The 57,268-nt window shown below is 71.4% G+C and carries 51 protein-coding genes and 1 pseudogene (1 of these 52 cut by a window edge); 16 read left to right on the top strand and 36 right to left on the bottom strand.

Going from position 1 to position 57,268, the window contains the following annotated elements; all coding sequences use genetic code 11:
• Positions 1 to 23 precede the first annotated feature (23 nt).
• From ACIBI5_RS13200 to ACIBI5_RS13130, 15 genes and pseudogenes are all read right to left on the bottom strand, one after another.
• Positions 24 to 776: a thioredoxin domain-containing protein gene (locus tag ACIBI5_RS13200; protein ID WP_397246310.1), complete on the bottom strand. Its 753-nt coding sequence runs from the start codon at positions 774 to 776 to the stop codon at positions 24 to 26.
• Positions 776 to 1,306 (bottom strand): MauE/DoxX family redox-associated membrane protein, encoded by a 531-nt coding sequence (locus ACIBI5_RS13195; RefSeq protein ID WP_397246308.1) that lies wholly within the window; start codon positions 1,304 to 1,306, stop codon positions 776 to 778. The genes ACIBI5_RS13200 and ACIBI5_RS13195 overlap by 1 nt, the downstream gene beginning before the upstream one ends.
• 82 nt (positions 1,307 to 1,388) lie before the next feature.
• Positions 1,389 to 5,246: an endo-alpha-N-acetylgalactosaminidase family protein gene (locus ACIBI5_RS13190; protein ID WP_397246306.1), complete on the bottom strand. Its 3,858-nt coding sequence runs from the start codon at positions 5,244 to 5,246 to the stop codon at positions 1,389 to 1,391.
• Between the two features lie 54 nt (positions 5,247 to 5,300).
• Complete coding sequence (locus ACIBI5_RS13185; RefSeq protein ID WP_397246304.1) at positions 5,301 to 5,900, bottom strand: helix-turn-helix transcriptional regulator; 600 nt, start codon at positions 5,898 to 5,900, stop codon at positions 5,301 to 5,303.
• A 23-nt stretch (positions 5,901 to 5,923) separates the two neighbouring features.
• Positions 5,924 to 6,346, bottom strand: a pseudogene (locus tag ACIBI5_RS13180) (hypothetical protein); the annotation flags it as partial.
• 341 nt (positions 6,347 to 6,687) lie between these two features.
• On the bottom strand, positions 6,688 to 7,488 hold the full coding sequence (gene trpA, locus ACIBI5_RS13175; protein WP_397246301.1) for a tryptophan synthase subunit alpha: 801 nt from the start codon (positions 7,486 to 7,488) through the stop codon (positions 6,688 to 6,690).
• 11 nt (positions 7,489 to 7,499) lie between these two features.
• Positions 7,500 to 8,705 carry a tryptophan synthase subunit beta gene (gene trpB / locus ACIBI5_RS13170; protein WP_397246787.1) on the bottom strand — a complete coding sequence of 402 codons (1,206 nt, stop codon included), beginning with the start codon at positions 8,703 to 8,705 and terminating at the stop codon, positions 7,500 to 7,502.
• Positions 8,706 to 8,743: 38 nt separating this feature from the next.
• A complete protein-coding gene (gene trpC / locus ACIBI5_RS13165; protein ID WP_397246299.1) occupies positions 8,744 to 9,562 on the bottom strand; it encodes an indole-3-glycerol phosphate synthase TrpC in 819 nt (272 codons plus the stop codon).
• A gap of 121 nt (positions 9,563 to 9,683) precedes the next feature.
• Positions 9,684 to 10,133: a DUF2752 domain-containing protein gene (locus ACIBI5_RS13160; RefSeq protein WP_184960825.1), complete on the bottom strand. Its 450-nt coding sequence runs from the start codon at positions 10,131 to 10,133 to the stop codon at positions 9,684 to 9,686.
• 17 nt (positions 10,134 to 10,150) lie between these two features.
• A complete protein-coding gene (locus ACIBI5_RS13155) occupies positions 10,151 to 10,666 on the bottom strand; it encodes a CD225/dispanin family protein (protein WP_379624081.1) in 516 nt (171 codons plus the stop codon).
• Between the two features lie 123 nt (positions 10,667 to 10,789).
• Complete coding sequence (locus ACIBI5_RS13150; protein ID WP_397246296.1) at positions 10,790 to 11,482, bottom strand: DUF4190 domain-containing protein; 693 nt, start codon at positions 11,480 to 11,482, stop codon at positions 10,790 to 10,792.
• 91 nt (positions 11,483 to 11,573) lie between these two features.
• A complete protein-coding gene (locus ACIBI5_RS13145) occupies positions 11,574 to 12,131 on the bottom strand; it encodes a Trp biosynthesis-associated membrane protein (RefSeq protein ID WP_397246294.1) in 558 nt (185 codons plus the stop codon).
• On the bottom strand, positions 12,128 to 12,466 hold the full coding sequence (hisI, locus tag ACIBI5_RS13140) for a phosphoribosyl-AMP cyclohydrolase (RefSeq protein WP_397246292.1): 339 nt from the start codon (positions 12,464 to 12,466) through the stop codon (positions 12,128 to 12,130). The genes ACIBI5_RS13145 and hisI overlap by 4 nt, the downstream gene beginning before the upstream one ends.
• Positions 12,467 to 12,527: 61 nt before the next feature.
• Complete coding sequence (locus ACIBI5_RS13135) at positions 12,528 to 14,297, bottom strand: ABC transporter ATP-binding protein (protein WP_397246289.1); 1,770 nt, start codon at positions 14,295 to 14,297, stop codon at positions 12,528 to 12,530.
• Complete coding sequence (locus ACIBI5_RS13130) at positions 14,297 to 16,078, bottom strand: ABC transporter ATP-binding protein (RefSeq protein WP_397246785.1); 1,782 nt, start codon at positions 16,076 to 16,078, stop codon at positions 14,297 to 14,299. The genes ACIBI5_RS13135 and ACIBI5_RS13130 overlap by 1 nt, the downstream gene beginning before the upstream one ends.
• Positions 16,079 to 16,194: 116 nt before the next feature.
• Between ACIBI5_RS13130 and ACIBI5_RS13125 the strand changes: the two genes are divergently transcribed.
• Positions 16,195 to 16,824 carry a TIGR03085 family metal-binding protein gene (locus ACIBI5_RS13125; protein WP_397246286.1) on the top strand — a complete coding sequence of 210 codons (630 nt, stop codon included), beginning with the start codon at positions 16,195 to 16,197 and terminating at the stop codon, positions 16,822 to 16,824.
• Here the strand turns inward: ACIBI5_RS13125 and ACIBI5_RS13120 are convergent.
• Positions 16,821 to 17,444 (bottom strand): MerR family transcriptional regulator, encoded by a 624-nt coding sequence (locus ACIBI5_RS13120; protein ID WP_397246284.1) that lies wholly within the window; start codon positions 17,442 to 17,444, stop codon positions 16,821 to 16,823. The genes ACIBI5_RS13125 and ACIBI5_RS13120 overlap by 4 nt on opposite strands.
• A gap of 92 nt (positions 17,445 to 17,536) precedes the next feature.
• Here ACIBI5_RS13120 and ACIBI5_RS13115 point away from each other — a divergent pair, with 92 nt between their 5' ends.
• From ACIBI5_RS13115 to ACIBI5_RS13100, 4 genes are all read left to right on the top strand, one after another.
• Positions 17,537 to 18,409 carry a hypothetical protein gene (locus tag ACIBI5_RS13115; protein WP_397246282.1) on the top strand — a complete coding sequence of 291 codons (873 nt, stop codon included), beginning with the start codon at positions 17,537 to 17,539 and terminating at the stop codon, positions 18,407 to 18,409.
• Positions 18,406 to 18,870, top strand: coding sequence for an ABA4-like family protein (locus tag ACIBI5_RS13110; protein ID WP_397246279.1), 465 nt, complete (start codon positions 18,406 to 18,408; stop codon positions 18,868 to 18,870). The genes ACIBI5_RS13115 and ACIBI5_RS13110 overlap by 4 nt, the downstream gene beginning before the upstream one ends.
• Before the next feature lie 104 nt (positions 18,871 to 18,974).
• Complete coding sequence (locus ACIBI5_RS13105; protein ID WP_184960810.1) at positions 18,975 to 19,136, top strand: hypothetical protein; 162 nt, start codon at positions 18,975 to 18,977, stop codon at positions 19,134 to 19,136.
• Between the two features lie 61 nt (positions 19,137 to 19,197).
• Complete coding sequence (locus ACIBI5_RS13100) at positions 19,198 to 20,556, top strand: glutamine synthetase family protein (protein WP_397246277.1); 1,359 nt, start codon at positions 19,198 to 19,200, stop codon at positions 20,554 to 20,556.
• 80 nt (positions 20,557 to 20,636) lie between these two features.
• Here the strand turns inward: ACIBI5_RS13100 and ACIBI5_RS13095 are convergent, their stop codons facing one another.
• From ACIBI5_RS13095 to hisD, 10 genes are read right to left on the bottom strand one after another with little or no spacing between them, the layout of a single operon-like run.
• Positions 20,637 to 20,951, bottom strand: a complete 315-nt coding sequence (locus ACIBI5_RS13095; protein ID WP_397246274.1) for a nuclear transport factor 2 family protein — start codon at positions 20,949 to 20,951, stop codon at positions 20,637 to 20,639.
• Between the two features lie 8 nt (positions 20,952 to 20,959).
• A complete protein-coding gene (hisF, locus tag ACIBI5_RS13090; RefSeq protein WP_397246271.1) occupies positions 20,960 to 21,724 on the bottom strand; it encodes an imidazole glycerol phosphate synthase subunit HisF in 765 nt (254 codons plus the stop codon).
• Positions 21,721 to 22,110, bottom strand: a complete 390-nt coding sequence (locus ACIBI5_RS13085) for a Rid family hydrolase (RefSeq protein WP_397246783.1) — start codon at positions 22,108 to 22,110, stop codon at positions 21,721 to 21,723. Before ACIBI5_RS13085 ends, hisF begins: the two co-directional genes overlap by 4 nt.
• Positions 22,111 to 22,144: 34 nt before the next feature.
• Positions 22,145 to 22,867 (bottom strand): bifunctional 1-(5-phosphoribosyl)-5-((5-phosphoribosylamino)methylideneamino)imidazole-4-carboxamide isomerase/phosphoribosylanthranilate isomerase PriA, encoded by a 723-nt coding sequence (gene priA, locus ACIBI5_RS13080; protein WP_379630713.1) that lies wholly within the window; start codon positions 22,865 to 22,867, stop codon positions 22,145 to 22,147.
• Positions 22,868 to 23,197 (bottom strand): hypothetical protein, encoded by a 330-nt coding sequence (locus ACIBI5_RS13075; RefSeq protein ID WP_397246269.1) that lies wholly within the window; start codon positions 23,195 to 23,197, stop codon positions 22,868 to 22,870. It abuts the gene before it with no gap.
• A 7-nt stretch (positions 23,198 to 23,204) separates the two neighbouring features.
• A complete protein-coding gene (hisH, locus tag ACIBI5_RS13070) occupies positions 23,205 to 23,834 on the bottom strand; it encodes an imidazole glycerol phosphate synthase subunit HisH (protein ID WP_397246267.1) in 630 nt (209 codons plus the stop codon).
• Positions 23,831 to 23,986: a hypothetical protein gene (locus ACIBI5_RS13065; protein ID WP_379624051.1), complete on the bottom strand. Its 156-nt coding sequence runs from the start codon at positions 23,984 to 23,986 to the stop codon at positions 23,831 to 23,833. Before ACIBI5_RS13065 ends, hisH begins: the two co-directional genes overlap by 4 nt.
• The gene (hisB, locus tag ACIBI5_RS13060) at positions 23,983 to 24,576 is read right to left on the bottom strand and encodes an imidazoleglycerol-phosphate dehydratase HisB (protein WP_397246264.1); all 594 of its coding nucleotides are present in this window, start codon (positions 24,574 to 24,576) and stop codon (positions 23,983 to 23,985) included. The genes ACIBI5_RS13065 and hisB overlap by 4 nt, the downstream gene beginning before the upstream one ends.
• Positions 24,573 to 25,643 carry a histidinol-phosphate transaminase gene (locus ACIBI5_RS13055; RefSeq protein WP_397246262.1) on the bottom strand — a complete coding sequence of 357 codons (1,071 nt, stop codon included), beginning with the start codon at positions 25,641 to 25,643 and terminating at the stop codon, positions 24,573 to 24,575. Before ACIBI5_RS13055 ends, hisB begins: the two co-directional genes overlap by 4 nt.
• On the bottom strand, positions 25,640 to 26,950 hold the full coding sequence (gene hisD / locus ACIBI5_RS13050) for a histidinol dehydrogenase (protein WP_397246260.1): 1,311 nt from the start codon (positions 26,948 to 26,950) through the stop codon (positions 25,640 to 25,642). Before hisD ends, ACIBI5_RS13055 begins: the two co-directional genes overlap by 4 nt.
• A gap of 174 nt (positions 26,951 to 27,124) precedes the next feature.
• Here hisD and ACIBI5_RS13045 point away from each other — a divergent pair, with 174 nt between their 5' ends.
• Both ACIBI5_RS13045 and ACIBI5_RS13040 read left to right on the top strand, forming a co-directional pair.
• Positions 27,125 to 28,378: an MFS transporter gene (locus ACIBI5_RS13045; RefSeq protein ID WP_397246258.1), complete on the top strand. Its 1,254-nt coding sequence runs from the start codon at positions 27,125 to 27,127 to the stop codon at positions 28,376 to 28,378.
• A complete protein-coding gene (locus tag ACIBI5_RS13040) occupies positions 28,375 to 29,844 on the top strand; it encodes an amidohydrolase family protein (RefSeq protein ID WP_397246255.1) in 1,470 nt (489 codons plus the stop codon). Before ACIBI5_RS13045 ends, ACIBI5_RS13040 begins: the two co-directional genes overlap by 4 nt.
• A 375-nt stretch (positions 29,845 to 30,219) precedes the next feature.
• Here ACIBI5_RS13040 and ACIBI5_RS13035 read toward each other — a convergent pair whose 3' ends face one another.
• Entirely contained in the window at positions 30,220 to 30,354 is a 135-nt protein-coding gene (locus tag ACIBI5_RS13035) for a hypothetical protein (protein ID WP_397246253.1), read from the bottom strand.
• Entirely contained in the window at positions 30,351 to 31,472 is a 1,122-nt protein-coding gene (locus tag ACIBI5_RS13030) for an MFS transporter (protein WP_397246250.1), read from the bottom strand. Before ACIBI5_RS13030 ends, ACIBI5_RS13035 begins: the two co-directional genes overlap by 4 nt.
• 109 nt (positions 31,473 to 31,581) lie before the next feature.
• Between ACIBI5_RS13030 and ACIBI5_RS13025 the strand changes: the two genes are divergently transcribed.
• Together ACIBI5_RS13025 and ybaK are read left to right on the top strand one after the other, a co-directional pair.
• Complete coding sequence (locus tag ACIBI5_RS13025; RefSeq protein ID WP_397246247.1) at positions 31,582 to 32,292, top strand: AraC family transcriptional regulator; 711 nt, start codon at positions 31,582 to 31,584, stop codon at positions 32,290 to 32,292.
• Between the two features lie 38 nt (positions 32,293 to 32,330).
• Positions 32,331 to 32,831, top strand: coding sequence for a Cys-tRNA(Pro) deacylase (ybaK, locus tag ACIBI5_RS13020; RefSeq protein WP_397246245.1), 501 nt, complete (start codon positions 32,331 to 32,333; stop codon positions 32,829 to 32,831).
• Positions 32,832 to 32,915: 84 nt separating this feature from the next.
• Here the strand turns inward: ybaK and ACIBI5_RS13015 are convergent, their stop codons facing one another.
• Positions 32,916 to 33,119 carry a hypothetical protein gene (locus tag ACIBI5_RS13015; protein WP_397246243.1) on the bottom strand — a complete coding sequence of 68 codons (204 nt, stop codon included), beginning with the start codon at positions 33,117 to 33,119 and terminating at the stop codon, positions 32,916 to 32,918.
• Positions 33,120 to 33,185: 66 nt separating this feature from the next.
• Here ACIBI5_RS13015 and ACIBI5_RS13010 point away from each other — a divergent pair, with 66 nt between their 5' ends.
• Complete coding sequence (locus ACIBI5_RS13010; protein WP_397246238.1) at positions 33,186 to 34,556, top strand: amidase; 1,371 nt, start codon at positions 33,186 to 33,188, stop codon at positions 34,554 to 34,556.
• A gap of 5 nt (positions 34,557 to 34,561) precedes the next feature.
• On the opposite strand, the gene ACIBI5_RS13005 is transcribed toward ACIBI5_RS13010, so the two are convergent.
• Positions 34,562 to 35,065 (bottom strand): hypothetical protein, encoded by a 504-nt coding sequence (locus tag ACIBI5_RS13005; protein WP_397246236.1) that lies wholly within the window; start codon positions 35,063 to 35,065, stop codon positions 34,562 to 34,564.
• Positions 35,066 to 35,178: 113 nt separating this feature from the next.
• Here ACIBI5_RS13005 and murA point away from each other — a divergent pair, with 113 nt between their 5' ends.
• The 3 genes from murA (at position 35,179) to ACIBI5_RS12990 (ending at position 41,706) form a co-directional block, all read left to right on the top strand.
• Positions 35,179 to 36,489: a UDP-N-acetylglucosamine 1-carboxyvinyltransferase gene (gene murA, locus ACIBI5_RS13000; RefSeq protein WP_184960780.1), complete on the top strand. Its 1,311-nt coding sequence runs from the start codon at positions 35,179 to 35,181 to the stop codon at positions 36,487 to 36,489.
• A 52-nt stretch (positions 36,490 to 36,541) separates the two neighbouring features.
• Complete coding sequence (locus ACIBI5_RS12995) at positions 36,542 to 38,746, top strand: transglycosylase domain-containing protein (RefSeq protein ID WP_397246233.1); 2,205 nt, start codon at positions 36,542 to 36,544, stop codon at positions 38,744 to 38,746.
• 110 nt (positions 38,747 to 38,856) lie between these two features.
• Positions 38,857 to 41,706, top strand: coding sequence for an ATP-binding protein (locus tag ACIBI5_RS12990; protein ID WP_397246231.1), 2,850 nt, complete (start codon positions 38,857 to 38,859; stop codon positions 41,704 to 41,706).
• On the opposite strand, the gene ACIBI5_RS12985 is transcribed toward ACIBI5_RS12990, so the two are convergent.
• The 3 genes from ACIBI5_RS12985 to ACIBI5_RS12975 all read right to left on the bottom strand — a co-directional run bounded on the left by ACIBI5_RS12985 (position 41,707) and on the right by ACIBI5_RS12975 (position 46,720).
• Positions 41,707 to 45,105 carry a M28 family peptidase gene (locus ACIBI5_RS12985; protein ID WP_397246229.1) on the bottom strand — a complete coding sequence of 1,133 codons (3,399 nt, stop codon included), beginning with the start codon at positions 45,103 to 45,105 and terminating at the stop codon, positions 41,707 to 41,709.
• Between the two features lie 355 nt (positions 45,106 to 45,460).
• Positions 45,461 to 45,610, bottom strand: a complete 150-nt coding sequence (locus ACIBI5_RS12980) for a hypothetical protein (protein WP_397246227.1) — start codon at positions 45,608 to 45,610, stop codon at positions 45,461 to 45,463.
• A gap of 183 nt (positions 45,611 to 45,793) precedes the next feature.
• Complete coding sequence (locus tag ACIBI5_RS12975; protein ID WP_397246225.1) at positions 45,794 to 46,720, bottom strand: TolB family protein; 927 nt, start codon at positions 46,718 to 46,720, stop codon at positions 45,794 to 45,796.
• 172 nt (positions 46,721 to 46,892) lie between these two features.
• Between ACIBI5_RS12975 and ACIBI5_RS12970 the strand changes: the two genes are divergently transcribed.
• Positions 46,893 to 47,528, top strand: coding sequence for a hypothetical protein (locus ACIBI5_RS12970; protein ID WP_397246223.1), 636 nt, complete (start codon positions 46,893 to 46,895; stop codon positions 47,526 to 47,528).
• Here ACIBI5_RS12970 and ACIBI5_RS12965 read toward each other — a convergent pair.
• The 3 genes from ACIBI5_RS12965 to dnaE form a co-directional block, all read right to left on the bottom strand.
• Positions 47,506 to 48,675, bottom strand: coding sequence for an MFS transporter (locus tag ACIBI5_RS12965; RefSeq protein ID WP_397246221.1), 1,170 nt, complete (start codon positions 48,673 to 48,675; stop codon positions 47,506 to 47,508). The genes ACIBI5_RS12970 and ACIBI5_RS12965 overlap by 23 nt on opposite strands.
• Positions 48,676 to 49,980 carry a discoidin domain-containing protein gene (locus tag ACIBI5_RS12960; RefSeq protein WP_397246218.1) on the bottom strand — a complete coding sequence of 435 codons (1,305 nt, stop codon included), beginning with the start codon at positions 49,978 to 49,980 and terminating at the stop codon, positions 48,676 to 48,678. It abuts the gene before it with no gap.
• Between the two features lie 164 nt (positions 49,981 to 50,144).
• Complete coding sequence (gene dnaE / locus ACIBI5_RS12955) at positions 50,145 to 53,672, bottom strand: DNA polymerase III subunit alpha (RefSeq protein ID WP_397246216.1); 3,528 nt, start codon at positions 53,670 to 53,672, stop codon at positions 50,145 to 50,147.
• 163 nt (positions 53,673 to 53,835) lie between these two features.
• Here dnaE and ACIBI5_RS12950 point away from each other — a divergent pair, with 163 nt between their 5' ends.
• Both ACIBI5_RS12950 and ACIBI5_RS12945 read left to right on the top strand, forming a co-directional pair.
• The gene (locus tag ACIBI5_RS12950; protein WP_397246214.1) at positions 53,836 to 55,197 is read left to right on the top strand and encodes an amino acid permease; all 1,362 of its coding nucleotides are present in this window, start codon (positions 53,836 to 53,838) and stop codon (positions 55,195 to 55,197) included.
• Positions 55,198 to 55,362: 165 nt separating this feature from the next.
• Positions 55,363 to 57,268: the 5' portion of a serine/threonine-protein kinase gene (locus ACIBI5_RS12945; RefSeq protein ID WP_397246212.1), read on the top strand. 35 nt of this gene lie beyond the right edge of the window; only the first 1,906 of its 1,941 coding nucleotides appear in the window; the start codon lies at positions 55,363 to 55,365; its stop codon lies off the right edge, out of view.

The raw sequence follows: 57,268 nt of genomic DNA, 5'->3' as shown, positions 1-57,268 counted from the left end.
GGTGAGGGTAGCGGACCGGCGGGCTACTTGGCTGCGTTGAGGACGGCCTCGCGCAGCTCCGACGGGCGGAAGAGGACCTCGTTGTCCATCTCGACGCCGTTGAGCTTGACCGTGGGCGTGCCGGTCAGGTTTTGCTCCTTGTTGACCTTGTCGCTGTAGCTCTGCTGGACACCGGCGTACTGCTGCTTGGTCACGCACTGCTCGAAGCCGGCCTCGGTGATGCCGACGTCCTTGCCCCACCCGACGAGCTGGTCGATCTTGAAGCCCTCGACGGTCTCGCTCGGCTGCTTCTCGAAGAGGGTGTCGTGGAAGGCCATCCACTGCTTGCCGTCCTTCACGCAGCGGGCCGCGGCCCCGGCGCGGATGGAGTTGCCGCGCGTCGGCTCCTCGCTGAAGATCGTGATGGGGTGGTAGACCACCTTGGCCTTACCCTCGGCGGCGAGGTTCTTGAACGTGGACCCGCTGACCCGCTCCAGTTCCTTGCAGGCCGGGCACTGGAAGTCCTCGTAGATGTCGATCACCGGCTTGTCGACCCCGGCGTTGCCCATCGTGACGCCCGCGTCGGCCGCGACGGTGATCGGCGCGAGGTTGGCGCCCGCCTCCTCCGACTTGGAGCGGTTCATGTTCCAGAGGATCCCCGCCCCCAGCGCGGCCACCGCCACGACGCCCGCCGTGGTGTAGGTGATGATCCGCCGGCGCTGCTCCCGCTTGCGATCGGCGGCCTGCTGCTCCTTGATCCTGTCGCGCGCCGACTTCTCGCGGTCGCCCTTGCCCATCAGTCGTTCTCCTTGTCATCCACCGTGTGCAGTCCGAGGGCCCCGTCGAGGGCGAAACGCCCCGGCGGGAATCGCGCGGCCCAGACGCCGAGCACCACCAGCCCGAAATCCCGCAGGATGTCGATCAGGTACGTCGGCTCCTGGCCCTTCTTGAGCTCGCCGCCACCCCCGAAGCAGCCGCAATCGATCTTGTAGCCCTTCGCCCACGCCCAGGCGATGCCGAAGACGAAGGCGAGCATCAGCAATGCCCCGACGACCGCCACCACCCTGGTCATCAGGCCGATCACGAGCAGGATGCCGATGATGATCTCCATGATCGGCAGCGCGTAGCCCACGATGGTGGCCAGCGACTCGGGCAGCAGCTGGTACGCCTTGACCGCCACCACCGAGTCGGACGGGTTGCCGATCTTCAGCCCCCCGGCCACGATCAGCACCACGCCCAGGACCAACCGGGCGACGGTCGTGACCCAGGGTATCGCCGATCTGACGTTGCGTGACGATGACGACGCGGCCACGGTGATCTCCTTCATGTCTTCGCCTGCGACAGCGCACAGTACTCGCAGGACATCCGATCACGGGCTGGATAAGCGTCGGCTAAGGCAAAATCCTTCCTCATCCGCACCGGAACAGGGCATCGCCCCAGTCCGCGTGGTCGTTGCCGGCCCCGTCGCCGCCGTCGCCGGCGACGAGTTCCACGAACCGCGCGCCGCGCACGTCGGCGCTCAGCTCGTGGGCCGGATCGGCCCCGCGCAGGACCGGAGTCCCGGCCTTGACCACCCCGTCGGCCAGCACGGTGTAGCTCACCGAGCCGCGCGGCGCGGCCTGCGAGTCGTCTACGCCGACGACGGCGGTGAAAGCGGCGCACCGTCCGCCCAGGTAGTAGCGGATCTTCGCGGGCGCGTGCGTCCCGAGGCCCTTGGCGAAGACCCGGCCGCCGACGGTGAGCGGCGAGCCGTCGCCCTGGGCCCTGTCGCCGTTGGACTGGTCCCGCTCCACCGGCCCCCAGCCGTTGTCGGCCGACACCCACTCCAGGTCACCGGCGTAGGCGTCGGCCGTGGGCGGCGGCGGGAGCGTCCTGACGAGCGCGAGGCCGGCCACGCTCTTGCCCGCGTACGCGGCGGTCGCCTTCAGCTCGTAACCGTCGTGGGCGGCGTCGGCGGGCGGGGTGACCTTCCACACAGTGGTGAGCGCCGCGCCCGGCTCGACGTCGCCGCGCCCCTCCCCTTCGACTCTCCAGCCGGGCGGCGCGGTGAGGTGTATCTCGGCGCCGCGGGCGGCCGCGTCCTCCAGGTTGGTGAAGACGGTGGTGACCTCGTTGGCGACGCCCTGCTCCACGTGCGGGTGGGCCGGCCTGACCTCCAGCGTGGCGCAGGCGGCGGGCTCGGCGACGGGTCCGAGGTCCTTGACGGCGAAGTCGTCGAGGATGAAGTCGGCGCCCGGCTGCTCGGCGCGCAGCGAGCGCAGGCCCACCCAGGCGTCGCCGCACCCTGCCACGACCCGTTCGGTGAAGCGGGTGGTGGAGCGCCGCTCGGGGATCGGGGTGCGCCGGGTCTCGACGCTTCTGCCGCCCTTGTCGTAGCCGGTCACCCAGGTATAGGCGTCGGCCAGGGCGTTCTGGTAGGCGAAGGAGACCTCGTAGGCGTGGCCGTTCACGAACCGGGCGGTCTGGGGGACCGTCCGGTAGACCAGGCCCTGCCGTTCCTCGTGGACCTTCAGTGACCAGTCTCCGGCCAGCACGTCGTCGACCGCCTTGCCGTTCCACCCCTTCTGCGTGTACGGCTCGCGCCGCTGCGCCAGGTGGGTGCGGGCGTCGAAGGAGCCGCCCGCGTCGCCCTTGACGAACGGCCCCCAGCCCGCCTCCGGCGCCTCGAAGCCGTCCTGACCCGTGGTCGCGACCACACGGGCGTCGTCCACCCGCACGGCCCCCTCCGCGTCCGCCGCCGCGATCCTCAGCTTGACGGGACCGGCGGGGGCGGTGAAGCGCACGCGGACGCGCTGGAAGTAGGTGTCGTGCTTCTCGTCGGAGGCGATGTGGTTCTTGGCCGTGGACCTGTCCAGCCGGACCTGCTGCCCGCCGATCTCCAGGGTGACGGCGCGGGTGCGGCCCGGCTCGATCTCCACGAACGCCTCGGCGGCGTAGCGGCGGCCGGGGCGCAGGCCGGTGACGCGCTGCTCCAGCGCGGCCGGCGCGCCGCCGCCGAGGTGGGCGTGGCGCTGGCCGAGGTCGTTGACGCGCAGGCTCACCGGGCCGGTCGTGGTCCAGGCGCGCTCGCCGTTGAAGCCCGGGTCGCGCAGGCCGCTGCCCTCGCCCCACCCGGGCTCGGGCCGCCGGGGCGGATCGCCGGGGTAGAGCACGTACGGCACGCCGGGCTCGGCGGTGATCGTGATCCGGCCGCCGGACGGGGTGAGCGTGCCCTCGGCGACCCGGCCCCGCGGGGTGAGCCGGTAGATCTTCATCGGCCGGTCGGCCGCCCAGGTGGTCGGTCCGCCCGCCGGGTTGTAGTGGTAGGACCTGCCCTCCCACGGCAGCAGGTAGGCGGTTCCGTCGAGGACCTTGCGGTCTTTGACGAACAGTGCGCGCCTGCCGCCGGTGAAGGTGCCGCGCACGCCGTTCTCGAAGAGGATCTCCCCGTCCGCCCACTTCGTGATCGGCTGCCGCTGCAGGAACTTGACCGGCAGGTTGTGCTCCCAGATGTTGCGGTAGAAGGCGTTCCAGTTGTTCTCGGCCGTCCAACCCTCGAACTCGACGATGCGGGCGTTGCCGAGGATGGGGTGGGCGTTCCAGACGTCCTTCTGATGGTTGCGGATGAAGCGGATGATCTGGGAGTTCAGGCCCTTGTTGGTGACGCCACCGTAGTTGAGGTCGTTGGCCCAGTGGGCCCACAGGGACGAGCGTTCCAGCTTGTCCGACCACTCCGTGGTCACCTGCCAGCCCTGGCGGCGCAGTTCGGCCAGCGTACGGTCGGCGACCCAGCCGAACGGGCGGAAGACGTCCACGTACAGGACCGACAGGTTGCGGTCGGTCTCCTCGCGCAGCCGCAGGAAGCGCTCGGCGAGGGTTCCCGCGGTCAGGTCGCGGCGCTGGTCGATGCGGTAGGACTGGTCGAGCCAGTTCCAGCCTTTGACGTTCTTGTCCACCAGGGTCTCGCTGAACGTCTTCGCCTCCGGGTAGGACTCGGTGGCGTTGACATGCACGCCGAAGCCGGCGTTCCAGCGCCTGCCGGACTTCAGCAGGGTGTTGAGGTCCTTGAGGCCGCCGGCGCGGGTGTTGTAGTTGCCGCCGTAGTCCGGGTGCGCCGAGTCGTGGCCCTCCGACTGGTAGCCCTTCAGGAGGGCGAGCTGGCCCAGCCCGTCGGTGGCCAGGGCGATGCGTTTGACGTCGTCCAGCGTGCGTAGGAACGGGTGCGTCGCCTGGCTGCTGAAGTTGAACGGGATGTGCGTCACCACGCGCCCGCTCGTCTCGTCCGCGCCGGGCGGGGTGACGGCGATGTCGCGGAAGGCGATCGCGCCGTCCTGCCAGTCGAGCGTGCCGTCACCGTTGGCGTCAGGCATCACGACCACCTTCGCCCACGGCAGCTCCTCCGTGAACGGCGCGCCCGCCGCCCGGTAAGTCCACTGCCCGCTCCACACACCCACCCTGACCACACCGTCGGCGCCCCTGCGCGCCTGGTGCCACAGGCGTGCGGCGTCCTTGTCGGTGGCGCCGGCGGGCTGGTCGTGGACGGAGTTGGTCTCGACGGCGGCGGCCAGCCGGTCGGTGCTGACGATCCCGTAGGTCGCCCCGACCGGCTCCGCCTCGGCCGCCGTCTGCGCCGTGACCTTGGCGAACACGTCCGCCGTCCGCGTCGAGTTCGGATCCAGCCGGGTGAACGCCGTCGCCGCCCCCGCCTGGTCGCCGCCCACCGACACCAGGTCGTGGCCGGGCAGGTCGATCGTGCCCACGCGGAAGGCCGGGGTGTCGCGCACGGCCTCGACGGCGAAGGTCGCCACGCGCCCTCTCACGCTGATCGCCGCGTCGAGCTCGACGCCGCCCAGGCCGGCGAAGGTCAGCCGGTAGCGGGCGGACTTCCCGTCCGTGCCGGTGAGGGCCGCCGTGACCGGGTACGGCCGGCCGTTCAGGACGACGGCGGGCACCGCCGTACTGCCGCCCAGTCGTGCCCCGCTCGCGCGGTCGGTATAGCCGAGCACGCGCGGAAAGCCCGGATCGACCTCGACGGCGAGCTCGCCGGAGGTGAGCGTCAGAGGCCGTGCGACCTGTGCGGGGCTGGGCGGGATGTGCTGAACGCCCGGTCGCGGCGCGCCGGTCGCGGGCTCCTCCGGCGAGGGCGGCTCATAGCGCGGCATGGCGGACGGCGATGCGGGGGCCGGGGTGAGCGGGGTCGTGGGCGGCTCGGGCGGAGCGGAGTGGGCCGGGGCGGCCATGGCGAGGGACAGCACGGCGGCGAGCGGCCCTGATAACCAGCGACGCAAGGGATCCTCCTCCTGGGACCCCCATTGTCCTCTTATTTGACAAAAAATCCTGACTTACCCGAAACGTTGGGCGCGAAATTCACCCGGCGGCATCCCCGTCCGGCGGGTGAACAACCGCGTGAAGTACGCCGGATCGTCATACCCCACCCGCCGCGCGACCGCCGCCACCGGCAGATCGGTCCCGGCCAGCAGATCCTTGGCCTGGTTGAGCCGGACCGTCAGCACGTAGTCCTTCGGACTGCACCCGGTCAGCCGCCGCACCCGCCGCCGCAGCTCGGCCAGCGGCAGCCCCAGCCGCCTGGCGTGCTCGGCCACCGGGATCGGCAGGCAGGCGTCCCTCGCGAGCGTCTCCAGCACGCCGTCCGGCCCCTCGCCCACGCGGGCGTGCCGCAGCGCCACCAGCACCTCGTGAACGACCGCCGACGTCTCCACCTCCAGGTACGGGCTGCCGCGCCGGCACGCCTGGACGATGCGCCCGATGGCGCGGGCGGCCGGCTCTGACGTGGTCAGCGGCGTCACCGGCCGCCCGTCGCCCAGGAACCCCAGCTCGGTGTAGGTGGCCACCGCTGAGCCGGTGAAGTCGACGAACCACTCGGTCCAGCCGGGCGCGTGCGGCGCGTAGTGGTGCCGGACGCCGGGACGCAGCCAGAGCACGGCGGGCGCGCGGCCGTGTCGGTCACCTTGTCGATCCTGAACGTCGTGGTCCGGCCCCGCACCCCCACCGACGCCTCCAGCGCCACACCGCCCAGCGCGGCGAAGGTCAGCCGGTAGCGGGCGGACTTCCCGTCCGTGCCGGTGAGCGTCCCCGTCACCGGGTACGGCGTGCCGTTCAGGACCACGACCGGGGCGGTGGTGCTGCCGCCCAGGGTGGCCCCGCCGGCCCGATCGGTGTAGCCGAGCACCCGGGGGAAGGCCGGGTCCAGGGAGACGGACAGTTCCCGCGAGGAGATCGTCACCGGGTCCGCGACGGCCGCTGACGGCACCACGGGGCTGGACGGCGCCTCAGACGTCGACGAGGTCGCGGGCGGCGTGGTGACGGCCGGGGTGGCGGGTGGCAGGCGGACGTCCGGTGGTGCGCCGGCGGGGGAGGGGTCCCGCATCCCGGCGGCCTCGGACGAGGCGGCCGGAACCGCGGGTGGGAGCTCTCGCAGCTCGGCCGTCTCCGAGCCTCGTGGCGTGGCGGTCTCCGCGGAGGAGTGCGTGGGGGTGGCGGTGAGGGCGGCGAGCGCGAGGAGCCCGGCTAACGCGGCGGATCGACGGCGCATGTGCGTCCTTTCGTGCGAAGGGTCCGTGCCGCCACCCTGGCGCGATCACCGGACCGCTTCTATGGACAAACCATGTGCCTTGTTGCACTTTTGCGCCCTGGCCCCGGTGAAAGCACGCACAAACGAAAGCGCGGCCCCCGGAAACCCTGGGTGGCCGCGCTTCGCCGTACCGGAGATCAGGCGTGGGAGCGGACCCCCGCGGCCATGTCGCGCGCCAGCTCGGCGCAGGCGGCGCGGCCCGCGGCCTCGTCGGGCGCGTCGAGCAGGCGGCGGATGAAGGCGGAGCCGACGATGACGCCGTCGGCGTAGGAGGCCACCTCGGCCGCCTGCGCGCCGGTGCCGACGCCCAGGCCCACGCAGACGGGCAGGTCGGTGTGCGCGCGGGTGCGCTCGACCAGGCCTTCCGCGGCCACGTTCACGCTCTCGCGGGCCCCTGTGACGCCCATGAGCGAGGCGGCGTAGACGAAGCCGGTGCAGCACTCGACCACGGCCTTGATGCGCTCCTCCGTGGAACTGGGCGCCACCAGGAAGACGGTGTCGATGCCCGCCTCCGCCGAGGCGGTGCGCCACGGCCCGGACTCCTCGGGCGTGAGGTCGGGCGTGATCGTGCCCACCCCGCCCGCACTGGCCAGGTCGCGGGCGAAACGCTCGGCGCCGTAGCGGTCGATCGGGTTCCAGTAGGTCATGACGAGCGTGGCGGCGCCGGTGGCGGCCACCCCCTCGACCGTGCGGAACACGTCGGCGATGCGGGTGCCGTTGGTCAGCGAGCGGTGCACCGCGTCCTGGATGGTGGGACCGTCCATGAGCGGGTCGGAGTACGGCAGGCCGATCTCGATGACGTCGCAGCCCGCCTCGACCAGGGCCGCGGCGGCGGCGATGGCGCCGTCCTTGGACGGGAACCCCGCGGGCAGATAGCCGACGAGCGCCGCCCGGTTGTCCGCCTTGGCCTTGGCGAACACCGTCTGAAGAGTGGTCATGATCGTGAACCCTAGAGGTTGAAGTACTTCATGGCGGTGCCCATGTCCTTGTCGCCGCGCCCGGAGAGGTTGACCAGGATGGTCGCCTCCGGGCCCAGCTCACGGCCGAGCTTGAGCGCTCCGGCGAGCGCGTGGGAGGACTCGATCGCCGGGATGATGCCCTCGGTCCTGGCCAGCAGCGAGAACGCCTCCATGGCCTCGGCGTCGGTGATGCCGTGGTAGGTGGCGCGGCCGCTGTCCTTCAGCCAGGCGTGCTCCGGGCCGACGCCCGGGTAGTCGAGACCGGCGGAGATCGAGTGGGACTCGATCGTCTGACCCTCGTCGTCCTGCAGCACGTAGGTGCGCGAGCCGTGCAGGACGCCGACCGAGCCGGCGGTCAGGGTGAGCGCGTGCTCGCCGCTGGCCAGGCCGTGGCCGCCCGCCTCGTAACCGTGGAGCGCGACGTCCTTGTCGCCGATGAAGGCGTGGAAGATGCCGATGGCGTTGCTGCCGCCGCCGACGGCGGCGCAGACGGCGTCCGGCAGGGCGCCGGTCAGCTCCAGCATCTGGCGGCGCGCCTCCACGCCGATGATGCGGGCGAAGTCGCGCACGATCTCGGGGAAGGGGTGCGGGCCCGCGACGGTGCCGAAGAGGTAGTGGGTGGTGTCGACGTTCGTGACCCAGTCGCGGAAGGCCTCGTTGATGGCGTCCTTCAGCGTCTGCGAGCCGTTGGTCACCGGGACCACGGTGGCGCCGAGCAGCTTCATCCTGGCCACGTTGAGTGCCTGGCGCTCGCAGTCGACGGCGCCCATGTAGATGACGCACTCCAGGCCGAGCAGGGCCGCGGCGGTGGCGGTGGCGACGCCGTGCTGGCCCGCTCCGGTCTCGGCGATGACCCGCTTCTTGCCCAGGCGCTTGGTGAGCAGCGCCTGGCCCAGCACGTTGTTGATCTTGTGGGCGCCGGTGTGGGTCAGGTCCTCGCGCTTGAGGACGATCCGGGCGCCGCCGGCCTGCTCGCCGAAGCGCGGGACCTCGGTCAGCGTGGTGGGCCGGCCCGCGTACGTGCGCAGCAGGTGGTCGAACTCGCGCAGGAACCCCACGTCGTTCTTGGCCGTCTCGTAGACCGAGGCCACCTCGTCGAGCGCCGGGATGAGCGCCTCGGGCACGTAGCGGCCGCCGAAGATGCCGAACTTGCCGTGCACGTCGGGGTCGTCGCCGTAGGCGCCGTTGCCGGCCAGGTCGGCGGCCGTGAGGATGGAGCCGTCTTGTGCCACTGCTATCCCTCTGATCCGTGGTCGGGGCGCGTCGCGGGGTGGGCGCCGGCGGTCACGAGCGCCTCCACGGCCTTGCGCGGGTCCTTGCCGGTGACCAGGCTCTCACCCACGAGGACGGCATCGGCGCCGCCGCGCGCGTAGGCGAGCAGGTCGTGCGGGCCGCGCACCCCGGATTCGGCGATCTTGATGATGTCGTCGGGGATCATCGGTGCGATCTTGCTGAAGACGTCGCGGTCGACCTCCAGCGTCTTCAGGTCGCGGGCGTTGATCCCGATGATCCTGGCCCCGGCCGCGATCGCGCGCTCGGTCTCCTCCACGGTGTGGACCTCGACCAGCGGCGCGAGCCCGATCGAGTCGGCCCGCTCGATCAGCGACACCAGCGCCTCCTGCTCCAGGGAGACGACCATGAGCAGCGCCAGGTCGGCGCCGTAGGCCCTGGCCTCCCACAACTGGTACGCGGTGAGGATGAAGTCTTTGCGCAGGATCGGGATGTCGACCCGGGCGCGCACGGCGGCCAGGTCGTCGAGGCTGCCGCCGAAGCGGCGCTGTTCGGTCAGCACGCTGATGACGTGCGCGCCGCCCGCTTCGTAGTCGGCGGCGAGCGCGGCCGGGTCGGCGATCGCGGCCAGCGCGCCCTTGGACGGGCTTGACCGCTTGACCTCGGCGATCACCGACACCCTGTCGCCGCCGAGTGCCGCATAGGCGTCTCTGGGGGTGGGAGCCCGCCCTGCCCGTTCCTTGAGCTCGTCAAGCGACACGGCCTGCTGTCGTGTGGCCAGGTCCGCTCGCACCCCGTCGAGGATGTCGTCGAGCACACTCACGCGCTGGGGTCCCTCCGGTCGGCAGTGTTGGGGGCGGCTGAGAGTTCGCTTCGCGTCCGCTCCCGGCCTGCACTTGCGATGGTATCGGCCCGGTCGCGCTCACCTCACCATCGGGGCCCGCCTACGGAGCCAAAAAAGCCCCAAACGGAAGATTTCGCACGACCCAATAGACGATCACGACCGCGAGGAAGGCCCAGATGTAGCCCGGATGGGCGAGGGTCGTCCGCCGGGGTGACCCCTTCCACGACCGCACCAGCCACCGGCCCCACCAGAACAACAGGAACGGCACGACCGCGACGGCGAGCGGGTTGAGCCCCAGCGCGGCCACCGGGTCGAGGTGGGCCAGCGCGTGGATGGTCCGCAGTGTCCCGCAGCCGGGACAGAACAGCCCCGTGCCGAACGCCTGCTCGGTCAGCCACAGGAACGGGCACGTCGGATAGTGCCCCGGCTCGTTCGGGTCGACCGCGCCGACGAAGGCGAAGACCGCCGCCGTGCCCGCGGCGACGCCGAGCGGCGGGAGCACGGCCTTCCACCGGTCCGCGGCCCGCCGCTCGAGGTTCGCAACGCTCATGAGGTCAAGTATCGCCTTTAGTACGACGAGTAGCTGCTGGACACGGCGGCCGCGATGATCACGAAGTAGATGATCAGGCCGATGATGAGCAGCACGTAGTAGATGATGCCGCCGATCAGCGAGCGCTTCCACCAGGTCTTCGCCTCCTCGGAGGCCAGCATCGCGCCCTGGTAGTCACCCGCCTGCCACTTGGAGTTGACCTGCGACGACTTCACGATCGAGACGATGCCCAGAGGAAGGCAGCAGAAGATCGTGGTCAGGATCGCCGCCACCAGGTGGTTGTCCGGCGGCGTCTGCCCGCCCCCGTAGCCGCCGGGCTGGCCGTAGCCGCCGCCGCTCGGGGGTTGCTGACCGTAACCGCCGCCCCCGGGAGGCTGCTCGCCGTAGCCCCCGCCGCTCGGAGGCTGCGCGCCGTAGCCTCCGCCGGGAGGCTGCTGGCCATAGCCGCCGCCGCTCGGCGGCTGCTGGCCGTATCCCCCACCGGGGGGCTGGGCACCGTAACCGCCGCTGCCGCCCTGGTTTCCGTAGCTCATGACTGGAGACTCCTCGTGTGGTGCTTGTGGCGAGTTGCCCGCCGCAGCATAGCGACCTACCACGCCCCACATGGGGAATTATCCGTCATTAGGATGATTTGTGACCTGACCGCAAGGACGATGTCAGTAGCTCGTGCCCGCCGCGCTCGCCAGTCCGAACATCGCCAGGATGAAGCCGCCGAACACCAGCCAGCCGATCACCCATGCCACGATCGTCAGGTAGGAGGTGATCAGTCCGGCCACGGCCAGACCGTGCCCCTCACCGCCGTTGCGCTTCACCTGGGCCAGCGCGACGTGGCCGCAGATCGCGCCCGGGATGCTGGTCAGGCCGCACAGGAACAGGCCGACGATGCCGAGGATCAGCGAGGTGATGGCCATGCCGTTCGTCTGGCCCGGAGGTTTGCCGTAGGCGGCCGGCTGGCCGTAGGCGGGCTGGGCGTAGACGGGCTGCTGGGCGTAGGCCTCCTGGGCCTGGCCGTAGCCGCCTGAGGGCTGGCCGTAGCCGTAGCCGGGCTGTTGCTGCGCGTAGGGATCCGGCTGGCCGTAACCGCCGCTGCCCGGCTGGGGCTGGCCGTAACCGCCACCGCTGCCGGGCTGCTGGCCGTAGCCACCGCCACTACCCGGCTGTTGGCCGTAACCGCCACCACTACCCGGCTGCTGGCCGTAGCCACCGCCGCTGCCGGGCTGTTGGCCGTAGCCGCCGCCGCTGCCGGGCTGCTGCTCGTAGCCGCCGCCGCTGCCCGGCTGCTGGCCGTATCCCCCGCCGGGCGGCTGCGCGCCGTAACCGCCGCTGCCGTCCTGGTTGCCGTAGGTCATGCTGCCGCGCCCTTCGTCATCGTGGCCCCTTGCACGGAAGCGTAGGTCAGGAACCTCGATCAACACCCGAGAGCCCCGGATATTTCGGGACTCAGCTCGTGGGATCGTCGCCTCTGTCCAGAGCGTCCCACATCGAACGGTCGTCCGCAGGCCGCTGCCCCGCCGGCCGCCGCTCGTAGCGGGCGGACATGGCCGTCCAGCGCCCGCCGCGTACCACCGCCATCACGCCCCCCACCAGCACCAGCGCCGCGCCGACGCCCGCCACCACCGGCCAGGCCATCTCGATCGTGTACGCCGGATCCGTCACCCCATGAAGCGCCGGGACGTTCCGGGCCCACCCGGCGATCGACCCCGGCGACAGCGCCGAGAACGTGATCCATCCGAGGCCCGCGCCGCACAACCCCAGCAGCGCGCCCACCACGCGGCGCATCACTCCCTTGGTCGCCAGCACCGCCACCACACCGGCCAGCGCCGCCAGCCCCACCGCGGTCAGGCCGCCGCTCAGGTCGCCGCCCGTCCCGGCGGCGGTGACCCCGCCCGTTCCCGTGGCCGTGCCCGCGGCGCGCACCCAGACGCGGCCCGCCGCCAGCAGCACCAGCAGGCTGCCCGCCGCGGTGGCCGCCGCCCAGACCCACGTCTCCCTGTTCACGGCAGCAGCGCGTCCGCGTCGAAGCAGGTGCGGTCGCCCGTGTGGCAGGCGGCGCCCACCTGGTCTACCTTGAGCAGGACCGTGTCACCGTCGCAGTCGAGCGCGACCGCCTTCACGTGCTGGACGTGGCCGGAGGTGTTCCCCTTCACCCAGTACTCCCGCCGGCTGCGCGACCAGTAGGTGGCGCGGCCGGTGGTGAGCGTGCGATGCAGCGCCTCGTCGTCCATCCAGGCGAGCATGAGCACCTCGCCGGAGTCGTACTGCTGGACGATCGCGGGCACCAGCCCGTCGGAGCCGCGCTTGAGGCGCGCGGCGATGTCGGGTTCCAGGGACATGCCGCCATTCAACCAGCCCCGCCCCCTGCTTCTTCCCCCGCTCCCCGCCTCCCGCGCCGGGTCAGGAGTGGGCGGCGGAGATCCAGGAGGCGTGGAGGCCGGCGTAGACGCCCTCCTCGCCGACCAGGTCGTCGTGCGCGCCCCTCTGCACCAGCCGGCCCCCGTCGAACACCAGCACCTCGTCCGCGTTCTCCGCCGTGGACAGCCGGTGGGCGATGGAGATGGCCGTGCGGCCCCTGGTGACGCCCTCCAGGGCGCGGGCCAGCCGTACCTCGGTGGCGGGGTCGACGGCGGAGGTGGCCTCGTCGAGCAGGAGGAGGTCGGGGTCGGCGAGATAGGCGCGGGCGAGGGCGACGAGCTGGCGTTCGCCGGCCGACAGCGACTCGCCGCGCTGCCCGACCGGGGTGTCGAGGGCGGCGGGCAGGCCGTCCACCCAGTCGGCCAGGCCGAGCTCGGTCAGCGCGAGGGCGATCTCGGCGTCGGTCGCGGACGGCCGGCCGTACCGGATGTTGTCGGCGAGTGTGCCGTCGAACAGGAAGCCGTCCTGCGGCACCATCACGATGCGCTCGCGCAACGACGAGAAGCGGATGTCGCGCAGGTCGTGGCCGTCGATGGTGACGCGGCCCGCGGCGGGGTCCATGAGGCGGGTCAGGAGCTTGGCGAACGTCGTCTTGCCCGAGCCGGTCTCCCCCACGATCGCCACGCGCGAGCGCGGCGGGATCTCCACGGTGACCTCGCGCAGGACGGGCTCGCCGCCGGGGTAGGCGAAGTGCACGTCTTCGAACTTGACGGAGATGGGGCCGCGGGGCAGCTCCGCGCCCTTCTCGCCCGGGTCGGCCACGTCGGGCGGGGTGTCGAGGACGCCGAGGATACGCCGCCAGCCGGCGACGGCGTTCTGGGCCTCGTTGAGCACCTCGGTGGCGATCTGGAGCGGCGAGACGAACAGGGTGACGAGGAACAGGAAGGCGACGAGCTTGCCGGCCGAGATGCCGCCGGACAGGCCGAGCTGGACGCCGAGCAGGACGATCCCGGCGATGGCCAGGGCGGCGACGATCTCCGTCAGCGGGAAGACGAATCCGACGATCGTCTGGGCCCGGATCTGGGCGGAGCGGTTGGCGTCCACGCTGGTGTCGACACGCTCGGCGGTGCGGTTCTCGGCGGCGTGGGCGCGGATCACGGCGGCGCCGACCACGGACTCGCTGACGGCGGCGAGCATGTCGCCGGTGCGTTCGCGCACGACGGTGTACGCCCGCGACAGCAGCCGCTGGAAGCGCGGCAGGGCGATCATCAGCGGGATGAAGCAGATCCACACCAGGAGGGTGAGCTGCCAGGAGTAGATGAACATGAGCACCGTGGCCACGAGCAGCTGCCCGAGCGCCACGATGATCATCAGGCCGCCCCACTGCATGAAGGTGCTGATCTGGTCGACGTCGTTGGTGACGCGGGAGACCAGGGCGCCGCGGCGTTCGGTGTTCTGGGTGAGGACCGACAGGTCGTGCACGTGCCGGAACCCGCGTACGCGCAGCGTCGCCAGGGACGACTCGGTGGACTTGTAGAGGCGGACGTTCATCAGGTAGCCGGCCAGGGCCGTCAGGATGACCGCGACGGCGCACAGCGCCACCGCCCCGAAGATGTACGAAAGATCGGGCTTGCCGCCCTTGAGGCCGGTGTCGATCGTCTGCTGCACCGCGATCGGCACGATGATCTTGCCGACGGTGGCGACGACGGCCAGGGCCATCGTGCCGATCAGGCCGTTGCGGAACTCGGGCGTCAGGGACAGCCCCCGCCGTACCGTGGCCAGCGCCGTGCGCTCCACTCCCCGCAGAGCCATCAGGCGCTCACCCCTTCTTGTTCGCCGGCTTCGATCGCCGCGCGCTCGGACTCCTCGCGCTCGTAGGCGGTCACGAGGTTGCGATAGCCCTCGCTGCGGGCCAGGAGCTCCTCGTGGGTGCCCCGGTCCCCGACGCGACCGCGCTCCAGGAAGACCACCTCGTCGGCCAGGGCGATCGTGGCCATCCGGTAGGCGACCACGACGGTGGTGGAGGACTCGGCGGAGTCGCGCAGGCCGTACAGGATCTTGGCCTCGACCTGCGGGTCCACGCTGGAGGTCGCGTCGTCGAGAATCAGCAGGCGCGGCCCGCGCACGATCGCGCGGGCCAGCGCGATCCGCTGGCGCTGGCCGCCGGAGAGGGTGGTGCCGCGCTCGCCGACGCGGGTCTCCAGGCCGTCCGGCAGCCGCGCGACGAAGCCGTCCGCCTGCGCCAGCCGCAGCGCCGCCCACACCTCCTCGTCGGTGACCTCCAGGCCGAGTGCGACGTTGCCGCGCACGGTGTCGTCGAACAGGAACGTCTGCTGCGGCACCAGCGCCGCCGAGCGGGCGATCGCGCCGTAGGCGAGCTCGCGCAGGTCCTCGCCGTCGAGCCTGACCGCGCCGTCGCCCGGGTCCACCAGCCGCACCAGCAGCTGGGTGAGCGTGGACTTGCCCGACCCGGTGGGTCCCACCAGCGCCACGGTACGGCCGGCCGCCACGTCGAAGCTCACCCCGTGCAGCACCTCGCTGTCGCCGTAGGCGTAGGAGACGTCGTCGACCTGGAGGGAGGCGGGCCGCGTGCCGGCGGGTTCGGCGGAGCCGTACTCCATGGAACCGCTCGCGTCGAGCACGGCCTGCACCCGCGTCCAGCCGACCACGCTGCGGGGCAGTTCCGCCAGCACCCAGCCGAGCGCCCTGATCGGGAAGGACAGCAACGTGAACAGGTAGGCCACCTGCACCAGCTCACCCGAGTTGATCGAGCCGGACGACAGCCGCATCGCGCCCACGGCCAGCACGACGAGCACGCCGAGCGTCGGCAGCGCCTCCAGCATGGGGTCGAACAGGCCGCGCACCCGCCCGACCGCGATGTTGGCGTCGCGCAGCTCGTGCGCGCGCCGCTGGAAGCGCTCGGTCTCCAGCGCCTCGCGGCCGAGCGTCTTGACGACGAGGGCGCCGTCGAAGCTCTCGTGCGCGATCTCGCTGACCTCGGCGCGCAGTTGCTGGGCGCGGGTCGCGAGCGGGCTGAGCTTGCGCTGATAAATCAGATTCAGTACGGCTATCGCCGGAAAAATAAGGAAACCGACCAGCGCCAGGGCCGGGTCGGTGAACAGCATGGCGATCGCGGCCGTGAACAGCATGACGATCACGCCCACCGCCATCGGCAGCGGGGCCAGCGGCGCCCAGGCCGCCTCGGCGTCGGCGCTGGCGTTCGACAGCAGCTGGCCGGTGGGGTGCTGGTGATGCCAGGACAGCGGCAGCCGCAGGTACTGCTTGGTGACGTCGCGGCGCGAGCGCGCCTGCATGCGGTACTGGACGACACCGGCGAAGATGCGCCGGCCCGCCACGCCGATCGACTTGAGCAGCGCGGTGCCCATGATCAGCAGGGTGGCCGACCAGAGCACCCCTGAGGTGATGTCGCCCTTCTCGAAGGCGGGCAGGACGGCGTTCTCCGTCGCCCAGCCCAGGGCCCACGCCGAGGCCACGGTCATGCCGCCGTACAGGCCGCTGGCCAGCACGGCGATCGCGAACACCGCCTTCTCCGTGCGGATGGCCACCCCAAGGACGCCCAGTCCTTGACGCATCACGGCCGAGGTGACCTTGCTCGCCACTCGGGGGGATTCCTTCCCAACGGGGATATTTCTACATAGTGACTATCACGGCTGATCACCCCGTTATTCCCACAGGTAGGCTGGGCCTCGTGACTCACGCCCGTGCCGAACGCTCCGCGATCTGCGATCTGCTCGACCAGACCGGCCCCGACGCGCCCACCCTGTGCACCGGGTGGACGACCTACGACCTGGCCGCGCACCTGGTTCTGCGGGAACGCCGCCCGGACGCCGCGGCCGGCATCGCGCTCAGGCCGCTGGCCGGACACACCGCCTCGGTGCAGAACGGGCTGAAGGCCAAGCACCCCTTCCCCGAGCTGGTCGGGATGGTCCGCAAACCCGGCGGCTTCTACGGGCTGCTGCCGTTCCTGGACGAGGCGGTCAACACGCTGGAGTTCTTCGTCCATCACGAGGACGTCCGGCGGGCCCGGCCCGGATGGGAGCCGCGCCCGCTGTCCGACGACTTCGAGCGCCTCATCTGGAAGCGGCTGGCCATGGGGGCCCGCCTCATGCTGCGCAAGTCGCCCGTGGGCGTGGTGCTGCACCGGCTGGGCGGGGGCGTCGCGCTGGGCGGGGCGCAGGAAGGGCCCAAGGTCGAGGTGACCGGGCGGGCGGGCGACCTGCTGTTGTTCTGCTTCGGCCGCCAGCAGCACGCCCGCGTGGACCTCACCGGCGACGAGGACGCCGTGGCCCGCCTCCTCAACGCCTCCCTGGGCGTCTAGGAGTCCGGGGCCTTCTTGGACGACATGTGCTCCTGGGCCACCCGCCGCAGGGCGCCCACGATGGCGTCGCCCAGGCGGGTGCCGAGCGCGACGATCTCGACCGCCTGCTCGCGGTCCTCGACGTCGCCCATCACCCGCATGTCCACCTCGGCGATGCGCTCGGCGGCGTCGGCGTAGTCGCCGAGCGCGGCCACCATGTCCTGGCGGCCGAGTTCGTCCAGCGCGGCCAGCACGCCCACCAGGGTGCCGATGGCGGGGTTGCCGCCGGCGTCCTGCCACCCCTTGCGCTCCAGCAATTCGGCCACGATCCGCTCCGCCTTGTCGCGATGAGGTCCCGGGCGGGGGTTGTCGTGGGTGGTGACGGTCTTCTGCGCCTCCCCCATCAGGTCGAACAGGGCGACGCGCGGGTTGTCGAGGTGGGCGGCGAGGTCGCGGATGGCGGCGATGCCGAGCCCGCCGTACTCGACGAGCGCGCGCACCAGGCGTAGCCGCTTGACGTGCGCCGGCCCGTATTCGGCCTGGTTACGGCCGACCGGACGGCCGGGCTCCAGCAGCCCCTCCCGCATGTAGTACTTGATCGTCGCCACGGGGACCCCGGCCGTCTCGCTCAGCTCTGCCATCCGCACGTCTCTATCCTCCCCTTGCCAATGTTGGATAGCTTAGCTATAGATAGTAGAAAGCATCACTATCCACTCGCACCGGGGGACCTTCCATGCACCGCCCACTCGTGATCTTCGGCCTGGCGATGGCCGCGCTCTCGCTCGTCACCGGCGCCGCCCTGCTCATCGACGACCGCACGCTCGACGGCATGCCCCTGTGGGCCAAGCCGCTGAAGTTCGCCGTCTCCTTCACCATCTACTCCTTCACCTGGGCCTGGCTCCTGTCCTTACGGAAGGGCAAGGGCCGCTGGGGCCACCGGGCCGGGACGATCCTGGCCGTCACCGGCGCCGCCGAGGTGGCGGTCATCGTCGTGCAGGCGTCCCGGGTCACGCACAGCCACTTCAACGTCGCCACCCCGCTCGACTTCACCCTGTGGGTCGGCATGGGCGTCACCATCGCCGTACTCCTGCTGGCCAACATCGCCGCCGCCGTCGCGGTCCTGCTCGATCGCCCCTCCGACCGGCCGCTGGCCTGGGCGATCGGCGCCGGCCTGATCGTCTCCACGATCGGCCTGGCACTGGGCGGCCTGATGGCGTTCCCCGGCGAGGACCAGGAGGGCAACCTCATGGGCGCCCACAGCGTCGGCATGGCCGACGGCGGCGCCGGCCTGCCCGTGCTCGGCTGGAACACCCTGGCCGGCGACCTGCGCGTGCCCCATTTCGTCGGCATGCACGCCCTGCAGATCCTCCCCCTGCTCGCGCCCCTGACCCGCAAACTCCACGACACGGTACGGCTGCGCCTGATCGCCGTCGGCGGCGCCGGCTACACGGCCCTGCTGGCGCTGCTGACCTGGCAGGCGCTGCGCGGCCAGTCGATCGTCAGCCCCGACGCCCTCACCCTGGCCGTCGCCGCCGCCCTGGCCGTGGCCGTCCTGTCCGCCGCCCTCGCCTCGCTGCGCCTGCCCACCCTGGAGAACTCCCGATGACCGAGACCCTGTTCACGCTCAGCTTCGTGGCGGCCGCGCCGTTCTGGGCCCTGATGATCGTGGCGCCGGCGTGGCGGGTGACCCGGGCGGTGGCGGCCTCGCCCCTGATCGTCCTGCCCGCGGTGGCGGTCAACCTGGTCCTGCTGCTGCCCCTGCTGGGCGCGTTCTGGCCCGTGGTGACACGGCCCACCCTGGCCGGGCTCCAGGCCCTGGTCGCCTCGCCGGAGGCGCTGGCCGCGCTGTGGGCCCAGATCATCGCCTGGGATCTTTTCGTGGGCCGCTGGATCTATCTCGACAGCCGCGAACGGGGCCTGCACCCCCTGCTGATGGCCCCGGTGCTGTTCCTCACGATCCTGCTCTCCCCCATCGCCCTGCCCCTCTACCTGGGACTCCGTCTCACGACTCGGAATTACGGCGTGGCAGGCGCACCCCGGGGCGACAAAGCCCGTACCATGACGTAGGAAAGACGCCCCCCGGTTATGATCAAGAACATCTTCACAGAAGATGCCAGTGATCGCCCAGATCCGGGTATATACGGCTGGGAATGGACTGCAGGAGGCCCCCCATGCAGGTCAAGAAGGTGGTCACATACGTCGCGGTGGCGTTCGTGATCTTCTACTTGTTCACCCGGCCGGCCCAAGCCGCCGCCGCCGTGAACGGCGTGTTCGACGGAATCGTCAATGGAGCGAACCAACTGGCCGTGTTCTTCACCAACGTTCTGAACTGAGAAACGTCTTCGTCTGCGGAAGTCGCTTCCTTGAGCTGCCGGTTCGTGCTACGCAGACAGGATGGAAGATCGTCAGAGCGTCACCAGGGTCCATCAGCCTGATCCCGCCGTCAACCGCATTCTGGAACGCGCGGAGATCGATGGGATCGAGCTGATCCGGTTCCTCTACGCCGACCATGGAGGCGTCATCCGTGGCAAGGCGGCGTCGCGGTCACTGCTGGCCGAGCGGCTGGAAACGGGAATCGGGCACACGGTGGCCATGATGGCGATGAACATGCTCGACCAGCTCCAGGAGGTCGAGCAGCTGGGACCCGTCGGCGAGGTCAGGCTCGTGCCTGACCCCGCGACCTTCGTGCCGCTGCCTTACGCGCCCGGCGCCGCCGCGATGATGGCGGACCAGCGCCAGGCCGACGGCAGTCCGTGGGACGCCTGCCCGCGCACCTTTCTCAAGGACGCCGTGGCCACCCTCGACCGTGCGGGCTACACGCTGGTGGCCGCCTTCGAGCCGGAGTTCACGCTCGGCCACCGCCAGCCCGGCCCCGGCGGCGGACCCGACCGGCTCGTCCCCCTCGACGACACGCTCTGCTACGCCGCCACCGGCTTCGACACCGCCCACGACTACACGATGCGCCTGATCCACGCCCTCGAGAAGCAGGGGCTCCAGGTCGAGCACTACCACCCGGAGCTCGGCCCCGGCCAGCAAGAACTGTCCGTCCGCCACGCTCCCGCCCTGCGCGCGGCCGACAACCACGTCATCTACCGCGAGACCGTGCGCGGCGTGGCCGTCCGCATGGGCATGTGGGCCTCCCTGGCCCCGAAACCCCTGGCCGAACAGGCCGGAAACGGCGCCCACCTGCACCTGTCGCTGTGGCGCGAGGGCCGCAACCTCTTCGCCGACGACGACGTGCGCGGCTGGTTCGTCGGCGGCCTGCTCGCCCACCTGCCCGCCCTGACCGCGCTCACCTGCGGCAGCGTCAACAGCTTCCGCCGCCTGGGCCCGCGCATGTGGTCGAGCGGCTACGCCGTCCACGGCCCGGACAACCGCGAGGCGGCGGTCCGCGTGTGCTCCCCGCTGGGCGCCGGCGGCGAGACCAACCTGGAGCTGAAGCCCTCGGACTCCTCGGCCAATCCGTACCTGTCGCTGGGCGCGGTCATCCACGCCGGACTGGACGGCATCCGCCGCAAGCTCGACCCGGGCGAGCCGGTCACCGTCGACCCCGACACCGAGCCGGGCCGCTACCCGCGCCTGCCCGCCTCGCTGACCGAGGCGCTGGACGCGCTGGAGGCCGACCAGGTGCTGATGACCGCCCTGGGCGAACTGCGCGCCCGCGCGTACCTGACGGTCAAGCGCTCGGAGGCGGCGGCGTTCGGCGAACACGACGCCGCCTTCGAGCTCTACAACCACATGCGAGCCTTCTAGACCCGCACGCCTTCAAGCGGGTTTCGGCCCCGCATGTACCTTCGCGCCACAAGCGGGTCCTCCGGACCCGCGCGTGCTCTCTAGGCCTGTCCGGTCTCGAAGCGCTGGATCTTCGAGCCGTCCGGGGTGAGGACGAAGCGCCAGCGGGTCTTCATCTCGCCCCACGTGTCGTTGCGGAACCGGGCGAGCATCGACAGCCCGTCCGGCTCCTGCGACTCGACGGTGAAACGGCCCGCGGCCGAGAAGATCTCCCGCTCGGTCCACTGGCCGAGGTCGCGCTCGGAGCCGTCGTCGGACATGGTGGCGTCCGGGGCCAGAAGGGCCTCGAACGCCGCCCTGTCGCCTTCGTTGATGGCGGCGACGAACGCCGCCACCACCGGATTGTTAGCGGTCATACCGCCCTTTATCCCCGGACGGGGTATCCCGCCGCCCGGAGAGTGTCCTTGACCTCGGAGATCTTCAGCGTGCCGAAGTGGAACACCGAGGCCGCCAGCACCGCGTCGGCGCCCTCCGCGACCGCCGGAGGGAAGTGCTCCAGCCGGCCCGCGCCGCCGCTGGCGATCACCGGGACCCGGACCGCGGCTCGCACGGCCCGGATCATCTCCAGGTCGTAGCCGTCCAGGGTGCCGTCGCCGTCCATCGAGTTGAGCAGGATCTCGCCCACGCCCAGTTCCTCGCCGCGGGCCGCCCACTCGACGGCGTCGATCCCGGTGCCCTTGCGGCCGCCGTGGGTGGTGACCTCGAAGCCGCTGGCCGTACCGGGAGCACGCCGCGCGTCCACCGACAGCACCACGCACTGCGCGCCGAAGCGGCGCGAGCACTCCGTCAGCAGTTCGGGACGGGCGATGGCGGCGGTGTTCAGCGACACCTTGTCCGCGCCCGCCCGCAGCAGCCGGTTGACGTCCTCGACCGCGCGGATGCCGCCACCCACGGTCAGCGGGATGAACACCTGCTCGGCGGTCCTGCGGACCACGTCGAGCATCGTCTCCCGCTCACCCGAGGAGGCGGTGATGTCGAGGAAGGTGAGCTCGTCGGCGCCCTCCGCGTCGTAGCGCCGCGCCAGCTCGACAGGGTCGCCCGCGTCGCGCAGGTTCTCGAAGTTGACGCCCTTGACCACGCGTCCCGCGTCCACGTCCAGACACGGGATGACTCGTACCGCGACCGTCATGCTCTCTGCGCCTCGATCTCGATCTCGATCAGCATCCGCGGGTCGACCAGACCGGCCACCCGCACGCCCGTGCACGCCGGCCGCACCCGGCCGAACACCTCGGCGATCGCGGATCCGACCTGGTCGAAGTGGCGATGCTCGACGACGTAGTACCGGACCATGACGACGTCGTCGCGGGTCAGCCCGCCCGCCTCGACCGCCTCCAGGGCGATGCCCATCGCCGTCATGCTCTGCCAGTAGGGATCGCCGACGTGCTGGACCTCGCCGTCGACGGTGGCCGTGCAGCCGGAGACGACCACCCGGTCGCCTACGACGACGGCTCTCGCGTAGCCGTAGCGCTCCTCCCAGACTCCGCCCGAGAACACCCTCGTCCCGGTTCTTTCCATGCTCACGCTGCCCATCACGCCCCCTCCCAACGAACTAAACGCGGACCGCATCCAGCGCGTTCTCCAGCGTGAACGCCCGAGCGTAGAGCGCCCTGCCCACGATGGCGCCCTCCAGACCCTGCGCCACCAGGCCGGACAACGCCACCAGGTCATCGAGGCTGGAGACGCCGCCGCTGGCCACGACCGGCCGCTCGGTGCGCGAGCAGAACTCGCGCAGCAGCTCCAGGTTCGGGCCGCGCAGCGTGCCGTCCTTGGTCACGTCGGTGACCACGTAACGCGGGCAGCCGTCGGCCTCCAGCCGTTCGAGCGTCTGCCACAGGTCGCCGGCCTCGTGCGTCCAGCCCCGGGTGGCGATCGTGGTGCCGCGCACGTCAAGGCCGACCGCGATCTTGTCGCCGTGCTCGGCGATGATCTTCCGGCACCACTCCGGGTTCTCCAGCGCCGCGGTGCCGATGTTGACCCGGCGGCAGCCGGTGGCCAGCGCAGCCGTCAGCGAGTCGTCGTCGCGGATGCCGCCGGACAGCTCCACGTTCACCTCCAGCCGGGCGATGACCTCGGCGATCTGCGCGTGGTTGCTGCCCCGGCCGAAGGCGGCGTCGAGATCCACCAGGTGGATCCACTCCGCGCCCGCCTCCTGCCAGGCCAGCGCGGCGGCGAGCGGGTCGCCGTAGCCGGTTTCGGTTCCCGCCTCACCCTGGACCAGGCGTACGGCCTGGCCGTCCACCACGTCCACGGCCGGGAGCAACACAAGCGACATTCAGATCCTCCGGTTGAAGGCAAGGGTCACGAAGACAGGGACGAACAACACCGAGAAGACGAGCACCCCGAAACTCACCGCCGGCGCCCGCCAGATCAGCCACACCAGCAGCTGCACGAGCAGGAAGACGCCGGCCACGACGGCGTTCTGGACGCGGTGGCGGCGGGCCAGCAGCCCGCCCTGGCGGGCGAAGCGCACCGGCCGGGGAACCAGCCGCAGCAGGCGGGCACGGCGGCGCGCCGCACGCGCCTGCCGCACCTCGTTGCGCCGCATCGCCTGCGCGCGCTCGGCCTCGCGCACGGCGCGCCGCCGCGCACGTTCCTTGCTCACCGCGTGTTCACAGGGTGCCGACCCAGTTCTTCAGCAGGGCGGCTCCCGCGTCCCCGGACTTCTCCGGGTGGAACTGGGCGGCCATGAGCGGCCCGTTCTCCACGGCGGCCACGAACGGCACGCCGTGCTCGGCCCAGGTGACCAGCGGGTGGCCGAAGCCGTCTCCGGGCACCAGTTCCCACTCGCGCACGCCGTAGGAGTGCACGAAGTAGAAGCGCTCCTCCTCGACCCCGGCGAACAGCACGCTGCCGTCGGGCACCTTGACGGTGTTCCAGCCCATGTGCGGCAGAACCGGCGCCTCCAGCCGCTCGACCGTGCCCGGCCACTCGCCGCAGCCCTCGGTCTCCACGCCGTGCTCGACACCCCGCGCGAACAGCACCTGCATGCCGACGCAGATGCCCAGCACCGGACGGCCGCCGGCGAGCCTGCGCCCGACGATCTCGTCACCGCGCACGCCCTTGAGCCCGGCCATGCACGCCGCGAACGCGCCCACGCCGGGCACGACCAGCCCTTCGGCGTTCAGCGCCGTGTCGTAGTCGGCGGTCACCGTCACCTGGGCACCGGTCCTGGCCAGCGCGCGCTCGGCGGAGCGCAGGTTGCCGGAGCCGTAGTCGAGCACCACGACGTTCCTGCTCACCACCACAGCACCCCCGCCGTGATCGCCATGACGCCGCCGAGGGCGCAGAACACCGCACCGAGCTTCAGCCCCTGCTTGACCAGCGAGAACACCCCGCCGAACAGGAACAGCCCGATGAACACCATCGCATAAGCGATCATGTTCTCGCTCATAGGACACCCTTGGTGGACGGCACCCCGCTGGCGCGCGGGTCACGCTCGCTCGCCTCGCGCAGCGCGCGGGCCAGCGCCTTGAACTGCGCCTCCACGATGTGGTGGGCGTTGCGGCCGTAGGGGACGTGCACGTGCAGGCAGATCGCCGCCTGCGCCACGAACGACTCCAGGATGTGCCGGGTCATCGTCGTGTCGTACTCGGGGCCGATCATCGGCGCCATGCCCTCCGGCTCGGAGTGCACCAGGTACGGCCGGCCGGACAGATCGACCGTGACGTTGGCCAGCGACTCGTCCAGCGGGCACGACGCACTGCCGAACCGCCGGATGCCCGACTTGTCGCCCAACGCCTGCCGGAACGCCGCGCCCAGAGCCAGCGCCGTGTCCTCGATCGTGTGGTGGGAGTCGATGTGGAGGTCTCCCTCGGTCTTGACGGTCAGGTCGAACAACCCGTGCTTGCCCAGCTGGTTGAGCATGTGGTCGTAGAAACCCACCCCGGTGGACACCTCGACCTGACCCGTGCCGTCGAGGTCCACCTCGACCAGCACCGTCGTCTCCTTGGTGGCCCTCTCCACGCGGCCGATACGGCTCACAGAACTCCCTCCAGAGCGGCGCGGAACGCCGCCATCTCCTCGCCGGTGCCGATCGAGACCCGCAGCCACTCCGGTGGCCCGACCTCGCGGATGAGCACTCCCCGCTCCAGGAGCCCCCGCCACACCGCCTCACGATTTGCGAACCGTCCGAACAACACGAAATTGGCGTCCGAATCGGCGACCGTCAACCCCTGACCGCGCAGCCATGCCACCGTGGCATCACGCTCGCGCCGCAGCGCCGCCACCCCGCCGAGCAACTCCTCGCGGTGGCGCAGCGCCGTACGCGCCGCCGCCTGCGTCAGCGTCGACAGGTGGTACGGCAGGCGGACCAGCAGCAAGGCCTGCACCACCACCGGATGCGCGGCCAGATACCCGACCCGCGTCCCGGCCATCGCGAACGCCTTCGACATCGTCCGCGTCACGATCAGCCGGGGAAACTCCGGCAGCAGCGTCAGCGCCGACGCCGTGCCCTCGCGGGCGAACTCGGCGTAGGCCTCGTCCACGACCACCATGCCCGGCGCCGCCTCCAGCACCGCCCGGATCGCCGACAGCGGCAGCGAGGTGCCCGTCGGGTTGTTCGGCGAGGTCAGGAACACGATGTCGGGGCGGTGCTCCTCGATCGCGGCCACCGCCTTGCCCGGATCGAGCGTGAAGTCCTCCTCGCGTGTCCCGTCGACCCACTCGGTGCTCGTGCCCGAGGTGATGATCGGGTGCATCGAGTAGGACGGCTCGAAGCCCAGCGCGCTGCGGCCGTGGCCGCCGAACGCCTGCAGGATCTGCTGGAGCACCTCGTTGGAGCCGTTGGCCGCCCACACGTGCTCGCCGCTCAGCCCGTGGCCGAGATATCCGGCCAGCTCCGCGCGCAGCTCCACGGCGTCGCGGTCCGGGTAGCGGTTGAGGGTCGAGGCGCTCCTGCGCACCTCCTCGGCCAGGTCGTCGACCAGGGCCTTGGAGGGCGGATAGGGGTTCTCGTTGGTGTTGAGCCGGATCGGGACGTCGATCTGGGGCGCGCCGTACGGCGTCTTGCCCCGGAGGTCGTCACGCAGCGGCAGGTCTTCCAGCCTCACGGGTTAGGCACTTCCCAGTCGAAACGGGCGCGGATCGCCGCGCCGTGTGCGGGCAGGTCTTCGGCGTCGGCCAGCACCGACACGTGCGCGGCGGCGCCCGCCAGCGCCTGCCTGGTGTAGTCGACCACGTGGATGCCGCGCAGGAACGACTGCACCGACAGCCCACTGGAGTGACAGGCGCAGCCGCCGGTCGGCAGCACGTGGTTGGACCCGGCGAGGTAGTCGCCCAGCGAGACCGGCGCGTACGTGCCCACGAAGACGGCCCCCGCGTTGCGCACCCGCGCCGCCACGGCGGCGGCGTCGGCGGTGTGGATCTCCAGGTGCTCGGCCGCGTAGGCGTCGACCACCTTCAGCCCGGCCTCGACGTCCGACACCAGCACGATGCCCGACTGCCGGCCGCCCAGCGCCTCGGCGATGCGCTCGCTGTGCTTGGTCGCCTCGACCTGGCCAGGCAGCTCCTTCTCCACCGCCTCGGCCAGCTCCACGCTGTCGGTGACCAGCACGGCCGCGGCGATCACGTCGTGCTCGGCCTGGCTGATCAGGTCGGCGGCCACGTGCACCGGGTCGGCCGTGGAGTCGGCCAGGATCGCGATCTCGGTCGGGCCCGCCTCGGAGTCGATGCCGATGCGGCCCTTCAGCAGCCGCTTGGCCGCCGCCACCCAGATGTTGCCGGGACCGGTCACCATCGTCGCGGGCGCGCACTCCTCGGTGCCGTAGGCGAACATCGCCACCGCCTGCGCGCCGCCCACGTTGTAGACCTCGTCGACGCCCAGCAGCGCGCAGGCCGCCAGGATCGTCGGGTGCGGCAGCCCGCCGAAGTCACGCTGCGCCGGGCTGGTGACCGCCAGCGAGGCCACCCCTGCCTCCTGCGCGGGAACCACGTTCATGACCACGCTCGACGGATAGACCGCCCGGCCGCCCGGCACGTACAGCCCCACCCGGTCGACCGGCACCCAGCGCTCGGTGACCGTGCCGCCCGGGACCACCTCGGTGGTCGTGTCGGTGCGCCGCTGGTCGCGGTGGACCTTCCTGGCCCGCCTGATCGACTCCTCCAGCGCCGCCCGCACCCTCGGGTCGAGCTCGGCGAGGGCCCGGTCGATCTCCTCCTTCGCCACGCGCGTGGAGGCGATCTCGACACCGTCGAACCTGGCGGTCAGCTCCCGTACGGCCGCCGCCCCACGATGGCGCACGTCCTCGCAGATGGGCCGCACCTTCTCCAGGGCGGCCTCGACGTCGAGCTCGGCGCGGGGCAGCACGTCGCGCAGGTTCTCCGGCAGGGAACCGCGCATGTCGATACGGGAAATCACCCTCCCTAGTCTACGGAGTCCAGCAGCCCATCCCCGTATCGTCCACGATGCGGACGGTTTGTACGCCAGCACAGCGCGTGGCCGACGACTTGGTGGTTCAGCACGAAGCACAAACGCACGCGGGAGGCGGAGGGTGACGGAAAGCGATTTCGAGGCCCGGGAGGAACCAACGGCATGGGACTCGCCGAGACCACCCCCACCATGACGTCGACGCAGGTGCGCAAGACCGCCGCGCTCACCGTCGGCCTGCTCATGGGCGTGTGGGTGATCGACTACATCGACCGCGTCATGATGGCGGTCGCCCTGCCGTTCATCGGTGCCGAATACGACCTCAGCAAGACCGAGCAAGGCTGGCTCATCACCGTCTTCTCCCTGGTGTACCTGCTGTGCCAGGTGCCCGGCGGCATCCTCGCCGACCGCTTCGGCGCCCGCCGCCAGCTCATGGTCTCCCTCGTCCTGTGGTCGATCTTCACCGCGCTCACCGGCCTGGCCTGGGGCCTGGCGGCGCTCCTGGTCATCAGGGCGCTGTTCGGCGTCGGCCAGGGACTGTTCCCCGGCGCCTCGTTCAAGGCCATGGCGGAACGCACCACCCCCGAGAGCCGCGCCACCGCCGCCGGGTCGATGCTGGCCGCCAACCAGCTCGGCGCCGGCGTGGCCCCGCTCATCGTGGCGCCGCTCATCCTCCTGCTCGGCTGGCGGCACACCTTCTGGGTCACCGCCGTCGCCGGAGTGATCATCGGCTTCATGCTGTGGAAGATGCTGCCGCCCGCGCTGCCGTCCCACCTCAACGGCTCCGACCGCGCCGAGCGGCAGGGCGTGCCCCTGTCCCTCGTGCTGCGCTCGGCGTCGGTGTGGAAGTTCGCCGCGCTGTTCTGCGCCGCCAACATGCTCGGCTACGGGATGATGACCTGGGTTCCCAGCTACCTGCTGGAGGAACGCGGCATCTCGCTCATCAGCACCGGTTTCATGAGCGCCGTCCCCAGCCTGGTCATGTGCGCGACCACGTTCGTCGGCGGCTGGCTGTTCGACCGCTACTTCCACAACCGCGCCCGGCTCTTCGTCATCCCGCTGCTGCTGCTCACCGCGCTCCTGCTGGTGGTCATGCTCCAGGCCGAGACGGCCATCGGCTTCACCGTCTACCAGACGCTCGCCCTGGGCGTGGCGGGCCTGTCCACCATGGGCGTGCTCGGCATGCCGTTCCGCGCGCTGCCGCCCTCCGTCGTCGGCTCCGGCATGGGCGTCGTCAACGTCGGCGGCCAGGTCGCCGGCGTGCTGGCCCCCGTCCTCATGGGCCTGCTCGTCGACAAGTTCTCCTACACCGCCGCCTTCGGCCTGCTCATCGCCACCACGGTGCTGGCCGCGCTGATCGCCGTCATCGTCCCGCAACGCCCGGAACAGTTCACCTTCGGCACCAAGGAGACCGCGTGACCGCGTACGACCTCGTCCTCGCCAACGGCCGGGCCATCGACCCCGAGACCGGCCTCGACGCCGTGCGCGACATCGGCATCACCGGCGGCGTCATCCGCGCCGTCTCCCAGACGCCGCTGACCGGCACGACCCGCGTCGACCTCGGCGGCCTGGTCGTCTGCCCCGGCTTCATCGACCTGCACAGCCACACCATGGACGTCGCCGGCCACCGCCTGCAGGCCCTCGACGGCGTCACCACCGTGCTCGAACTCGAAGCCGGCGCCTACCCCGTCGGCGCCGCCTACCACAAGGCCGCCCAGCAGGGCCGGCCGCTCAACTACGGCTTCGCCACCTCCTGGGGCATCGCCCGCATGGCCGTACTCCTCGGGCTGGAGGCCGGTGGCGACATCGAGGAGTTCCTCGCCTACATCGGCCACGAGGACTGGCAGCGCCCCGCGGCCCGCCCCGTCGTGGACCGCATCCTCGCCATGCTGGAAGGCGACCTCGCCGACGGCGCGCTCGGCATCGGCGTCCTCGTCGGCTACGCCCCGCGCGTCGACCCCTCCGAATACCTCGCCGTGGCCGCGCTGGCCGCCCGCCACAACCTTCCGACCTACACCCACGCCCGCGAACTCGTCGAGCAGGACCCCACCACGCCCATCGACGGCGCCGAGGAAGTGGTGCGCGCCGCCGCCGAGACCGGCGCCCACATGCACTACTGCCACGTCAACAGCACCTCCATCCGGCACGTGGACCGGGTGCTCGGCCTCGTGGAGAAGGTACGCGCCGAGGGCTCGCGCGTCACCACCGAGGCCTACCCCTACGGCGCCGGCATGACCGGCGTCGGCGCCGCCTTCCTCGCCCCCGAGATCCTGCACCGGCGCGGGCTGACCGCCCACTCCATCGGCCTGCTCGGCGCCGAGGGCCGCCTGGCCGACGAGGAGGCCCTGCGCGCCGCCCGCCGCGACACCCCGGGAGCCGCCGCGTTCGTCCACCTCCTCGACGAGGACGACCCGGCCGCCTTCGACTACATCCAGCGGGCGCTCGCCTTCGCCGACGCCGCCGTCGCCACCGACGCCGTGCCGCTGCTGTGGCGCTCGGGCGCGCCCGACCCCCTCGCCTGGCCGCTGGCCCCCGACGCCGTCACCCACCCGCGTACGGCCGGCACCTACGGGCGCACGCTGCGCCGCCTCGTGCGCGAGAACGCCGTCCTCGGCCTGCAGGAGGCCATCAGGCGTTGCACGCTGGTGCCCGCCGACGTCGTCGGCTCCGGTGTGCCGGCGATGCGCCGCAAGGGGCGCGTGCAGGTGGGCTGCGACGCCGACCTCACCGTCTTCGACCCGGAGACCGTCACCGACCGCGCCACCTACACCGACACCGCCCGGGGCTCATCCGGTTTCGTCCACGTCGTCGTCGCCGGCGACTTCGTGGTCAGGGACGCGGAGATCGTCACGACGGCCTTCCCCGGCCGCCCGGTCAGAGCCTGACGCCCCGCCGAACCCGGGGCCCCAGCCCGTCACCCTCCGGGGCTGGGACCTCTCGGGGGCCTGGGATCCCAGCTTTTCCCCTGGGCTGGGATCCCAACCTCCCGCACCATCCCACCGGCCTGCTCCCGCCGGGCAAGACCCCCACCACGCGCAGACGACCATCCGGCAGCGCCACCACGGAGCCGACAGACCAAAGGTCACCCACGCCGTGGACATCGACACGGCGACCCGCCGGAGGCCCGCCTCCAGGGCTCCCCACGGACAGCGCACCCAGGTCGACCGGCCGCGCACGCCGCCCTGCCCCACGGCCGGGCGGCGCGTGCGGCCGTGGAGCAGGACCGGGCGCGGCCGGGCCGGTCGAAGCGGTGCGCGCCGTCAGCGAGCAGGCGGGCCAGCAGGCCAGCAGGCCAGCAGGCCGAGACCGCCGTGCGGCAGGACGACCGGCGCGCGCCGCCCGGTGGTCTCGGTGGACAGCCGGGCACCGTCGGCCATGGTCACGAAACGCCTCACGGCAGGGCGATCGCCGGTTCCTTCAGCGGGCGGGACAGGAACCAGGCCAGCAACGGCATCGCGATGAGCGTGGCCAGCGCCAGACGCAACGAGGTGGCCTCGGCCAGGGCGCCGATCAGCGGGCTGGCGACGCCGCCCACGCTGACCGCCAGGCCGAGGGTGACGCCGCTGGCCGTACCGGCGTGGCGGGGCAGGTAGTCCTGCCCGAGCGTGACGTGCAGTGAGAACGGGACGTAAAGGGCGAGGCCCGTCGCCGCCACGAACAGGAACACGGCCGGGCCCGGCACCAGCACCACCCCGGCCACGGCGGGCACCGCGGCCGCGTAGGCGAGCCGCAGCGTCCGCACGCGCCCATGGCGGGTGGCCAGGCGTCCGCCCAGGATCGTCCCCGCCGCACCACCGGCGAACTGCACGAACAGGGCGACCGCGCCCGCCGCTCCCCCGCCCACGTACAGCGCCACGAACGTGCTCAGCCCGATGTAGCCCACCGACCGCAGCCCCATGACCAGCGCCAGCCGCACGAAGGCCGCCCAGTCGTCGCGCGCCCCCTCCCGGGTACGGCTCCCGCCGCCACCCCGCCCGACCGACCGCATGGCCACCACCGTGACCAGGCATCCCAGCACCGCCGGCACCACCAATAGGGGCGAGGCGGCCAGCCCGCCCCAGGCCAGCAACGGCGTGACCAGCAGCGGCGCCACCGCGAACCCGAGGTTGCCGCCCAGCGAGAACCAGCTCATCGCCACATGGCTGCCCTGGCTGGCCGCTCTGGCCAGCCGCGCCGACTCGGGATGGTAGGCCGCCACGCCCAGCCCGGACAGGGCGATCGCCAGCCACGTCAGCGGGTACGAACCGGCCGGGCCGGCCAGCCCCGCCCCGAGCCCGGTCACCAGCATGCTCACCGGGATCAGCCAGCCCAGCCGCCACCGGTCGGCGATGGCGCCGAACACGGGCTGCACGACCGACGACAGAAGGGTGGCGGCCAGCACGATCCCGGAGGCGGCCACGTAGCCGTAGTGCCGCTCGGCCACCAGGAACGGCACCATGGCCGGGACGACGCCCTGGTAGAAGTCGACACTGGCGTGGCCGGCGGCCAGCACGCCCATCCTGTTGATCCGCACCCCTCGATCGTCGCCGCCGCGCCAAGTGGCGCGCTTCCGATAAAGTGCCAACATATGCCGGAAAATCGCCAAACAGCCGGAAGGAGGCGGCGACCGGATGGTGCGGCACATGCCTGAGGCGCCCACCGGGACCCGTCCCCTGCCCGGCGGCGGCGAGATCGACGCGCACCGGCACGACGACCACCAGATCGCCTACCCCTACGAGGGCGTCATCTCCATCAGCACCGGCGCGGGCACCTGGGTGGCGCCGGGCAACAGGGCGCTGTGGATCCCGGCGGGCACCGTCCACGAGCACCGTGCCTACGGACGTACCGACCTGCGCCTGATCGGCTTCACCGAGAACCCGCTGGGCCTGGAGCGACCCGCCGTCCTGGCCGTGACGCCGCTGCTGCGCGAGCTGATCGTGGCCTGCTCCGAGGAGCCGGGGGACCCGCTGCTGCGCGCCGTCCTGCTCGACCGGCTGCGCCGCTCCCCCGCCCCCGAGCACCCGGTGCACCTGCCCGCGCCGCGCGACCCCCGCCTGGCCGCGGTCTGCGCGACGGTCCGCGCCGATCCGGCCGGCGACCGTACGCTGCCGGAGCTGGCCGGGGCGGCGGGCACCAGCGACCGCACGCTGGCCAGGCTCTGCCGCGCGGAACTCGGCATGACCTTCCCGCAGTGGCGCACCCAGGCGCGGCTGCACCACGCCCTGATCCTGCTGGCGGAGGGCCTCCAGGTCACCACCGTGGCCCACCGGTGCGGCTGGTCGTCGGCCAGCGCGTTCATCGACGCCTTCCGGCACGCTTTCGGCCACACTCCTGGTCGCGCGTTCCGTCCCTGACGCCTTTACATTGTAGATCCTGAGTACGATGAAGTGCTGTGAGCAAGAAGAGCAAAGGCGGCGGTCAGGGCACTCCGGCCACCGTGGCGCTGGCCACGGCGGGGGCGGACTTCACCCTCCATCCGTACGAGCACGACGCGAACGCGCAGGCCTATGGCGAGGAGGCGGCCGACGCGCTCGGCCTGCCGTACGAGCAGATCTTCAAGACGCTCGTGGCCGAGGTGGAGAGCGGGCTGGCGGTGGCGGTGGTGCCGGTGGCGGGCAAGCTGGACCTGAAGGCGTTCGCGGCGGCGCTCAAGAGCAAGCGGGCGGCCATGGCCGACGCGGCGAAGGTCGAGCGGGTCACCGGCTACGTGGTGGGCGGCATCAGCCCGCTCGGGCAGCGCAGGCGGCTGCCGACCGTGGTGGACGAGTCGGCGCTCGGCTTCGCGACGATCTACTTCTCGGCCGGGCGGCGCGGGCTGCAGATCGAGACGGCGCCGGGCAACCTCGTCGGGCTGACGCGGGCCACGATGGCCCCGATCGCTAAGACCGGCTGACCACGCGCGTACCGGCGGCCAGGTCGTGCAGGGTGGCGCGGCCGCCCGCCGCCCGCGGTGGTCACGACCAGGCCGGCGCGCCGCTTACCGAGAGTGGGCTGCCCGGCCGGCGCCTCGCCCACGCTCAGGTAGAGCCGGACCGGCACGACGGGTCAGGCCGGTGATGAGCAGGTCGTCGGCGAGCAGGGACGCGCCGAACAACCTGCTCAGCACGGCGAGCCAGCCCAGGATGACGAGGTAGTCGAGGCCCAGCGCGACGAGGCGGGGTTTCAGGGGCGCCTTGACCATGGTCCGACGATGCCAGCGGGCGGGCGGGTGCGCCTCCCCCCGGGGGAGGATTCGTAGGATCGCCCTGTGACGGATCTGCACTATCTGACGGCCACCGAGATGTCCCGGCTGCTGCGCGCCCGCGACATCGGCGCCGTGGAGCTGCTCCAGGCCCACCTCGACCGCATCGAACAGGTCAATCCCCGCGTCAACGCGATCGTGACGCTCGCCGCCGAGCAGGCCATGGACACCGCGCGGGCGCTGGACTCCGTCGCGCCCGCCGGGCCGCTGCACGGGCTGCCCGTCGCGCACAAGGACCTCGTGGACACCGCGGGCCTGCGCACCACGTACGGCTCGCCCGCCTTCGCCGACCACGTGCCGGAGAAGGACGACCTGATCGTGCAGCGGCTCAAGGCGGCCGGAGCGATCACGATCGGCAAGACCAACACGCCCGAGTACGGCACCGGCTCCCACACCGTCAACGAGGTGTTCGGCGCCACCCGCAACCCCTACGACCTGACCAGGTCGGCGGGCGGCTCCAGCGGGGGCGCGGCCGCGGCGCTGGCCGCCGGGATGATCCCGCTGGCCGACGGCTCGGACATGGGCGGTTCGCTGCGCAATCCGGCCTCGTTCTGCAACGTGGTGGGGCTGCGGCCGACGCCCGGCCGGGTGCCGGCGATCTCCGACAAGGCGGCCTGGTACACCCTCGCCGTCCCCGGCCCCATGGCCAGGACCGTCGACGATCTCGTGCTGATGCTGCAGGTCGTCTCCGGGTTCCACCCGGGCTCGCCGTTCGCCGTCACCGAGCCCTTCCGCACCGATCCCATCGAGTCCGTGGAACACATGCGGGTCGCCTGGAGCCCCGACCTGGGCGGGCTGCCCGTCGACCCGCGCACCGCCGAGGTCACCGCGAACGCGCCGCGCGTCCTGGAAGAACTCGGCGCCCGCGTCGAGCGGGTCGACCTCGACCTGTCCGACGCCGACGACGCCTTCCGCGTCTACCGGGCCTGGTACTACGCGCTGGCCTTCCCCGACCTGGACATCCTCGGCCCCAACACCCGCTGGAACGCCGAGCAGGGCCGCCTGCTCACCGGCGCCGACCTGGCCCGCGCCGAACGCCTGCGCACCGGCCTCTACCATCGGATGACCGCTTTCTGGGACCGGTACGACGTCCTGCTGGCCCCGGTCAGCCAGGTGCCGCCCTTCCCGGTCGAGGACCCGCACGTCAGCGAGATCAACGGGATCCAGCTGCCCGACTACCTGTCGTGGATGCGCTCGGCGTACTGGATCAGCGTCCTGCACGCGCCCGCCGCCAGCGTCCCGGCGGGCTTCACGCCGGACGGGCTGCCGGTCGGCGTGCAGATCGTCGGCCGCCCCTTCGCCGACGCGCGCGTCCTGCGCGTGGCGCGCGCCTTCGAGCAGGCCACCGGGTACGGCTCCCGCCGCCCCGCCCTCTAGGCCCCCTAGATCCCGTACGGCTTGCGCAACGCCGAGTCGCGGTAGCCGTGCATGCCTTCGAGCAGGCCGAACAGCGCCACGGCCAGCAGCGGCCAGGCCACGAGCACCCCGCGCGCGGTGAGTTCCAGCGACCCCGGCACCACCTTCAGGCCGGGCGCCGCCGCCTCCACGGTGACCACGCCGATGGTGACGGCGGAGCCGACCCAGAGCGTGAGAAAGGAGGCCAGCACGCCGCCGGCGCAGAGCCCGGCGAGCACGGGCAACTGCTCGCGCCGGTTGCGGAACCACGCCGCGGCCCCGCACAGCAGGCCGAGTCCGCCGGTGATCGCCGCGAACCACCCGTCGGCGGCGATGAGCGCCTGCGTGGACGGGTCGGCCAGGATGGGGCCCTTCTCGGTGACCGCCATCGCCGCGCGCGGAGCCGCGTACGACCAGGCCAGACCGGCCAGAACCCCCAGGACCGCCATGACGAGCACGGTCACCGCGAAAGACCGCACATGCCGTACCACGCCACTCTCCCTCGCAACTATGCCCGAACCGCTCGATGGTATCCCGGTACCTACCCGAACACGCCGAGGCGGACATCGCACCAGCGCGTCCGGTAACGCGGGACAATGTCCGGATGAGCGATGAAGAGGTCTGGCTGATCGATCCCTCCGGACCGCTGCGGGGGGACGTCGTCGTCAGGGGATCCAAGAACGGCGTCTCCAAGCACATGGTGGCCGCCATGCTGGGCACCGGGGAGAGCACGATCGGCAACGCGCCCGAGGTCGGCGAGGTCGGCATCACCGCCGCCATGCTGCGCGCCCTCGGCATCAACGTGGAGATCGACGACGGCGAGATCCGCATCGAGCAGGGGCCGGAGATCCGGCCGAGGGTGCCGGAGGAGTACACCGGGCTCAACCGCATCCCCATCCTGATGCTGGGCCCGCTGCTGCACCTGGCAGGCGAGGCGTTCGTGCCGCTGGTCGGCGGCGACCCGATCGGCCGGCGGCCCATCGACTTCCACGTCGACGCGCTGCGCCAGATGGGCGCCGAGGTCGACATCCAGGAGGGCGGCGTCTACGCCAAGGCCAAGCGGCTCAACGGCACCCGCCTCGTGCTGCCCTACCCGAGCGTCGGCGCCACCGAGACGGTGCTGATGTCGGCGGTGCTGGCCGAGGGCAAGACCGTGCTGAAGAACGCGGCCATGGAGCCGGAGGTCGTGGAGCTGGCGCTGTTCCTGCAGCGGATGGGCGCCAGGATCGAGCTCTCGCCCGACCGCAGGATCGTCATCGAGGGCGTCGAGCGCCTGCACGGCGCCCAGACGTGGCTGGCCGGCGACCGCATCGAGGCCTTCTCCTACCTGGCGGCCGGGCTGGTGACCGGCGGCGAGGTACGCGTGCACGGCTGCCCGCAGGACCGCCTGGTCACCGCGATCACCACGCTGGCCAGGATGGGCGCCCAGTTCCAGATCAACGACGAGTACCTGTGCGCGACCGCGCCGCCCGAGGGCCTGCGCTCGGCGGCGGTGCAGACCGACACCCACCCGGGGTTCATGACCGACTGGCAGACGCCGCTCATGGTGCTGTTCACGCAGAGCCAGGGCATGTCGGTGCTCCACGAGACCGTCTTCGAGAACCGTCTGGTCTACGTGCCCGCGCTGCAGGAGATGGGCTGCGAGATCGAGGTGTTCGACCAGTGCCTGGGCGGACCGGCCTGCCGCTACCACGACACCAACGCCAAGCACTCGGCGGTCGTGCGGGGCGTGTCGCAGCTCAAGGGCGCCGACGTGCGGCTGCCCGACATCCGCGCCGGCTTCTCCGCGGTGCTGGCGGCGGCGGTGGCCGACGGGCAGTCCACGCTGCGCGGGGTGCACCACATCGAACGCGGATATCACCGGCCTTTCGAGCAGTTCAAGATGCTCGGATTGAACATCCAAAGGCGCCGGTAAAGAGTTGGAAGCGGGCGTTTGCCGCTGATCACCAGGTCGTACATCATCCTTCGTGACTGTCCTCAAATCCGTCGGCGCTCTCGGGGTGGTGGGGGCTCTCGGGGGGGTGCTCACGGCCGCCTTGGCCGTGCCCGCCGTCAGCGGCGCGGGGCTCACGGCCAAGAACCTCGCCGCGACCTTCACCGACCTGCCGCCCGCCCCCCGCGAAGAGCCGCTCTCCCAGGTGACGCGGCTCCTCGACCGGCACGGTGAGGTCTTCGCGCAGTTCTACACCGCCAACAGGACCGAGGTGCCGCTGGCCGGGGTCGCGCCGGTCATGCGCCAGGCCATCGTGGCCATCGAGGACGCCCGCTTCTACGAGCACGGCGGCCTCGACGTCAAGGGCACGATCCGGGCCCTGATCACCAACAGCCAGGCGGGCGGCATCCGGCAGGGCGGCTCCTCACTCACCCAGCAGCTCGTGAAGAACATCCTGGTGGAGAACGCGCAGAGCGAGGTCGAGCGCGACCGGGCACGGGCGCCCAGCATGGCCAGGAAGATCACCGAGCTGCGGTACGCGCTGGCGCTGGAGGAGAAGTACCGCAAGGACGAGATCCTGGAGCGCTACCTCAACATCGCCTACTTCGGCGCCGGCGCCTACGGCGTCGAGGCCGCCGCCCGGCGCTTCTTCTCCACCTCCTCGGCCAAGCTGACGCTCACCCAGGCCGCCACACTGGCCGGGGCGGTGCGCTCGCCGTACGCCAACGACCCCTCGCTCGGACGCAGGCAGCAGGCGCGGCTGAAGGCGCGGCGCGACCTCGTCCTGGACCGCATGGCCGCGCTCGGGCTGGTGACCGGGCCGCAGGCCGCCGCGGCCAAAGGCACCAGGCTCGGCATCAAGCTGGCGCCGCAGCCGGGCGGCTGCGCCCAGAGCGCCTATCCGTTCTACTGCGTGTACGTGCAGCGGGAACTGCTTTCCAGCCCGGTCTTCGGCAACACGCCCGCCGAGCGGCAGCGGCGCATGGCCCGCGGCGGGCTGACGATCCGCACCGCGCTCGACCCGAAGGCGCAGCGCGCCGCCGAGCGCGCCATCTCCGCGCAGGTACGGCCGGAGGACACCGAGGTGGCCGCCGAGGCCATGGTCGAGCCCGGCAACGGCCGCATCAGGGCGATGGCGGCCAGCAAGCGCTTCGGCAACAACCCGGGCAACCGCAAGAACGGCCCGAACACCACCTTCAACCTGGCCGCCGACGTCATGCACGGCGGCGGGCAGGGCTTCCAGGCGGGCTCGACGTTCAAGGCGTTCACGCTGGCCACCGCCCTGCAGCAGGGCTGGCGCTTCGGCCAGGGCTTCCAGACGCCCGGCGCGCTGGTGCCCGCGAGCGGCTACCGCGACTGCCGGGGCAACGCGGTCAACGACCGTGGCGCCCGCGTCTACAACGCCAGCGGCGAGGGCAAGGGCGGCCCGCACAGCCTGGAGACCGGCACCTGGCAGTCGGTCAACATCTTCTACATGATGCTGGAGGAGAAGGTCGGCCTCTGCAACGTGGTCAAGACCGCGCAGGCGCTCGGCGTCAGCCGCGCCGACGGGACGGCGCTGCGCGAGGTGCCGACGTTCACGCTCGGCGTCAACGAGATGGACCCGGTGACGGTGGCGGCCTCGTTCGCCGCCTTCGGCGCCAGGGGCCGCTACTGCGAGCCACAGGCCATCCTGGAGATCTCCGGCGGCGACATCGGCAGGACCGCGGTGCCACCCTCCTGCGAGCAGGCGCTCGACCGGCGCGTGGCCGACGCGGTCAACCACGTGCTCAGCGGGGTGTTCAGCAAGGGCACGATGAAGGGCCAGAGCATCGGCCGCCCGGCCGCCGGCAAGACCGGCACCAACAACGGCTACACCTCGGCGTGGTTCGCCGGCTACACCCCGGACCTGGCGGCGGCGGTCAGCGTCGGCGACATCCGGGGCTCCTACCGCTACCCGCTGCGCGGCGTCCAGATCGGCGATGAGTACTACGGCTCGGTCCAGGGCGCCTCGCTGCCGGGCCCGATCTGGGTGCGGTCGATGGAGTCGGCGTTGCGGGACGTGCGAAGCCATGGCTTCGTCTATCCGGATATGTCACGCTTCGGCGGTGGATTCACTCCGGGCCTGAAGGAGGCCCAGGCAGCCGAGCGCAAGGCGGGCCGCGACCGCAAGGCCCGCCACCAGCGGGTGCGCTGGAACCGCGGCGGCGGCAACCACCGCAAGCCGCACAAGGTGCGCTGGAAGCGCCGCCACCGCTGAAGGAGGCACTTGACATCGCATCGCAACCCGGGAGTTATGTTCCGGGATTGAACCACGTGTCTGCGGTGGATAACGTCCGGGAGGATTCACCTAGCCGTTCGGAGTCATTCATGCGCGATTGGCCAGGTTTAGTCGGACGGGACGCCGCACTTCACTCGCTGCGCGAGGCGATGACGGCTCCCCCGTCCGTGGCGTTGGTGGAGGGTGAGCCGGGCATCGGCAAGACCACGCTGGTGCACGCGGCGGCCGTCCACGCCCGTGCGTCCGGGCGCAGCCTGCTGCTCGGGCACTGCCATCAGCTGCGCGAGCCGTTCCCCTACGGGCCGGTCTTCGAGGCGTTACGCGACCTGATGGGCCGCCTGCCGTACCCGGACAAGCTCAATCCCGTCACCGGTGCGCTGCGCGGCCATCTGCCCGAGCTGAGCGACGTGTTACCCGTGGCGCCGGCGCCCCTCACCGACCCGGACGCCGAGCGCCACCGCCTCTTCCGCGCCGTGCACGGCCTGCTGGACGCCGCCGGGCCGACCGTCCTGGTCGTCGAGGACCTGCACTGGGCCGACGACGGCACCCAGGATCTGCTGCGCTTCCTGCGCCGCCGGCCGCCGGACGGACTGTCGCTAGTCATGACCTACCGCAGGCGCGACCTGCCCGCCGCCGGGCTGCCGCTCGGCTCCGCCTACCGCCACGCCCCCGAGGCCACCACCGTCGTCATCCCGCTCGGCCCGCTCGACGCGCGCGACGTCGGCACGCTGGCCGCGGGCCTGCTGGGCCGCGACGACCTGCCCTCCGCCTTCGCCTCCCGCCTGCACGAACGCACCTCGGGCATCCCCTTCCTGGTCGAGGAGGTCGTGCGCTCGCTCGGCGACGACCGCAGCCCCGAGGCCCTGGAACACGCCGGGGTGCCGTTGCTGCTGCGCGAGTCCATGACCGAGCAGCTGGCCAGGCTCTCCCCCGCCGCGCTCGGCACCGTCCGGGCGGCCGCCGTCCTCCGCCTGCCCTCGGGCGAGCCGCAGCTCGCCGCCGTCGCCGGCGACGGGGGCGGCCTCCTGGAGGCGCTCGCCCTCGGCGTCCTGCACGAATACCCCGGCAACCGGTACGGCTTCCGCCACGCCCTCGCCCAGGAGGCCGTCTACGACACCATCCCCGGCCCCGACCGCAGGATGGCCCACGAGCGCGCGGTGCGGGCCCTGTCCGGCGAGGACCCGCCCTCGCTCGTCCAGCTCACCTTCCACGCCCGCAGGTCCGGAGACACCCGCGCCTGGCTGCGCTACGGCACCGCCGCCGCCGAGCGGGCCGCCGCCCTCGGTGACGTGGCGCTGGCGATCCAGCTCCTGGAGGAGATGGTCGCCGACCCGGGACTGCCCGGCTCGGAACGCGTCGCGCTGGTGCTGACCATGGGCCGCCTGGCCGTGGCCGGGCTGTCGGTGCCCCGCGTGACCCGGCTGCTCAAGCAGGTGCTCACGGACAACACGCTCTCCCGCGACCTGCGCGGCCAGGCCAGGCTGGCCCTCGGCCTCATCCTGTTCGCCCAGATGGGCGACATGGTCACCGGGCCGCCGGTGATCCTGACCGCCGTGGAGGAACTGGACGACCGCCCCGCGCTGGCGGCCAGGGGCCTGGCCGGGCTGGCCATGCCCTGGTGGGGCACCGAACCCCTGGCCGTGCACGAGAAGTGGATGGTCCGCGCCGAGGAACTGGTCGCGACCACCGACGACCCCGAGGTGAGCGCGGCCGTGCTCGGCAACAGGGCGGCGCTGGCCATGGCGATGGGCACCCCCGATGCGAGTAAGCTCATCGCCCGCCTGCCGGCCTCCGACCCCTCGGCCGCCGTGCGCAGGCAGGTCGCCCGCGCCTACTGCAACCTCTACGACCTGGCCGCCACCCTCGGCCTGTACGGCGAGGCCGACGACCTCGGCCGCCGCGGCCGCATGCTCGCCCAGGAGACCGGCGCCTTCTTCCACGCCAATCTGGCCGAAGGGGTGGACCTGCGCCTGGCCTGGCTGACCGGACGCTGGGAGGGCCTGGGCGCCAGGGCGGCGACCGCGATCGAGCAGTTCGAGGAGACCCCGGTCGCGACCCTGGACGCCCACTTCGTCATCGGCCGCCTCGCGCTCGCCTCGGGCGAGTGGTCCGAGGCCGCCGCCCACCTGCACGCCGCCGGCCTCGACGAACCGCACGCCGGCTACCTGCCGCTCGCGCTGGCCGCCAGCGGCGGCCTCATCGAGCTGCACCTGGCCCGCGGCGAGGAGGCCCCGGCCGTGGTGGAGGCGGTGCGCGCGGTGGAACGGCTGCGCGGCAAGGGCCTGTGGGTCTGGGGTGACCAGTTGCTGGTCCCCGCGGTCAACGCCCTGCTGCGCGGCGGGATGGCCGAGGAGGCCGCGGACCTGGCCGCGGGCTTCGCCGAAGGAGTCGTGGGCAGGCACGCGCCCTCCAGCGCCGCCGCGCTCGACCTGGCCCGCGGCACGCTCGAAGCCGCCGCCGGCCGGCACGAGGCCGCCGCCGCCAGGTTCGCGCTGGCCCGCGCCGGCTACGCCGCCATGCCGCAGCCCTACGCCGCCGCACGCGCCGGAGAGGCCGAAGCGGGTTCCAACCTCGCCCTGGGCGACCGTACGGCCGCCGCCACCGCGCTGGCCGAGGCCGCGGAACGCTTCGCCGCCCTGGGGGCCACCCGGGACGCCGCCCGCTGCCGGCACGCGCTGCGCGAGTGCGGCGTCGCCATCCCGACCGTGCGGCGCAAGAGCGACGGCGTCCTGTCGCCGCGGGAGCGGGAGGTGGCCAGGCTGGTGGCGCTGGGCCGTACCAACAAGGAGATCGCGGAGGTGCTGTTCCTGTCGCGCAGGACGGTCGAGACTCACGTGGCGACCCTCCTGCGCAAACTCGGAGTGCGCTCGCGGACGGAGGTCGTGTCCGCGCTCGCGGCTGAAGGGGTCCCGGCCGCCGAGCGGCCGGGACCCGGGTGATCAGACCTTGATGCTCCACCAGTCGAGAACGCCCTGGTCCTGGGCGTAGACGTCCTCGATGTAGAGCACCCACTGACCGCTCGCCTGCTGGGTCACCGGCACGGACCAGGTCCGGGTGCCGAAGGCCGAGCAGGACGTGCCGCCGGCGGCCCTGATCTGACGCCACGTGCCGTTGGGGCCACGCAGCCAGATGTCCAGGTCCTCCAGGCAGGTGTGGGTGCTGGTGGCCGTGACCGTCACCGGGGACTGCGCCGTGCCCGTCGCCGTCGAGGTGATCGGGCTCTGGATGTAGGTGAAGTCACGGATCTGGTAGTCGGTGTCGTTGCGGAACGTGCGGCCGCCCGTGTCGCCCGTCACGTTCAGCGTGAACGCCGTGGTGCGGGTCGCGGTCTCACCGGCGCCGGTGATCGTCACCGTGTGGTTGCCCGTCGGGGTCGACGTGCTGGTGGTGATCGTCAGCGTGGAGCTGGCGCCGGAGGTGACCGAGGCGGGGTTGAAGGTGGCGTTGGCGCCGGCGGGCAGGCCGGAGGCGGTCAGGTTGACCGTCTGCGCGGTGCCGGCCGTCGTCTGCGTGTTGATCGTGGTCGTCGCCGAGTTGCCGGCCAGAACGGTGCCGGACGACGGGTTGGCCGCGATCGAGAAGTCGCGCGGGTTCGGGTTGTCGGTGCCTACCGCGAGCTTCCAGATGGCCCAGGCCGACGCGTCGGAGGCGCGGTCGAGGACCGTGTCGTTGATGTTGGCGGAAGTGTCGCACGCGGCGTGGTAGCAGCGGTCATAGGCCTGTCCGGCCGTGCCGCCCCACTTGGCCGCCTGCGCCTGGGTCTTGGTGTAGCTGGCGCCCGCCGCCACACCCGACGTCGCGATGCCCGCGTTGCGGAAGGAGGCGTCGTCGGAGCGGTTGGCGCCCTCGGTGTTCTCCTCCGGCTGCAGGTTCAGCCGGTCGTAGAACGCCTTCAGGTGCTGGGCGGCGGTGGTGTTGATGTTGTTGATGAAGTAGCCGCCGTTGGGCGAACCCACCATGTCGTAGTTGTGGTAGACCTGGATCTTGGTCCGCTCGGTCTGGTTCAGCGTGGCCACGTAGCCCTCGGAGCCGTTGAGACCCTGCTCCTCGTCGCTCCACCAGCCGAACCTGACGTGCTTGAGCATGTTCGGACGCGTCGCCGCCAGCGTCAGGGCGACCTCGAGCAGCGCCGACGAGCCGGAGGCGTTGTCGTTGATGCCCGGTCCCGCCGAGACACCGTCGAGGTGCGCGCCGGCCATGATGACCTGGTTGGCGTCGCCGCCCGGCCAGTCGGCGATCAGGTTCGGGCCCGCCCCGGAGGTACAGGTCGAACCGCACGCCACGCGGCGTACCTCGAAGCCGGCCGCCTGGAGCTTCTGCTCCACGTAGGAGACCGAGGCGGTGTAGCCGGCGCCGGTCGACCTGCGGTTGCCGCCGTTGTTGGTGGCGATCGTCTGGAACTGCGAGAGGTGCGCCTTGACGTTCGTCAGGCTGATGTCCGGCGGGTCCACCGTCGGGGTGCCCACGGTCAGCCGGTAGGTGGCCGTGTGCGTGGCGGTCTGGCCGGTGCCCGTCACCGTGATGGTGTGGGCGCCCTGCGGCGTCGACGCGCTGGTCGTGATCGTCAGCGTGCTGTTGCCTCCGCTGGTCACCGACGCCGGGTTGAACGAGGCGCTGGCGCCGGCCGGCACGCCGGAGGCGGTCAGGTTGACCGTCTGCGCGGCGCCCGACGTGGTCTGGGTGCCGACCGTCGTCGTGGCCGTCTGACCCGGCTGGACCGTCCCCGTCGCCGGGTTGGTGGAGATGGAGAAGTCCTGGCCGGGCTGCTGGCAGGTGGGCTCACCGCTCTGCACCGGCACGCTCACCGCGTTCCACGCCGCCTTCGTCGTGGCGCACTCGACGCTGCTGGCGCCGTACAGCTCGACCACCGCGGCCAGCGAGGCCGAACGGACGCCGGCGTAACGCCAGGACGAGGTCTTGCGGGCCAGGGCGCCCATGAAGATCTTGCCGGCCTTCTGGATGCCGATGCCGGTCACCGAGCTCGGTCCGCCGGAGCAGATCGGGCTGTTCGGCTTGCCGCCGCCGGGCGCGCTGCCCTCGGCCAGCAGGTAGAACCAGTGGTTCAGCGGACCGGCCGCCGCGTGCACCTCGGTGTTCGGGATCGCGGTCGACCAGCAGTTCGGGTCGCCGACGCGCGACGGGTCGAACATGTACCTGATCGGGCCGTCGCCCACCAGGTTCACCTCTTCGCCCACCTCGTAGTCCGGCGGGTCGTTCGGGTGGTTGGCGTAGTGCTCGGTCAGAGCGCCGAAGATGTCGCCGGTGCCCTCGTTGATGCCGCCGTTCTCGTTGCCGGAACCGGCGCCGCCGGGCGTGGTCTGGAAGATGGCGTGGCCGTACTCGTGGCCGACCACGTCGATCGGGGTGACCTGGCGCTGGTTGTCCTGGGAGCGGCCGAAGTTGGTGTAGCTGCCGTTCCAGTACGCGTTGACGTCGGCCAGGCCGACACGGGCCGGGAAGCCGCGGCCGGCGCCGTCGATGCCGTTGCGGCCGAGCCAGTCACGCAGCATGTCCCACTCGCGCTGGGCGCCGTAGAGGGCGTCCACGCAGGCGGTCTCCAGGTTCGTTCCGGAGCCGTTGCCCCAGACGTCGTCCGGTCCGGTGTACGGCTGGCCGTTCTGACCGCCGCACTGGATGCCGGGACGAGTGGTGTCGACCATCCGGTACGTGCCGGCGGACTGGCTCGTGTCGATGGTCACGTTCGGGTAGTAGTAGCCGTTGCCGGTGCCGGCCTTGACCTCGTCGTAGTGGTCGGCCACCTTGCCGGTGCGGGCGTCCACGAAGACGTGCTGCTTGCTCGGCTTACGGGCGGCGACGCCCTCCACCACGGTCTCCCAGGCCAGCGTCGGCCGCTCGCCCCAGGCCAGCACGACCAGGCGGGGCGTACCGGTGACGTCCACCCGCGACAGGCGGCTCTTCGACACCCGGGCCGCGCGCTCGGCGCTGACCACGGGCTGAACCGCGAGATCGGCCGGCGCCGCGCCGGAGGCCGCGGTGGTGTCACGCACCCGGCCCTGCGAGTCGGTCACGACGACGGCGTCGCCGCCGACCACCGGCAGGCCCTTGTAGGTGCGGTCGTAGGACACGTAGAACATGCCACTGGCGCCAGGCGTGACCGCCCGGCGCCAGTACGTCTCATCAGGGCCCTTGCGTAATTCGTCCAGCCCGCTGGCAACGGCCCGATCGGCCGCGGTGGCGGCGAGGCTCTTCGGGTCTGAGGCGGTCAGGCTCTTTTGGGGGTTGACGCCGGGGGGCGCCGCTGCGGCGGCCGGATTGATCACCATGGCGGCCGTGACGGCCAGCCCGGCGACTGCCGCGAGGACGGATCTGCGTCTCACTCGCCAGTCCTTTCAGGGGTCCGTCCACGCTGGCCCGCCGGTGTGGGCGGGCCGGCGTGGAGGATGGGGGGTGTGGCGGCTTGACACTAAGACTGGACAGCTTGACGGGATATCCGTATCGATATCGGTATACGTACGGAAATTACGTTAACCACCGCTTTACGCGCCCACCTGTAAGAACCCCCGCCCACGCGCACCCCGCCCCGGCACACACCCCACCCATGCCTTGGCCCGCGTTAGCGGCCATCCGCGCCTCGGGTCCGCGGCCGCCCCGCCGCTCAGCTTGACGCCGCGCCCCCACCCCGCGCCCGGCCCGCCGCCAACCGACCGCGGCCCATGGCGCCGCACCCATGACTCACGCACGGCGCAACCGCGACCCGCGCATCATCGCCACGCGGCCCAGCCCAACGCGGCCACCATCGCCGACGGACCGCAACCTGCCCGAGGCGCGCTCCGAGACATTCGCCGTCCACAGCACGACGGCACGCGCGAGCAGGCGCAGCACGACAGAACCTCACGGCTACCGCAGGCACCCCGCACAACGCGAAATGGGCTCCCATGGGCGGCGCGGGATGGCGCGGCGGGACGCGAGGGTGAGCCGGAGACGCGGACGCGGGGTGGGCCGGCCAGAGGCGGAGGCGAGAACGGGGGGCCGGAGAGGCCGGGGAGGGGCCGAGGGGCGGGGTGGTTAGTGGATGGCGGAGGGGGAGGAGGCGTTGGGGGTGAGGAGGTGGGGGGTGCCGGTGCCGTCGGCGGGGACGGACCAGATGTCCTTGCCCTTGGCGTACATCACGGTGCGCTCGTCCAGCCACGCCGCCTGGTCGTCGATGGAGGCGGTCTCGGCCAGTGGCGTTTCGCGGCCGGTGGCGAGGTGGAGGGCGTGCAGGCGCCACGGGCCGGGTTTGACGCGCTTCTTGTAGACCAGGGTGGAGCCGTCCGGGGAGAGGGAGGGGCATTCGGCGTTCTCGCGGAGCGTACGTGCGCGCCAGTTCGTGAAGTCGCCCTCCACCAGGTACGTCTTGCCCTTCGTCGACAGCGTGGCGTAGAAGCGGGAGTCGTCGGCGGCGAAGGTGATGCCCCAGTAGTTGACGTCGGCGGAGTAATAGCGCCGGCCGTCGATGCGTAGCGGGATCTCCTCGATGTTGGTGACCACGTAGCCGGTCTTGATGTCCAGGATGCCGCTCCAGGTGGAGAAGCCGCCGCTGTTGTAGGAGTCACCGGTCACGAACACCGTCCACGACGCCATCCGCCCGCTGGCCGAGATCCTGGCCCGGCTGGGGATTCCGGCCAGCCGTACCTTGCGGACCTCACGCATCGAACGGTCAAGAATGATCGCGTCCGTGGTGGGAGGCGCACCGGGGCGAGTGACCAGGCAGATGGTCGTCCCGGCAGCCGTGTAGTTCCGGTCGCACTTGGTGGCGCTCACGGCCGGCGCCGCCGCGGGATCCCCGATCGGCACCGCCGCGACCCGCCCCGAACTCCGGACCACCAGTTGCCCAGCCCTCCCCGGATCCACGGCCGAGGCCGCCGGCCCCTCCTTCTTCGCCGCCGCCCAGCTCGCGTACCCCACAGCCACCCCGGCCAGCACCACGACCGCCAGAACAACCGCCGCCACCCGCCGGACCCCACCCTTCCCCCCAGAACCCCCTACCACCTGGTCGGTAGCCACCTCCCCCCTACCAACCACCAGGTAGGCGTCCGCTCCCACCTGCCCACCAAACCCTGCCTCAGCAGCCCCACCCTCTCCCCGCGCAACCACCGGTCCGCCGGAACCTGCCGGGCTTGAGGTGCTCACCGGGCCCGAGGTGGTCACCAGGCCATCGGTGGACGCCGAGCCGTCGGTGGTAGTCGAGCCGAGGGTGGCTGCCTGGCCAGGGGTGGTGGTCGGGCCAGGGGTGGTGGTCGGGCCAGGGGTGGTGGTCGGGCCAGGGGTGGTGGTCGGGCCAGGGGTGGTGGTCGGGCCAGGGGTGGAGCTAGAGGTCGCTATCGGGCCAGAGGGCGTGGCCCGGCCGGGGGTGGAGCGGTCGAGGGTGGCGGAGGCATCTGTGGCGGAGGCCAAAGAGGTGAGGTCGGGAGAGCCGGAGGCGGATGGGGTGGAGGCAGAAGGCGTGGAGGCGGGAGGGGTGGGGGCCGAGGGGGCAGAGGCGCGGGACCCGGAGGCGGGAGGTGCGGAAGCGGATGGGGTGGGAGTGATCGCCCCGGAGGCAGGAGGTACGAAGGCGGGAGAAGCGGGGGTGGGAGAGGCGGGGACGGATGCGGTGGGGGCTGGGGTGGGAGTGGGTGCGGTGGAGGTGGGGGTGGGAGAGGCGGGGACGGATGCGGTGGGGGCTGGGGTGGGAGTGGGTGGGGTGGGGGTTGGGGTGGGTGGGGTGGGGGTGAGGGGTGTGGGGTGGTTGGGGGTCATAGGACTCTCCAGGCGATGATGATCGATATGACGAGTCCGGCTGCCATCACCAGCAGGCCTTGTCCCGCGCCCAACCCGGTCCACAACACGCCGAACCCGATCGAGGAGACCATTCGGGCCGCCGCCTGCCCCGTCTGGAGTACGGCGAGGCCGCTGGTTCGCAGGGTTTCCGGGAGCATCGGGCCGGCCAGGGCCATCAGCACCCCGTCCGTCGCCGCGTAGAACGCCCCGTGCAGCACCAGGACGGGCACGAGCCAGCCCGGCCCCATCAGCACCAGGTACGCCCCCAGCAACGCCAGGTGCCCGCCCAGGAAGACGACGGCCCTGCCGTACCGGTCGGAAAGGCGGCCGAACGGGACGGCCAGCAGCAGATAGACCCCGGCCGTCCCCAACGGCAGCAGGGGGAAGAGTTCTGGGGCGAATCCCAGCCGCCGCTGCAGCATGAGGTAGACGAACGCGTCGCTCACGGTGACCAGCCCGAGCAGGCACGCGGCCGCGCAGACCCGCAGGAACGCGCGGTCGCGCAGTACCGCCGCCCGCAGCGACGGCCGGGGGGCCAGGGGGCCGCGGCGGTCGCGGACCAGGGCGGCGAGCAGGACGACCCCGAGCATCGCGACGCAGAAGCTGGTCACGAACACGGCGTCGTGGGCGCCGCCGGTCGCCGCCAGTACGCCGAAGGCGGCCAGCGGTCCGAGGAAGGCGCCGGCGGTGTCCATCGCGCGGTGGACGCCGAAGGCGGAGCCGAGCCCCTCCGGCGGCGCGCTCAACGTGATCAGCGCGTCCCGGGGCGCGGTGCGCAGGCCTTTGCCGGTGCGGTCGGCGGCGATGGCCGCGCCCAGCGCCGCCACGGAGGCGCCGGCCGCGAGCAGTCCCACCTTGGCGGCGGCGGACAGGGCGTAGCCCACGCCCGCCACCAGTTTGCGGCGCCGCCAGCGGTCGGCGGCGTGGCCGCCGGCCAGGCGTACGGCGGCGGTGATGCCGAAGTAGAGGCCGTCGAGGACGCCGAACTGCACGAGGCTGAGCCCGAGCGTCCCCACGAGGTACAGCGGAAGCACCGCTGTGATCATTTCTGAGGAGATGTCGGTCACCAGGCTCACCGCGCCGAGCGCCACCACGTTGGCGGGCACGGCGCGGGTGAGCATGGTGCCGCGGATCGACACGTACATCTAGTGGCAGGTGTAGGTCGGGCTGGTGTCCTTGACCGAACCGTCGACGCCGATGAGCTGCCAGGCGAACGTGGTGTCGGTGAAGTTCAGCTTCAGGACGCCGAAGGTGTTGGTGAGCCGCTTCTGGCTGTTCGGCTGGACGTTCTCGATGTTGTACGGCGAGGCCCCGCCCATCCCGCCGAGGATCTCGACGATGCCGTTGGGGTCGGCCTGCGCGGTCGGGCTCTGGGGCCCGAATCGCTCGTAGTGGTGGTCGTGCCCGTTGAGGACGAGTTCGGCGCCGGCGGCGTACAGGCGCTGCCAGACCGGACGGCTGACCGGGTCGTTGCCGTGCGAACCGGAGCTGAACAACGGGTGGTGCCAGTAGGCGGCCACGCACCGCTTGGTGTTGGCGGCCAGGTCCGCGCTGAGCCAGTCGAGCTGGGTCTGGCTGTCGAAGGAGTTGGAGTCGAGGGAGATGAAGTGCCATTCGCCGCGATCGAAGCTGTAGTACGGCTTGCCCTGCGGATAGGCGATGGACCCGAAGTACGACTTGTAGCCGGCCAGCGGGCCCGCCGGGTCGTAGGTCTCGTGGTTGCCCGGCGAGGGGCGCGTCTTGGACTTGAACCGGCCCCACGTCTTGTCGTAGTAGTTCCGGAAGTCCGACAGCAGCGCGTCGTCGTACTGGTTGTCGCCCATGGTGAGCACGAACTCGGGGTTCATGGACTCGACCAGGGCTGCGGTCTTGGGGTGGATGCAGGAGGAACCGGAGGTGCACTGCTCGGCGATGTCGCCGGCGGCGGCGACGGTGAAGGAGGGGCCGCCGGGGTCGGGGGTGCCGCCGAACACCTGCATCTCCCACAGCGAGTAGCCGTAGGAGGTGCCGCGGGCGGTGCCGTACATGCGCACATAGCGGCCGGAGGCGGTGAGGGTCAGGTCGTCGAGACCGCCGTCGCCCGAGGTCGTGGAGTAGACGGTGCTCCAGGTGGCGGCGTCGGGCGAGACCTGGATCTGGTACGCCTTGCCGTAGGCGACCTCCCAGAACAGCTTGACCCGCGAGATCTGCTGGACGCTGCCCAGGTCGACGCGGATCCACTGGGGATCGCTGCCTTCCAGGGAGGCCCAGCGGGTGGAGGTGAAGTTGCCGTCGACGGCCTTGCCCGAACTGTAGGAGGTGCCCTCCTTGGAGGAGGACGAGGCGGGCTTGCCCTGCGACAGCAGGGTCTCGACGACGGCGGAGGCGGTAGTGGCGGTGGCGGTGGCCGGGGTTAACAACCCGGCCATCAGGACGAGGACGGAGAGCAGAGACCAGCGTGCTCTGGACATGGCGAATCTCCTGGGGGGCGAGATCTGGGCATGATCCGTTGAGCAGCCGGGACAGCGGGTGGTTTCCTCGCTGAGCGCGTCACCCCTGGCGGGGCCGCGCCGAGCCGCTTACCGGTGATCGTGGCAAGCGGCAACGAGCGTGTCAAGTTAGTTAGGAAGGTTTCTTAACCTCCGATGCACGCCCGACCGAGCAACTCCCTGAGATCGCCCACCAGAGACGGCGACGGCGTGACCCGCAACCGGTCCTCGACCCGCAGGACCGTCGTCTTCGGCCCGTGATGCACCTGGAGGCGCACCTCGGAGGTGCCGGGGTGGGCGATCAGGATCTCCTTCAAGCGGGCGACGACCGGCGGCGTGCAGCGGCCGAGCGGCAGGCTGACCGTCAGCGGCCCGCCCGCCTCCCGGGTCAGGTCGGGCGCGGTCACCTCCATCGCGACGATCTTCGCGACGTCCTCGCGCTTGTCGATGCGGCCCTTGACGAAGACGATCGCGTCCTCGGCCAGGATCGTCGAGCACAGCAGGTACGCCGACGGGAAGATCATGACCTCGATGGCGCCTTCGAGGTCCTCCAGCTGGGTGAGGACCCAGGTGTCGCCCTTCTTGGTGACCTTGCGCTGCACGCCCGACAGGATGCCGCCGACGGTGACGACCTGGCCGTCGGCGCGGCCGTCGTCCTGCAGGGCCGCGATCGAGCAGTCGGCGCCGGAGGCCAGGACGTGCTCGACGCCGAACAGCGGGTGGTCGGAGACGTACAGGCCCAGCATCTCCCGCTCGAACTGCAGCAGCGTGTTCTTGTCCCACTCCCCCACCGGGATCTGCACGTCGAAGGTCTGGTCCTCGCCGCCCTCGATGGCGCCGAACAGGGAGTCCTGGCCGATGGCCTCGTTCTTCTTGATGTCGATGATCGCGTCGACGGCCTGCTCGTGCACCATGACCAGGCCCTTGCGGACGTGGCCGAGCGAGTCGAAGGAGCCCGCCTTGATCAGCGACTCGATGACGCGCTTGTTGCAGACGACCGCCGGGACCTTGCGCAGGAACTCCTTGAAGTCGGCGAAGCGCCCCTTCTGCCTGCGCGCGCCGATGATGCCGTCGACGACGTTGCCCCCGACGTTGCGGATGGCCGACAGACCGAAGCGGATGTCGGTGCCGCGCGGGGTGAAGTCGAAGTCGGAGTCGTTGACGTCCGGCGGGAAGACCTTGATGCCCATCCGGCGGCACTCGTTGAGGTAGAGCGCCGACTTGTCCTTGTCGTCCTTGACCGAGGTGAGCAGGGCGGCCATGTACGCGGCCGGGTAGTTGGCCTTGAGGTAGGCGGTCCAGTAGGAGACCAGGCCGTAGCCGGCGGTGTGGGCCTTGTTGAAGGCGTAGTCGGAGAAGGGCAGCAGGATGTCCCACAGAGCCTTGACGGCGGCGGCCGGGTAGCCGTTGTCCTTCATGCCCTTGTCGAAGAACTCGTACTGCTTGTCCAGCTCGGACTTCTTCTTCTTGCCCATCGCGCGCCGCAGCAGGTCGGCGCCGCCGAGCGAGTAGCCGGCGACCTTCTGCGCGATGGCCATGACCTGCTCCTGATAGACGATCAGGCCGTGGGTCGTGTCGAGGATGTCGCGCAGGGGCTCTTCGAGCGCCTCGTGGATCGGGGTGATCTCCTGCTGGCCGTTCTTGCGCAGCGCGTAGTTGGTGTGGGAGTTGGCGCCCATCGGGCCGGGGCGGTAGAGCGCGAGGGCGGCGGAGATGTCCTCGAAGCTGTCGGGGCGCATCAGGCGCAGCAGCGAGCGCATGCCGCCGCCGTCGAGCTGGAAGATGCCGAGGGTGTCGCCGCGCGCCAGCAGCTCGTACGTCCTGACGTCGTCGAGCGGCAGGTCGAGCAGCTCGATCGCCTCGCCGGTCGCCGACTCGATGGCCTTGAGGCAGTCGTCGATGATCGTCAGGTTGCGCAGGCCCAGGAAGTCCATCTTCAGCAGGCCGAGCGTCTCGCAGGTCGGGTAGTCGAACTGCGTGATGATCACGCCGTCGGAGTCGCGGCGCATGATCGGGACGTAGTCGGTCAGGACCTCCGACGACATGATGACGCCGGCGGCGTGCACGCCGGTCTGCCGGATCAGCCCCTCCAGGCCCTTGCCGAGGTCCATCGTCGCCTTGACGTCGGCGTCCTCGCCGTAGAGCCTGCGCAGCTCGCCGGCCTCCGGGTAGCGCGGGTGGTCCTTGTCGAAGATGCCCGACAGCGGGATGTCCTTGCCCATGACGGCGGGCGGGAAGGCCTTGGTGACCCGGTCGCCCAGCGCGTAGGGGTAGCCCAGGACGCGGCCGGCGTCCTTGATGGCGGCCTTCGCCTTGATGGTGCCGAACGTGGCGATCATGGCGACCTTGTCGGCGCCCCACTTCTCGGTCACGTAGCGGATCACGTCGGCGCGCCGGCGCTCGTCGAAGTCGATGTCGACGTCGGGCATGGAGACACGCTCGGGGTTGAGGAAGCGCTCGAAGATCAGGCCGTGCGGGATCGGGTCGAGGTCGGTGATGCCCAGGGCGTACGCGACCAGGGATCCGGCGGCCGAGCCCCGGCCGGGCCCCACGCGGATGCCGTTGTTCTTGGCCCACATGATGAAGTCGGCGACCACGAGGAAGTAGCTCGGGAAGCCCATCTGGACGATGACGCCCAGCTCGTTCTCGGCCCAGGAGCGGTGCTCCTCGTCGACGCCGCCGGGGAAGCGGCGCTCCAGGCCCTTCCAGACCTCCTGGCGGAAGTATCGCTCCTCGGTCATCCCCTCGGGGACGGGGAAGGCCGGCATGAGGTTCTTGTGCTCGAAGAACCCGCTCGCGTCGACCTTCTCGGCCACCACCAGCGTGTTGCGGCAGCCCTCCGCCCACAGCTCGGAGGAGTCGACCGCGCGCATCTCGTCGGCGGACTTGATGAAGTAGCCGGAGCCGTCGAAGCGGAAGCGGTCGGGGTCGGACAGCTGCTTGCCGGTCTGGACGCAGAGCAGGGCGTCGTGGGAGGCGGCGTCGGACTCGTAGGTGTAGTGGGAGTCGTTGGTCACCAGCGGCGGGATGTTCAGCTCCTGGCCGATCCTGGCGAGGCCGTCGCGGACGCGGCGCTCGATCTCCAGGCCGTGGTCCATGATCTCCAGGAAGTAGTGCTCCCTGCCGAAGATCTCCTGGAACTTCGCCGCCGCCTTCACGGCCTCGTCGTACTGCCCGAGCCTGAGCCTGGTCTGCACCTCGCCGGACGGGCAGCCGGTCGTGGCCATGAGGCCGCCGGCGTGCTCGGCCAGGATCTCGGCGTCCATGCGGGCCCACTTGCGGTGGAAGCCCTCGGTGTAGGCGCGTGAGGACAGCCGCATCAGGTTGTGCAGGCCGGTCTTGTCGCGCGCCCAGATCGTCATGTGGGTGTAGTAGCCGCCCGCGGAGACGTCGTCCCTCTTCTGGTGGGGCTCGCCCCACAGCACGGGCCGTTTGTTCTGCCTCATCTCGGGGGCGACGTAGGCCTCGATGCCGATGATCGGCTTCACGCCGGCCGCCGTGGCCTGCCGGTAGAAGTCGTAGGCGCCGTGCATGTTGCCGTGATCGGTGATGGCTATCGCGGGCATGCCCAGCTCCCCGACCTGTCCGAACATCTGCTTGAGCCGCGCGGCCCCGTCGAGCATGGAGTACTCGGTGTGCACGTGCAGATGGACGAACGAGTCGCTGGACGACATGGAGCGGCGCCTCCCGGACGGACGTGGCGTGCGCTCCGACTCTAGTAGTCCGCACCGACAGTTCGGGGGCGGCCACCGGAGCCGCACGACGGCGCGCCCCTCTGGCCGCGGCCACCGGCGTGGATATCGTCGCCATGACGGAGTGCGACGGAAGGCTCACACAGTGCAGACGGACGAAGGCTACACCCACGCGCTGGGCAACCGGCACGTCCAGATGATCGCGATCGGCGGCGCGATCGGGGTCGGCCTGTTCCTGGGCGCGGGCGGCAGGCTGGCCGCGGCCGGGCCCGCGCTGGTGCTGTCCTACGCCGCCGCCGGCCTGGCGGCCTTCTTCGTCATGCGGGCATTGGGCGAACTGGTGCTCTACCGGCCCACGTCCGGCTCGTTCGTCGACTACGCCGACGAGTTCGTCGGCCCGTGGGCCGCCTTCGCCAGCGGCTGGATGTACTGGATCAACTGGGCCTTCACCGGCATCGCCGAACTGACGGCGATCGCCACCTACGTCCACCGCTGGGCGCCCCACTTCCCCACCTGGGCCACCGCGCTGCTCGCCCTGGGCCTGGTGCTGGTGGTCAACCTGCTGTCGGTGCGGCTCTTCGGCGAGCTGGAGTTCTGGTTCGCGCTGCTGAAGGTGCTGGCGATCATCACCTTCCTCGTGGTCGGACTCTGCGCGGTGCTGTTCTCCGTGGGCGCGGCCACCCCGGCCAACCTCGTCGCGCACGGCGGTTTCTTCCCCAACGGCTTCGGCGTCGTGCTGATGAGCCTGCAGGCCGTGGTCTTCGCGTACGCCTCCATCGAGCTGGTCGGCATCACGGCCGGGGAGACCGCCAACCCCCGCCAGGTCATGCCCAAGGCCATCAACGGCGTCATCTGGCGCATCGCCGTCTTCTACGTCGGCTCGGTCATCCTGCTGGCGATGGTGCTGCCCTGGACCGCCTACAGCGCCGACAACTCGCCGTTCGTCACGTTCTTCGCCAGCCTCGGCGTGCCGTGGGCGGCCGACGCCATGAACCTGATCGTGATCACCGCCGCCATGTCGTCGTGCAACTCCGGCCTCTACTCCACGGGCCGTATCCTGCGCTCGATGGCGACGAAGGGCGAGGCGCCCGCGTTCGCCGCGCGGCTCAGCGGGCGGCACGTCCCCATCGGGGGCATCCTGCTGACGGCCGCCGTCTTCCTGGCCGGGGTGGCGTTGTTCTACTACGTGCCCGAGCGCGCGTTCAACATCGCCACCGCGGTGGCCTCGCTCGGCGTGATCACCACCTGGGGGACGCTGGTCTACTGCCAGCTCCGGCTGCGCCGGCGCGGGCACGTCTCGCCCTTCAGGATGCCGGGCACGCCGTACACGAACTGGGCGACGCTGGCGTTCCTGGCGCTGGTGGTGCTGCTCATGCCGTTCGCCGACGACGACCAGCGGGTGGCGTTCTTCCTGCTGCCGCTGCTCGCCGCCGGGATCGCGATCGGCTGGAAGATCACCGCCGCGCGGCGGCGCGCCCACCGTGCGGGTCCTCCGCCCATGCCGTAGACCGCCGGTCCGGTGAACGCGTGGCGACAAATGATGTCGAAAAGATTACATCTGGCGTCTACCTGCCATAGCTTGCTACCCGCAGAACGGACTGACTCTTACGTGAGTCGCCGTTGATCCCCCGCTATGGGAGTATTTCTTGGCCTAGAGGAGGGTTTGAGGCCGTTGACGTCGGATCGTACGCAGCGTGGTCGCCGCATCGCCGGCCGCTACCAACTGCAGGAGCCCATCGGCAGGGGCGGCATGGGGATCGTCTGGCGGGCCCATGACGAACTGCTCGATCGCACCGTCGCGGTCAAGGAGGTCCGTTACGCGGCCGCCCTGGGCGACGAGGTCCAGTTGCTCAACCGGCGTACCATGCGCGAGGCCAGGGCGGCGGCCAGGTTCGAGCATCCCAACGTGATCATCGTGCACGACGTGATCGAAGAGGACGACCGCCCCTGGATCGTCATGCAGCTCGTGCCCTCACGCTCCCTCGGCGCGGTGATCAAGCAGGACGGGCCGCTGCAGCCCGCCCGCGTGGCCGAGATCGGGGTCGCCGTCCTCGACGCGCTGCACCGGGCCCACGAGGCGGGCGTCCTGCATCGCGACGTCAAGCCCGAGAACGTGCTGCTGGCCGACGACGGCCGCGTGGTGCTGACCGACTTCGGCATCGCCACGCTGGAGACCGAGACGCAGCTGACCATGACCGGCCTGGCCGGAACGCCCGCGTTCATCGCGCCGGAGCGGCTCAAGGGCCTGCCCGCGCGGCGTGAGTCGGACCTGTGGTCGCTGGGCGCCACCCTCTACACGGCGGTGGAGGGCAAGTCGCCGCACGAGCGCGGCATGGCGCTGGCGACCATGCACGCGGTGCTGACCGACGAGCCCGACGCCTCGCACAACGCCGGGCCGCTCAAGCCCATCATCGACGGACTGCTGGTCAAGGAGCCGGTGCAGCGGCTGACGTACGAGGAGACGGCGCGCATGCTGCGCCGGATCGTCATGCAGTCGCACTCCGAGGCCGTGGTGGCCGTGGACGACATGCCCACCGACCCCAACCTCAAGCCCGTGGCGGCCGCCGTACCGGAGACCGGGACCAAGATCGCCCGGCCGACGCGGATCGACACCTCCGCGCTGGAGAGCGCGGCCGTGGAGCAGGCGCGCACGGCCGAGCGCGAGCGCGCCGCCGCGGAACGCGAACGGGAGCAGATCCGCAAGCGGGAACTGGAGCGCGAACGGGCGCGAGCCCGCGAGCGCGAGAAGGCCGCGGAACGCGAGCGGGCCCGTGAGCGGGAAAGGGCGAGGGAGCGGGAGGCCGCCAGGGAGCGCGAGCGGGAAGCGGCCAGGCAGCGGGCGGCGCTCGCGGCCGAAGCGCCCGCCGACGCCGACGATCCGGACTCCTGGGACCTGGTCCCGCCCGCCCCGGCGGCCGAGCTCACCCATCCCTCAGGCGAGGGCGGCCGCCGCCGTTACGGCCCGCTCCTCGCGGTCGGCGCGGCCGTGATCCTGGTCGCCGGGATCGGCGGCTACCTCGGCCTGAACTCGGCCCTGGACAAGGGAGACAAGACAGAGGATCCGGGGCGCTCCCCGCAGAGCGCCGCGGTGACCTCCAGCCCGGAGAAGAGCCCGCCGGAGCAGGCCGACCCCTCCCCCACCCCGGAGGCGTCCAAGGCGGAGGGCGTGCTGCCCGACGGCTGGAAGATGCACAAGGACAAGTCGGGCTTCTCCCTGGCCCTGCCCAAGGGCTGGAAGGAGTTCAAGCGCGAGGGCAGCCAGATCTTCTACCGCGGACCCGGCGCCGGATCCAACGCCTTCGTGGCGATCGACCAGATCGACAAAGCCGGCGACGACCCGGTCGGCGACTGGAAGCGGCAGGAGAAGTCGGCCAAGAACATCTTCGGCGGCTACAAGAAGATCCACATCAAGAAGGTCGACTACATGGTGGCGGCGGCGGACTGGGAGTTCACCTGGAACACCAACACCGGTGAGACCCGGGTCCGCAACCGGGGCTTCGTCACCGAAGGCGGCATGGGCTACTCCATCTACTGGCACAACCTGGCCAGCCGATGGAAGAAGGACCTGCACTTCTTCG

This window comes from Nonomuraea sp. NPDC050540 (assembly GCF_044457485.1).
In the GTDB taxonomy this organism is placed as follows: Bacteria; Actinomycetota; Actinomycetes; order Streptosporangiales; family Streptosporangiaceae; genus Nonomuraea.
Note: the sequence above shows the minus strand (reverse complement) of the source record. Positions and strands in the feature narration are given on the sequence as shown.

Coding starts and splice junctions, on each gene's coding strand:
- ACIBI5_RS13135 (WP_397246289.1), bottom strand. CDS start 14,297: ATGGCTCTGCGGGGAGTGGAGCGCACGGCGCTGGCCACGGTACGGCGG.
- ACIBI5_RS13045 (WP_397246258.1), top strand. CDS start 27,125: ATGGGACTCGCCGAGACCACCCCCACCATGACGTCGACGCAGGTGCGC.
- ACIBI5_RS13115 (WP_397246282.1), top strand. CDS start 17,537: ATGCACCGCCCACTCGTGATCTTCGGCCTGGCGATGGCCGCGCTCTCG.
- ACIBI5_RS13085 (WP_397246783.1), bottom strand. CDS start 22,110: ATGGAAAGAACCGGGACGAGGGTGTTCTCGGGCGGAGTCTGGGAGGAG.
- ACIBI5_RS13100 (WP_397246277.1), top strand. CDS start 19,198: ATGGAAGATCGTCAGAGCGTCACCAGGGTCCATCAGCCTGATCCCGCC.
- dnaE (WP_397246216.1), bottom strand. CDS start 53,672: ATGTCGTCCAGCGACTCGTTCGTCCATCTGCACGTGCACACCGAGTAC.
- ACIBI5_RS13155 (WP_379624081.1), bottom strand. CDS start 10,666: ATGAGCTACGGAAACCAGGGCGGCAGCGGCGGTTACGGTGCCCAGCCC.
- ACIBI5_RS13120 (WP_397246284.1), bottom strand. CDS start 17,444: ATGGCAGAGCTGAGCGAGACGGCCGGGGTCCCCGTGGCGACGATCAAG.
- ACIBI5_RS13200 (WP_397246310.1), bottom strand. CDS start 776: ATGGGCAAGGGCGACCGCGAGAAGTCGGCGCGCGACAGGATCAAGGAG.
- hisI (WP_397246292.1), bottom strand. CDS start 12,466: ATGTCCCTGGAACCCGACATCGCCGCGCGCCTCAAGCGCGGCTCCGAC.
- ACIBI5_RS13150 (WP_397246296.1), bottom strand. CDS start 11,482: ATGACCTACGGCAACCAGGACGGCAGCGGCGGTTACGGCGCGCAGCCG.
- ACIBI5_RS13160 (WP_184960825.1), bottom strand. CDS start 10,133: ATGAGCGTTGCGAACCTCGAGCGGCGGGCCGCGGACCGGTGGAAGGCC.
- ACIBI5_RS13015 (WP_397246243.1), bottom strand. CDS start 33,119: ATGGTCAAGGCGCCCCTGAAACCCCGCCTCGTCGCGCTGGGCCTCGAC.
- murA (WP_184960780.1), top strand. CDS start 35,179: ATGAGCGATGAAGAGGTCTGGCTGATCGATCCCTCCGGACCGCTGCGG.
- trpA (WP_397246301.1), bottom strand. CDS start 7,488: ATGACCACTCTTCAGACGGTGTTCGCCAAGGCCAAGGCGGACAACCGG.
- ACIBI5_RS12990 (WP_397246231.1), top strand. CDS start 38,857: ATGCGCGATTGGCCAGGTTTAGTCGGACGGGACGCCGCACTTCACTCG.
- ACIBI5_RS13065 (WP_379624051.1), bottom strand. CDS start 23,986: ATGAGCGAGAACATGATCGCTTATGCGATGGTGTTCATCGGGCTGTTC.
- hisF (WP_397246271.1), bottom strand. CDS start 21,724: ATGACGGTCGCGGTACGAGTCATCCCGTGTCTGGACGTGGACGCGGGA.
- ACIBI5_RS13110 (WP_397246279.1), top strand. CDS start 18,406: ATGACCGAGACCCTGTTCACGCTCAGCTTCGTGGCGGCCGCGCCGTTC.
- priA (WP_379630713.1), bottom strand. CDS start 22,867: ATGTCGCTTGTGTTGCTCCCGGCCGTGGACGTGGTGGACGGCCAGGCC.
- ACIBI5_RS13105 (WP_184960810.1), top strand. CDS start 18,975: ATGCAGGTCAAGAAGGTGGTCACATACGTCGCGGTGGCGTTCGTGATC.
- ACIBI5_RS13130 (WP_397246785.1), bottom strand. CDS start 16,078: ATGCGTCAAGGACTGGGCGTCCTTGGGGTGGCCATCCGCACGGAGAAG.
- ACIBI5_RS12960 (WP_397246218.1), bottom strand. CDS start 49,980: ATGTCCAGAGCACGCTGGTCTCTGCTCTCCGTCCTCGTCCTGATGGCC.
- ACIBI5_RS12965 (WP_397246221.1), bottom strand. CDS start 48,675: ATGTACGTGTCGATCCGCGGCACCATGCTCACCCGCGCCGTGCCCGCC.
- ACIBI5_RS13195 (WP_397246308.1), bottom strand. CDS start 1,306: ATGAAGGAGATCACCGTGGCCGCGTCGTCATCGTCACGCAACGTCAGA.
- ACIBI5_RS13095 (WP_397246274.1), bottom strand. CDS start 20,951: ATGACCGCTAACAATCCGGTGGTGGCGGCGTTCGTCGCCGCCATCAAC.
- ACIBI5_RS13025 (WP_397246247.1), top strand. CDS start 31,582: ATGCCTGAGGCGCCCACCGGGACCCGTCCCCTGCCCGGCGGCGGCGAG.